Raw genomic sequence first — 55,301 nt, 5'->3', positions numbered from 1 at the left:
GCCGTAACCGATTCGTCGCGGAAAGGAGCGAATGCGATGACCGATACCCTGACCGATATTCCGCTCGCGCCACTGCGGCTCGCGCGCCCGGTCCCGATGGCCCCGGCACCCGCGCACCGCTGGGATCAGGCGACCGGAGCAGCGCGCGAGTGGCAGCAGGCGAAGACGGTGCTCGTCACCCGGGTCACCGGTCCACGCCGGTTGGTGACGGTGCCGCGGCTGGTCGTCCCGGTGGGTGCCCACCAGCTGGCGTTTCGGGTCTGCTCCCAGTCGCCGGAGACCGGTGACCTGATGCGCGACGGCCGAGTGCTGGTCCAGGCCGGCGATTGGCTCGGCCACCCGGCCCTCGGATCCCATCAGCGCCAAGGGCACGCGCAGATCGTGACCGCCGGAACGCTGGTGTCGTTCGTGCAGGCCGAGATCGACGCCAAGTATCGGTGGCGGATTCCGCTGGCGAAGTTCGGTCATCGGCTGGCCCGGGGCAGCGCACCGTACGGCGACGTCGTCGTCCTGGTCACTGTTCAGGACCACCCTGCCCAGTTGTTGCCGCCCGTACCCTGACCCGCACGGTAGCGCCCGGCGGGCGAGGTGCCGACCACCGGGTCCGCGGGCAGGACAGGACATTCCCCGTTGTACGCGGCCTCCCGATCGCCCCGGATTCGGCGTACCGCTCAGCCGGCCCAGACGTCCTTCAGGCGCGGCGCGATGTCCCGGCCGCGCCGCACCCCGGCCTCGTGCGCGGGGACCACCGCGGCCGGGGCGAAGACGTCGGGGCCGATGTCCTCCGGTTCGGGGATGATGGAAAAGACTGTGCCGCTCCCCAGTTCGTTGTCGACGGCGGAGCGCGGGAACAGATGGGCGAGGGGTTCGATCACGACGATCACCGTGGCGTTCGCGGCCAGATCGGCATTGACCGGCGAGCGCAGCCCGCCGTCCATGTAATGGTGGCCGTCGATGGGGATCGGCGGGAAGACGCCGGGTGCGCATGTGCTGGCCGCGACCGCGCGGTCCAGAGGTACGCCGTCGAAGCGGGTCAGCGCGCGAAAGCGGCCCTCGGTCACATCGGTGGCGGTGATGACGATGTCGCCGGCGGGCCATTCGCTGGTGCCGATCAGCCTCGCCATGCGGGCGACGTGATCGTCCGGATCGCCGAGTGACATCTCCAGCGCGCGTGCGCCGCATCGTCGCCATGCTTCCGGGGCGCCCAGTCCGGGAGTCATGAGAATCCCGATGAGCTCGGTGAACGCAGCCGGGTCGGCCGTGCCGGCCGGGGTGTCCGACGCCCGCGGCTGCAGGATCCGCGTGAGGTCACCACCGGCGGCCAGGACGGTGCCGACTATCGATCCGGCGGAGGTGCCGATGATCCGATCGGCGTCCGCCAGTTCCACACCCTCGTCCCGAAGTGCGGTGACCAGCCCGGCCATCCAGCTCAGCCCGACGACACCGCCACCACCGAGAACCAGAGCGCGGCGAATTCCATCGGGTGATATCGGAGCTGCCATGCGAACACTCTATCGAGTCCGCCGACCGGGAGCCGGACCGGCGCAGCGGACCGGTTACCCACCGGAATTCGTCACCACGGCCGCGCCGATTCTCTGTGGGAAACACAACGTACCAGCCGAATCGCCTTGGCTACCATCGTATTTGCCCGATCATCGAGCGATCGGCGGCGGGCCGCCGCCGCACTCACCAAGGAGGGTCGCCGATGCGAGCCGCCGTAGCCGAGGGCGACCGCCGGGCATCGCCGGCGGATCTGCCCGCACTCGCCCTGCCGGAGCTGTCGATACTCGCGGCCGGCCTCCTCGTTCTTCTGACCTGGCGGCTGGGCCGGTACCCGCTGTGGGGTGACGAGCTGTACATGGTCCCGGCGGGCCGGCGATTGTCGTGGAGCTACGCCGACCAAGGGCCGCTGGTTCCGCTGCAGGCATCGCTGTCGGATCTGGTCGCCCCGGGTTCGGCGGTGGCACTGCGGCTCCCGGTGGTGGCGTTGACGGTCGCGACGGTCGTACTCGCCGCGCTGATCGCGCGGGAACTCGGTGGGGGACGGGCAGCCCAGCTGGTGGCGGCGCTCGGATACACGTGCACACCGTTCGCTGTGCAGCAGTCGGCGGCGCTGAGCACGTTCGCCTACGACGCCGCGCTGACCACCTTCGTGTGCTGGCTGGTGATCCGCTGGGTGCACACCCGGCGCGACCGGCTGCTGATCGTGGCGGGCCTCGCCTCGGCGGTCGATTTCCAGGTCAAGTGGCTGATCGTGGCCGTCTGGGGGCTCCTGGCCGTCGGGGTGCTGATCTGGGGACCACGGTCGGTGTTGCGCCGGCCTGCCCTGTGGTCGGCGATCGGCATCGTCGCGGTGTCCACGATCCCGGCACTGCTGTGGCAGGCCCGGCACGGCTGGCCACAGGTCGCGATGGGCGCGGCGATCGAAGCGGAACAGACGACCATGGTCGACGGTCGATTCCTTTCCGCGGCACGGGAACTCGTGCTGACCACCGGGCCCGGTGGAATTCTGCTGTTGATCGGCATCGCGGCCGTGTGGCGGGCACCGGAATTGCGGTCGGTGCGCTTTCTGATCCCCCTGGGCGTGCTGCCGTTGGCGGCAGTTCTGGTGGCGGGGCTGCGCCCGTACTACCTGGGAAGCGGATTCGCGCTGTACTTCGCAGCCGCTGCGGTCCGGCTCGTCGGCGACGGCCTGCACGGCCGCATCGGCAAGCCCCTCGGTGCGTATCTCGCGGCCGGCGTGGTCGTCGTCGTGGCAGCGGTCTGCGTGCTGCCGCTCCCACAATCCCTGCTGCACGGGCCCGCGATTCGCAACGGTGACATGGCGATTCGTGCCCAGTTCTTCGGTCTGCGCGGATGGCCGCAACTGGTCGAGGCGGTCGATCGCGCGAAGGCCTACTTCGGGCCGCCACCCGACAGCGCCACGCGCGTGCTGTACGTCGGCGGTGCCCGCCTGGGCGCAGACCTACCGACTCGCTTCACCGAGGTCACCGCGGTCGGACGTCTGGACGAGGCCACGGGGTTCCAAGGTGTGAACTACGGAATCCGGCTCTGGTTCTGTTCGCATCCTCGGCAACCGTGGTCGCGAATGTGGCCCGAGCTGATGACCTTGCGCATCGAGCACGGCACCTGACGGCCGGTCGCACGCGGTGCGCCCGCCGGGATCGACGGGCCGGGATCGCCCTCGCCGCGGAAGGCGAACCCGGTCACGGGATTTGCCCCGCCTCCCGACGACGACTCCGGTCGGCGCCGGGGCGAGTTGCAATTCGACGTCGGGCCGGACCAGTTTCGGTCACGCGGTGACGGCCCGCTGATAACCCGCCTCGACACGGGCACGCACCGCGACATGTGGCCGGCCGAACGAGATTGGCTACCTGCGCGTTTCGCGGGGTGCCGGCGAACCGGCCGCTCGAGCTCTCGAGATGGAATCGAAATATGTTCGCCACCAACGAATTCGGATCGTCCCGGGACGAGCGGTTTGTCGGAGCACCCGAGTAACTTGGCGGTTATCAGGGCCCCACCGGTAGTCCGCGGGGCAACGTTCTAAGGGGGCGGAGAGCAATGTCGAACATCGACGAGCGTATCCGGATGGCCGTGGAATGGCTGCGCGGCAGCCAGATCCCGCACCTCAGCGGGGGCGCGGGATGGGGTTGGATACCCGATGTACCACCCAACCCGCAGAACACCGCGGAAGTGGTCTGCGTGTTGCACGGGGCCGGCTGTGAGATCCCGCGTGCGGCAAAGGTCACCGCGCTGGTGCGGGCAACTGTCGTGCAACGGCCGAACGGAGACGAGTGGTATTTCCGCACCCCGATCGATGTGGCGTGGCGGATCCGCGCACTGCGGTGCCTGGGGGTCGCCGAGTGCGATCCGGGTCTGGCGGGAGCCGTGCGATCGCTACTGGATCAACAGGATTCGGAAACCGGCGGCTGGCGGATGTCGGGTTTCCTGGGCCCGGTGTCGATTACCGCGACCGCCGCCGCCGTCGAGGCGCTGATCGGTGACGGCGGCTTCGACGGGGAACGGCACCAAGCCATCTCGCGTGGGATCGGCTATCTGGTGGCGGCGATGTATCAGGAACCGCGATCGCTGCCGATGTACGCGGCAGCCCACATCGCGACCGTGCTCGCCCGCCCGGAAATCGTCCGGATCGGCGACAAGCGTGCCGAGCGGGCCTGCGAGTTGGCGGTCAAGCGGCTGCTGACCGGACTGCGCCGCGGCGAATACGAGATCGAGACCGAGATCTTTCGGCGCGACGACCTCGTCGACACCTGGCGGCACCTGACGCTGCATCTGGCGGTCGGTGCGGTGATAGCGGCCGACAGCCGTACCATTTTCGATCCGGCGGTGCGGGCGGCGATCGTCGCGCTGCTGGATATGCAGGAGATGGACGCGATGGCGATCTATCGTGGCGGATTCCGGATCTCCGACGAAGGCCCGGTCACCTCGTACGCCACCACTCAAGCGCTGGAAGCGCTGCTCCAGGTGCGCCCGGCGATCAACGAGCGCGTCAATCCGGGGAAGGTGTACGACGAGATCTGCCGGGCCGACGGGACCCATCGCACCGATCCCCAGGCCGTCGCGACCGTGCGCGGCCACCGCATGCTGATGAATTCCACTGCCGGACAAGCGCTGCTGTTGGTCGGGGTGGCGGCGGGAGCCACGGTGTTCGGATTGGCGGTCGCCTTCGAAAGCGTCTACGGCACCGTCGGCAGTCGCGCGCTGGTGGTGTGGGGCACGGCGCTCGTCGCCCTCGGCACCTACTGTGGGCTGGCCACCCGGTTCCCGCGGCTGCCCAAACGCCGGGTGGCGAGCGCGGTGTTCGCCGCGTTCACCGCGTTCGTGTTGCCGGTGGTCACCTATCTGCTGGCCTAGACCGATGGGCCCCCCGATTGCGGTGATGGTCCTCGTGACCTGTCTGTGGGGCACCTCGAGTGCCCTGCTGGCGGCGTTGGCGGCCCCGGCGACCGCGGGGCTGGTCGCGCTCGGCGGGGCGGTTCCGCTGCTGGTGTCGGCCAGGCTGCGTGGACAGCATCCCTGGGCAACGTTTCTGGCCCAGCCGGCGCTGTATCTCCGGCTGGGCACGCTGGAGGCCGCGAATCTGGCGCTCTACATCGCGGCGCTGCGGCTGGGCCCGCTGCCGGTGGTGGTCGCGCTGCACCTGACAGCGCCGGTGCTGATCATCGCCGCGGCGTTGGTGCGGGGACGGCGGGCACCGACCCTGCCGGTGCTGCTCGAACTGCTGCTCGTCGCCCTGGCGATCTGGCTGGTGGCCACGCCCCACCCGGGCGGTTCGGCGGCAGGAGCGGCGGTCGCGGGATGTGGGTTGGCGCTCGGCAGCGCCGCGTGCGTGGCGCTGCTGGTGAGTGTGATCGCCCGGCAGCCGGGGCCGAACCATACGGCCACCGCGGCGGCACTGCAATTGCTGCTGGGTGGAATCGCCAGCAGCCCACTGCTGTTGCTCGATCCGCCGCGGGCGCCGGTCGCGGCCGGCCTGCTCGCGGTGGGCGCAGTCCTCCTGGGTCCGGGCTTCGCCCTGTATTGGCAGGCGCTGCGATGGCTGGATGCGGCGACGGCGAGCGTCCTCGGGCTGAACGAGGCAGTGGTCGCGACGCTGGTAGGGGCGGTCTGGACGCAGCGCCCACCCACCGCCGCCACCGCCGCGGCGGGTGCGCTCATTCTGATCGCGGTCGGGCTAGAGCAGCGTTCGGCACCACGACACCGTGTGCCGCCCTGACGAATTCGCAGCACGACGCGGGATCCTTGTCGCCCCGGGAATCGTCGACGCCGGAGTTCACATCGACCCAGGCCGGTCCCACGGTTTCGATCGCGGCGGCGACGTTGCCCGGGTGCAGTCCGCCGGCGAGCATGACCGGAAAATCCGATCCGGCGAACAATTCGACGATGCGGGCGCTGATCGTCCAGTCATGGGTGCGCCCGGTTCCGCCGAGCCGGTGCGCCGACCTCGAATCGAGCACTATCCCATCGCAATTCGGCGCCGCCCGCACGGCGGCGCCGACCGCCTCCGGCCCCGTCACATGGACGGCGCGGATCACCCGCCGGCCGGCGGCGCCCCGGCGGACCGCGCGCACCGTGTCGAGCGAGATCAGCCCGTGCAACTGGATGCAGTCCACCCCGATCCGGTCGGCGCGGCGCAAGATGGCGTCCGCATCCGTGAGATGGGTGACCAGGACGCGTTCGATCGACGACGGCGCCAATCGCGACAACCGCCGCGCCCGTTCGACGTCGAGCTCGTCTTCGCTGAAATGTGTCGTGCCCGAAATGAATCCGGCCGCGTCGGCGTCGGCCGCGACGACGGCCCGGAGGTCGGATTCGCTCCGGATGCCGCAGATTTTCGCTCGGACATTGATCATCGGCACACGATACTGCTCGGACTGTGCCGATCCGGCGGAGTGCGCGTTATCGGATGTAAACCCAGTATGAACGCTGTCGGCGCGGGCCGAACTATGAACGCTGTCGGCGCGGGCCGAAATCGTCGATCCGGGTTCCGCGGCAGCAGGGGGTCCGGCGCGGCCGCAGTGGCGACTGGCACACTGCAAGGGTCCCGTCGATCGTTCGCGGGACAACGCGGTCACCGGCGGACGAGCCGGTGCGGAGGTGCGTTCGGCCGGCGTTGGTTCGCCGGTCCGGCGGGAGAGTGAGAATCGACTATGGACGACCACGCGGTGGCCGCCGAGCTCGCCCGAGAGGCCGGCGAGCTCCTGCTCAAGATCCGTGACCAGGGTGGCGCGGTGGGGGACAGGCGCTCCGACGAACTGCTGCTGAAGCGGCTGGCGGAGCTGCGGCCCGATGACGCGGTCCTGTCGGAGGAAAGTACCGACGACCCGATTCGCTTGTCCCGCAGCCGAGTCTGGATCGTCGATCCGCTCGACGGCACCCGTGAATACGGACAGCCGCCGCGCGCGGACTGGGCCGTGCACGTGGCGCTGGCCGTGGACGGGCGAGCGGAGGTGGGCGCGGTCGCGCTGCCGGTGCCCGGCCTGGTTCTCGGCACCGGTAGGCCACCGGTGCTGCCGCCGCCCGGCGGCGGGCCGCTGCGCATCGCCGTCTCCCGCAGCCGCCCGCCGGCCTGTGTGCACCATCTGGTCGCCGCCCTGGACGCCGAGGTGGTCCCGATGGGCTCGGCCGGCGCCAAGGCCATGGCCGTCGTACGCGGCGAGGCCGACATCTACGCCCACTCGGGCGGACAGTACGAATGGGACTCTTGCGCCCCGGTAGCGGTCGCCGCCGCCGCGGGCCTGCACACCTCCCGTCTCGACGGCTCCCCGCTGCGCTACAACCAGCCCGACCCCTACCTCCCGGACCTGCTCATCTGCCGCCCGGAACTGGCGGACCGAGTCCTGAAAGCCCTGCGCGATTTCGGCATCTGAATCGCGACCCCCGCTGCTCACCCGGTGCGATTCGCGAAGGGCCGTCGGTACCTCCGTCGAAAGCCGTGTGCCGGATCCTCGTCCGTCCGGCCGGTACACGCCCGAAATGCCGAGTTGCGTCGGCGGGTCGGTCCGGGTGTGCGATGGTTGGGAGGCCAGATCCCGATAGACGGGCGATGTGCGTGGTCGTCCTTCCGAGGAGGAGCGTGATGAGCACCAGCGGATATCAACCTCAATTCGGCGCGGCGGCGGGGGTGGCCCCGGGCGGGCTCGGCAAGCGCGCCGTGGCCCGGTTCATCGACTGGATCATCGCGGGCATCATCGGCGCGATCCTGTTCTGGTTGCTGAACAAATCGGCGCACACGCCGGACTGGGTATCCATCCTGCCCGGCGCCGGTTTCGGTTTCCTGTACTTCGTCGGTTTCGAGATATCGACCGGGGCCACTCCGGGCAAGAAGATTCTGGGGCTGCATGTCAGGGGCTCGAACGGGGCGGACAAGCCGAACATCAAGGATTCCGCACTGCGGAATGGGTACATGCTGCTCAATCTGATTCCCTATGTCGGCGGGCTGCTGTGGTTCATCGCCGCGATAGCGATTGCCGCCACGGTGAGTTCCAGCCCCACGAAGCAGGGCTGGCACGACAGATTCGCCGGCGGCACGCAGGTGGTCGAGGGCTGAATTCGGTTCGTCACCGGAATCGGCGAATTCGGCTGGGTATCATGCCCACTCATGTCCATCAAACTCGAGAACGTCGGCATCGCCGTCCGTGATCTCGAAGCAGCGGTTGCCTTTTTCACCGACCTCGGTCTCACCGTGATCGGGCGCGACACGGTCAGTGGCGAGTGGACCGACACCGCTGTCGGTCTCGACGGCAATCACGTCAAGATTGCGATGCTCCGGACGCCGGACGGTCACGGTCGCCTCGAGCTGTTCGAGTACATCCATCCCGAAGCGATCGAGTCGAATCCGACCCGCCCCAACGAAATCGGCATGCACCGCGTTGCCTTTTCGGTGGACGACCTCGACAAGGCCCTCGAGATCGCGGCGAAGCACGGATGCCATCCGCTGCGCGGCGTCGCGACCTATGCCGATGTCTACAAGCTCACCTACCTGCGCGGCCCCAGCGGCATCCTCGTGATGCTCGCCCAGGAGCTGAAGCAGAACTGACGGCGGATCGACGGGACCGTGCCGCCGACCCCGATACGTCACCGCCCGGCCGCGGTATTCGTCCCGGCCGGGCGGTGAGCCGGCGTCAGTCGCCTTCGGGGGTATCGGTGTAGCGCTGCAGATACAGCTGCTCGCCGAGCGCTCCCAGCAGTGCGATCTCGGTTTCGAGATAGTCCACGTGGCTTTCTTCGTCCTCGAGGATCGATTCGAAGATCCGCGCGGAGGTCACATCACCGCGCGAACGCATCAGCTCGATGCCGCCGCGCAGCCGGGTCACGGCCTCCATCTCGATCTGCAGATCGGCCCGCAACTGCTCCGGCACGGTCTGGCCGATCCGCAGCGGATTCAGCTTCTGATAGTTCGGCAGGCCGTCGAGGAACAGGATCCGATCGGTGAGCACCTCGGCGTGCTTCATCTCATCGATGGATTCGTATCGGGTGTGCTTGGCCAGCTTGGTGTAGCCCCAGTTCTCCTGCATCTTGGCGTGCAGGAAGTACTGGTTGATCGCCGTGAGTTCGGCCGTCAACTGCTCGTTGAGCAGCGCGATGATGTCCTTGTCGCCTTCCATGATCTGTGATCGTGGCACAGATCACAGATCAGCGGAATGAGCGGGGTGCGTGTCGGGTCTCAGGCAGCAGTCGTCTCGGCCGTGGCCTCCATGCGCGCCCGGCCTATCGCCTCGGCCAAACGGGCAGTACACGAGCCACAGCCCGGTTTCCAGCCACAGGCCTGCTTGACTTGTTTGGTCGAACAGGCACCGGCGGCGACGCAGGTGTGCACGTCTGCTTCGGAGACGGCATTGCAGATGCAGATGTACACGGTCGGCCTCGGAACGCTCGGAACGACAACAATTCGGGGTCGAGAGGGAGGTAAGCCTCGCCTAAAGAGGTAACCCTTGCCTAAGGTAGCACCCGGGTGGCGGGGGTTGTCAACGGGTCGGCGTGAGGTGTCGGCGGACCGGCGGAACCGGCGCGGGCCGGACATCGCTACCGCGCGGTTACGTCCCGCGTGCCGGGCTGCCGGAACGTTCTGCGATACGCGATCGGCGCGACTCCCAGCTGAGTGCGCAGGTGGTGGCGCAGCGAGGCGGCGGAACCCATCCCCGCTGCCCGCGCGACCTCGTCCACCGGAAGGGTGGTGGTCTCCAGCAGATGCCGGGCGTGGCGCAGTCGCTGATGCAGGATCCAGGCGCCGGGCGCCATCCCGGTCTCCGCCTTGAAGCGCCGGGTGAAGGTGCGCACGCTCATACGAGCATGGGCCGCGAGCGTGGTGAGGTCCAGATCCTCGCCCAGTCGTTCCAGCGCCCATTCCCGCGTCGGCGCGGTACCGTCCGCGCCCGGGTCGGGAACCTGCTGTTCGATGAACTGGGACTGCCCGCCTTCCCGCCACGGCGGCACCACACAGTAGCGGGCGGCTCGATTGGCCGCCGCGCTGCCGTGGTCGGAGCGGATCAGGTGCAGGCACAGATCCACACCTGCCGCGAGACCTGCTGCGGTGCAGACGTTTCCGTCCTCGACGAACAACAGATCCTCGTCGAGGAGGACCTTCGGATACAGTGCGCGAAAGTCTGCTGCGTACGCCCAGTGCGTCGTGGCCCGCCGGCCGTCGAGCATCCCCGCCGCGCCGAGGACGAACGCGCCGGTGCAGATCGACACGATGCGCGCGCCGGGGCGAATCGAGGCGAGTGCGGCGGCCACCTCGGCGGGCAGCGTGCCCGCCCGGCGGGGCCCGGGCATCGTCGTACCCGGCACGATCACCGTATCCGCCTCGGCCAGCACATCGGCATCGCCGGCCGGGACGATGCTGTAGCCGGTGGTAGCGGGGATCGGAGCCCGATCGAGTCCGCAGATCCGCACGTCGTAGAGCGGCGTGCCGTCGTCCGCCGTGGCCGCGCCCAGCACCGTCGGAGGAATCGTCATATCGAAGCCCACGGTGGGCGCGAGGACGAACACCGCCACCAGATGGGGCACGGGCATCGGCGGTCTCCTCGGCTCGGCGGTCGAATTGGCTTGATCTTTACGCATTATGGCATTCAGGCCACTCGTCGCGAGCATCACGATTCCGGCACGCTCAGCCGGTGACCGAAATACGTATCGCCGACCACAATCCGTCACTGCCGCCCGAGCGGCCCGCCGCCCGTTCCGGTCGAGGACCGCACCCGGCCTGGATCGTCGCCGCGGTGGGCTTCGTCGCGCTGTTGGGCGCGGCCGCATTCCGCTCGGTGCCCAGCGTGCTGCTGGATCCGCTGCACGAGGAATTCGGCTGGTCGCACGGCACCATCGGTGCGGCCGTATCGGTGAATATGCTGCTGTACGGCCTGATTTCGCCGTTCGCCGCGGCCCTGATGGACCGCTTCGGTATCCGTCTGGTGGTGTCCTGCGCGCTCGTTCTGGTCGCCGCGGGTAGTGGTCTGACGGTTTTCATGACACAGCCGTGGGAGTTGATGGCGACCTGGGGGCTGTTGGTCGGCGTCGGTGTGGGTTCGATGTCGATGCCCTTCGTCGCCACCATCACCGGGCGCTGGTTCGTCCGGCATCGCGGTCTGGTGACCGGCGCGCTCACCGCCGCCGGGGCCACCGGACAGCTGGTGTTCCTGCCGCTGATCTCGATGCTGGCCCGCGACCACGGCTGGCGGGTACCCGCACTGGTCGTCGCCGCGACCGCGCTGGCGGTGGTCCCGCTGGTGCTGCTGTTCATTCGGGATTTTCCCAGCGACATCGGGCGCACCGCCTACGGCGCCGAACCCGGTAGTGACGCCGGTGTGCGTACCGCGGCCGTGGGTGGGGCGATGCGGGCGGTGACGGTACTCGGCAGCGTACTGCGCCGGCCCGTATTCTGGCTGCTGGCAGGAGGTTTCGCGATCTGCGGCGCCTCGACCAACGGGCTGGTGGGCACGCATTTCGTCAGCGCCGCCCACGATCACGGAATGCCGCCGACCACCGCCGCCGGGCTGCTGGCCACCGTCGGCATCTTCGATGTCGCGGGCACCGTGGCATCGGGGTGGCTCACCGATCGCATCGGGTCCCGGTATCTGCTGACGATGTATTACGCGCTGCGGGGACTGTCGCTGCTGATCCTGCCCAGCTTGTTCGCACCCGACGTGCAGCCGAGCATGTGGGTGTTCGTCATCTTCTACGGACTGGACTGGATCGCCACGGTGCCGCCGACGGTCGCGCTGTGCCGCGAGCATTTCGGTGCCGATGGGCCGATCGCCTTCGGCTGGGTGTTCGCCGCCCATCAGATCGGCGCCGCGGTCGCCGCCTCCGGAGCGGGCGTCATTCGCGATCTGCAGGGCGATTACCAGCTGGCCTGGTTCATCGCGGGCGGACTGTGCGCCATCGCCGCGGTGATGTCGCTGAGCATTCGCCAACCGCGTCCGGGACCGCTGCCGGCGCAGTAGAGTTCTTCTCTCCGGCTCCACCGTTCCCGATCAGGGAGGTAGCGCAGTGCCATCGGTATCAGGAGGTATCCGGCCCCGGTTCGCCACCGCCGCCGTGATCGGGGTCGCGGTGCTGTTCGGGGCGTGTGGGTGCGGGTCGTCGTCGAAGCCGGCCGCATCGAGTACGACATCGGCCTCGCCGTCGGCCTCGGCCGCGCCCGCCGTGCATCCCGTGGACGAGTCGACGCTGCGCGGCATCGTCGAGTCCGTGGCGCGGCCGGCGACGGTTCCGGGGGTGGTGGCCTTCGTCCGCACCCCCGCCGGCGACGTCGGTACCTCGTACGGGACGCGGACCTTCGGTGGCGGTCCGGCGGTGACCGCGGCCGATCACGTGCGCATCGGTTCGCTGACCAAGACCTGGACCGGAACGGTGATCCTGCAACAGGTCCAAGAGGGCAAACTCGCGCTCGACGATCCGGTGTCGAAGTTCCGCGCGGACGTCCCCGGTGGCGCGGCGATCACGATCGCCCAGCTGCTGGACATGCGTAGCGGCCTGTACAACTACAGCGAAACTCGCGAACTGGCCGAGGCCATGGACGCCGATCCGGGGCGAGTCTGGCAGCCCGACGAACTCCTCGCCATGGCGTTCTCGCACCCGTCGTACTTCCCGCCGGGACAGGGTTATCACTATTCGAACACCAATACCGTGCTGCTCGGTGTGATCGCCGAGAAGCTGGACGGCCAACCACTCGACCAGATTTTCCAGAACCGCCTGTTCCGGCCGCTGGGACTGGCCCGCTCGTCGTTCCCGCCCCGGACCTCGGCGGCGATTCCCGACCCGCATCCGCAGGGCTACATGTACGGAACCAACGTGCTGACCATGGGATCACCACCGGCACTGCCGCCGCCGATGCAGGCGGAAGCGGCGGCGGGGCGGCTGCTACCGGGCGATCACACCGCGGACAATCCGTCGTGGGGCTGGGCCGCGGGCGCGGGCATTTCGACGGTGGGGGATCTCGCGACCTGGGCGGAGGCGCTCGTCGGCGGCAAGGTCCTCGACGCCGAGATGCAGGCCCGGCGGATGGGAAGCCTGCAGCCGACCGATCCGGCGAATCCCCCGTCGGCGCCGCAGTACGGGCTGGCGATCGCGAAATTCGCTGCGCTGTACGGTCATACGGGCGAACTGCCCGGATTCAACACCTTCGCCGGATCGGACCCCGAGCACAAGGTGACCGTGGTGGTGTGGGCGAACCTCGAACCCACCGCCGACGGGCATGCCGCCGCCAGTGAAATCGCCAAGCAGATCATCGAGCGTCTGTACGGAGCCGGCGGCTCGGCACCGGTTTCATCTCCGCAGGCCACGGCGCCGGCCGCGGGGACGACGACCTCGATCGCGCCACCCGGGGTGCCCACACCGGCTCGATAAGGGAACGGAGACCAGCTCCAGCAACATTTCGGCATCCGATGCCCTGACGAGTCCCGGTGCGTGGACAGGTCCAGTACCGTCGGATTGGTTACGAGTCGGCAATCGTTCGTCCGATACACGGCCCACTGCCGGTGGCGTGTTCGGAGGCAACGAAGGAGGAGCGAAGTGCTGCACACCGACATTCCGACGCGTCGCGAGATCGAAGCCCTCGCCGAATGGACCGGCCCGTGGTCGGTGTCGATCTACCTGCCCACCGAGGCGGCCACGCCCGAACCCGAGGCCAACCGCATCGCGTTCACCAATCAGGTCCGGGCGGCGGTCGACCTCGTCACCGAGGCGGGCAGCCGCACAGCGATCGCCGAACAACTCGACGATCTCGCCGACGACGACGATTTCTGGCGGTTCCAGTCGCACACGCTCGTCGTCCACGTGGCCCCGCAGCGGATGTGGACGTTCCGCATTCCGAACCGCCTCGGCGCCGCCGTCACCGTCGCGGACCGGTTCCTGCTGAAACCGCTGTTGCGGGCCGTCACCTTCCCGCAGGCCGCCTTCGTGCTGGCGCTCGCCGAAGGCTCGGCGCGGCTGGTCGAGGTGACTCCCGATCGATCGGCCGAGGACGTGCGGGTTCCCGAAATGCCCGAGAACGCAGCGGCTTTCGCGCGCAAATCATCGCTGGGCGATCGCTCGCCCAAGCGGCGGCTCACCGGCAGCGAAGGCAAGAAGGTGCTGGTGCGTCAGTATGCCCGCGGCGTGGATCGGGCCCTGCGTGACATCCTTTCCGGCCGCGACACCCCACTGATCCTGGCCGCTCCCGAACCCATCGATGCGATCTACCGGTCGGTCGCCACCTACGGCGAACTGCTCGACGACGGGATCGCCGGCAACCCCGAACATCTGTCGGATCAAGAATTGGCCGACCGCGCGCGGCACATCCTCGACGGTCACTATGCGGCCCAGCTCGCCGATCTGCGCGAGCTGTTCGACAAACGCCGCGGCGAAGGCAGAGCCACCTCCGACCTCGCCGAGATCGCCCGGGCGGCCACCTTCGGCACCGTGCAGACCCTGCTGGTCGACATCGACACCGCCGTGCCCGGTACGGTCGACGCGGAGACCGGAGCCATCGAATTCGGACCTGAATCCGATACCGAGACCCCGGGAATCCTCGACGAGGTCGCGCGCCGCGCCCTGCTGTCCGGCGGGCGGGTGCTGGCGGTCCGTGCGACGGATATCCCGGACGAGGCATCGGCCGCGGCCATCCTGCGGTACGCGATGTGAGCCGGCCGGCCGATACGGCCGGGCGGTGGCGCGGCCTCGACTCGGCGTCGGCCACGGCCGGTGTGAGGAGATTCGGCGTAACTCCGTGACGCCGTCGACGCTCTCATCGAGGCGTGACGGCGTCATGTGGGCCCGGCTGGGAGTGCGTGGTCGGCGTGTGGACGATGTCGTAGTAGACGGAGGGGTCGGCGGCGTCCGGATGGACGCGGTAGGTGAAGGTGGTGGGGTCGAGGGTGACGATGTCCACGACCCGCCGGAATTGTTCCTGACCCCTGTCGTTTTTCGCCACGATCGTGCGCGTGCGGCCGTCGGGGGAGACGGACCAGTCGCCGTGCATCTTCGGGGTGTCGTCGAGGTTGTACATGGTGAAGGTGCCGTCGCCGTCGAAGTAGGCGAACCCGACATAGGTGGTGACGGCGCGATCGGTCAACGCGACCGGCCTGCCGTGGGCGTCACGGGCCGCGGTGGTCTCCCACGGCGTCGCGGCCAGCAGCGCCGACGGCGTGCCGGTGGTCGCGGCAGCGGCCGGCGAGGTGGCGGCTGCGGTGTGTTCCGCGCTGGTGTCGGCCTGGCTGCCGCAGGCGGCGAGCAGCGCGGTTGCGGTGAGAGCCGCGAGGGCGGAGGCGAGTTTGTACATGGCGGGATCCTCTCGTCGTGGGTGCCGATTGATATCGGCCGGATTCGCTCCCGCGGGACGCGGTCGATACTTCAGCGTGCACGACCTGGATGTATAGCGTCCAATACTCGTTTTCGATCCGCACTATCGACGGTGCCTATAGGGCTCTGCATTCCAGCAGCAGAAACAGCGGGCGGGTGAAATGTTCGTCCCACCAAGGGTTCTCGTGCCGTTGCTCGGCGGTCGGGCGTGGTTCGCGCAGCGCGGTGACCGCGAACCCGGCAGCGGTGATCATTCCGAGGGTGGCTTCGAGCGACTGCAGCGATTGCACGGAGGCCGCGGGGGAGCGCAGGCCGGCGACCTCGAATCGTTGCTCGACGATGCGCCCGCCGAAATAGTCGTCGAGCGCGAACCCGGTATCGGCACTGCGCCGCCGATCGCGGGCGACGTAGAAGCAGGGATGCATGGTCAGGACGATCAACCGCCCCGAGGTGCGCAGCACCCGCGCGAATTCGGCGAACCGCCGCCCGGGTTCGCGCAGCCCGTGCGGTAGGCGGTCGGCGACCACCAGATCGACGCTGTCGTCCGGCAGGGGTACGGCGGCGACATCGGCACGAAGAAATAACGCACGGGCGCGATCGTGTCGCGGATGTGTCACCGCCGCCGTCAGGAATGCCGCGCAGGTATCCACGCCGTAGACGAATTCCGCTCCGCGCCCGGCCAATTCGCGAGCCAGATGGCCCTCGCCGCAGCCGGCGTCGAGAATGCGTAGGTTCGAGCAGTCGCCGATGAGGTCGAAGAGCGCGGGATCGGTGAGCCCGCCGCGATACGGATCCAAGTCCTCGCGCACGATCCGGATCCAGAACTCGGCATTGGCCGCATAGGCCTCCGAAATGGCCTCGTCACCCCGCACGTGGCGCTCCCCTCGCTCGGCCCGTCCGCCCGGCGCCCCGCAGCGCCGCAGCACGAGGCCGGATTGTAGGCGTCGGCGCCGCTGCGGGCGACGGGACCACCGATCAGCCGGGGTAGCCGGATTCCGGTGGGCGCGTGTCGATTGCGGGTTCCCGTGGTCCCTGATCGAGACGGAACGGCGGATATTCGTCGCGCATCAGCGAGACGTAGGCGCGCACGCGCAGCGTCCACCGATTCATCCCGAGGACGAAGGCGAACAGCCCGTTCGGATACCGGCCGGTGAACAGCAGGGCGATCGCGGCGATCAATACCAGAATGCCCAGCAACGGAATCCACACCACCGCCATGCTCTGATCGTCGGTATCCCAATAGCGTGAGCTACCGACGAACGCCCACACGACCAGGTACTGCGGGATCGCCAGCAGCCACCACTTCACGAGAACCAGCCCGCGGTGCAGCCGGTCGGGGTAGTCGACCTCGAGGTCGGCCGGATAGTTCTCGTCCGGTTGCAGGCTGAACGGCGGATATCGGTCGGTGCCGAGGGCGGAGAGCGCGTAGAAGCGCACTCGCCAGGACCAGCGCAGCACACCGACGTTGAAATCGAACAGCCCGCGGGGATAGCGGCCGGTGATGAGAATCGCGAAGAAGGCGATGACCGTGACCACGGCATAGGCGATATGCAGGAAGAACAACACGATGTAGTGCGGGATGGCCAGAAACCACTTGACGATCCACTGCCAGCGCGACAGCGCGGGGTCCAGATCGCCGCGGACGCGGACCGGGTAGGGAGATGCCTCGGGCTGCATATCAGCCTCCTCTCGGCGGCAGCGGCTCACCGGCGAGCCGCCTCGGATAGATACGATTGTTTCGTATTCGCCTGGGGTAGCGGGGCAATTCGGGCGCGGCGCGTGGCGCCCGGCCGGCGCGGCGGGAATAGCCGGGCGCACGCGCGAGGTTCGGCCTCGTATGCAGATCGGAGTAAACACCTTCCTGACCGACGAAGGAATCAGCCCCCGCGTGCTCGGACCGGCGCTCGCAGAGCGCGGTTTCGAGTCGCTGTTCCTCGCCGAGCATTCCCACATCCCGGCGAGCCGGGAATCGGCATATCCGGGCGGCGGTGAGCTCCCGCGGGTGTACTACCGCACCTTCGATCCGTTCGTGGCGCTGGCGGCGGTCGCCACCGTGACCGAACGGCTCGTGCTCGGCACCGGGGTCACCCTGCTGATCCAGCGCGATCCTATTCACACCGCCAAGGAAGTGGCCACCCTCGATCACCTCTCCGGCGGACGGGTGGTATTCGGGGTGGGCGTCGGCTGGAACCGTGAGGAGATGGCCGATCACGGCACCGACCCGCGCACCCGCGGCGCCCTGCTGGACGAGCAACTGGCGGCCATCCGGGCGATCTGGACCCAGGATCTGGCCGAATACCACGGCCGCTTCGTCGATTTCGATCCGATGTTCGCCTGGCCGAAGCCGGTACAGCGCCCGCATCCGCCGATCTTCGTCGGTGGTGGCGAGGCGGCGGCGCGACGCGCCATCCGGCTCGGCATCGGCTGGGTGCCCAACGGTGTCGCCGATCCCGCCGAGGTTCCGGCGCAATTGGCCCCCGTCGCCGGTACCGATGTCCCGGTTGCGATCACCCCGGCCGCGCCCGATCCGGCGCTGCTGGACGCGTACGCCGAGGCGGGAGTTCAGCGGGTGACGCTGGCGCTGCCGACCCTGCCGGAATCGGAATCGCTGCGCACCCTCGACGAATACGCGACGCTCGCGCAGCGCTACCGCGACTGATGTCCGGCCGCGGCCGCCGGATCACGTGGAGCGGCCGCTGCCCGGGTCGTCGAGTTGGGCGAGAGCACGGAGCAACTGCGGTGCCGGGAGGGTGGCGGGCCGGTCGCTGACCTGTCCGTCCCCGATCTCCAGCACCCGCCACACGCCGTCGGCGCGCAAGGCGAAATCGACCGTGACGAACCGGCATCCGAGCGTGCGGACCAGCGGTTCGACCACGCGCGGATCGGGGGCGGGGTCCGGCATGCGATCGGGGGAGTCCGGATGCGGTCCGACCAGTCGGCAGGTCCCGTCGACCCACCAGGTGCGCACCTCGTCGGCGGCCAGCTCTTCGAATCGGCGCACCACGAAGCCGCCGGTGAAGTCGGACCCGCGCAGGTCATGCAGTCGCCGGGCGACGGTCCAGGCCGTCTCCCCGGCGGCGAGGTCGGGAATGTACATCGCCTCGCGCCAATGGTGCTTCACGGATTTGGTGTAGTCGCGGACGACGGCGGGGCCGGTCCCCAGATCGCCTCGAGCACGGTCGAAGTCGTCGCGTCGCGCGCCGTGGGTCCAGCGCGACTCGGGTGTGTGCCGGCGGAATATGTCGTACCAGCCGGGAAATTCGTGCGCACGACGATACTGTGGCGCCGTCGTGCACAGCGTCACGCCCCGCGCGCGCAGGGCGTCGTCGAAGGCGGCGTACCGGTCGGTGCGCAGCATCCATCCCCGATAGACGGCCGGCCCCGCGGCGCGCACCCGGCGCACGGCTGCGGCGGCATCGGTGGGTTCGGGGCGGGTCAGCGCGTCGTGGTCGACGAGGGCGACCTCCATGCCCGCCGCCCGGGCGGCCTCGGCTTCCGCGGCGAAGTGGGCGTCGGCCCGTGCGGGGTGCAGCACATCGGCGGGAACCAGCACGATCATCGGTCCATCCTGGCGCACGCACACCGATCTGCCGAATTCGAGGGTCGGACCGGGGTTTCGGCCGTATCGACCTGCCGGGTGGGATTCGCCGGACCGGAACCGCTACGGCTGCGCGTCCGGATGGCCGGTAGCCTGAATGACAGCAACTGTCATCACGGAGGATCGGGTCATGAGTCGATGGGAACCCAACGCGCGCGGCCGGCTGGCAAAGGCGGCGCTCGAGCTGTACGCCGAGCGCGGGTTCGACGAGACCACGGTTGCCGAGATCGCCGAGCGGGCCGGCCTCACCGAGCGCACCTTCTTCCGGCATTTCGCCGACAAGCGGGAGGTGTTGTTCGGCGGACAGGAGTTGCTGGGCCGCGCGATCATGGAAGCCGTTGCGGCGGCGCCGGATTCCGCTGAGCCCATGGAAATCGCGATCGCGGCGGTACAGGCGGCGGCGGACCGGATCCCCGATCAGCGGGACCTGCAGCGGCAGCGTCGGGCGGTGATCGCCGCGAATCCGGGACTGCAGGAGCGCGAGCTGCGGAAGATGGCGGTGCTCGGCGACGAACTGGCCGGGGCATTGCGGGCGGCGGGTGTTTCCGCCTCGACGGCCGTGCTGTGCGCGCAGGTGGCGACGATCGCCTTCGGACTCGCCTTCGATCGCTGGCTCGACGATTCCTCCGCCGACGAATTGTCACACGTTACAGCCGCGGTATTCGCCGAGATCAGAGCCGCCGTATGCGCGGAATCCGGCGTCCCGGAGACCGCGCGCGCCGGTCACCGGAGGTGACGGAGGACACGGAATGTGCCTAAGGTGACACCGAACGACACGTCCAGCCCGACCGATGGAGAACGACGTTGAAGACCAGACTGGGCTGCCCCTGCGGCGAGTACATCGTCGGCACCGACGAGGACGATCTCGTCGAGAAGACGCAGAAACACCTGGCCGACAATCACCCCGGTCACGACTACTCCCGCGAAGAAATCCTCTTCCTCGCGTACTGATCGCCGGCACGCGCCCGCCCGGCCCGGGTGAACTTTTCGTGCCGACCGCGGCGGTTCCGGGGAGTTTCCGGCCTTCTCGCTGAGGTTTGCACGCAAAGTTCGGATCCTGGCCCGCGCTCGACCCCCGACGCTGAGCTGCCGCTTCGCACCCGATGCAGTCGTGGCAGGGTGGGACGAGGGGTGATCGAGGAGGAGTCGAGGATGAGTGAACGTACCCGCAGCCGGTGGGAGGAGATCACCGCGGCCGATCCGGCGCATTCGACGTGGTACGTGGAACGCTTCCGGACGCTGGCGGCGGAGGGTACCGACATCTTCGGGGAAGCGCGGCTGGTCGATGCGATGCTCGCCCGCGGCAGCCGGGTGCTGGATGCGGGCTGCGGACCCGGGAGGACCGGTGGTTACCTGCATCGAGCCGGGCACGTCGTGGTCGGGGTCGACGTCGACCCGGTGTTGATCGCCGCTGCCGAACAGGACTACCCAGGGCCGACCTGGGTGGTCGGCGATCTCGCCGAATTGGATCTGCCGGCCCGGGGGATCGCCGCCGATTTCGACGCCATCGTCTGTGCGGGCAATGTGATGACCTTCCTCGCCCCCTCCACCCGGGCGACGGTGCTGGCCGGATTCGCCCGCCATCTCGCCCCGGCCGGCCGGGTGGTGATCGGCTTCGGCGCCGACCGTGGCTACGAGTTCGGAGAGTTCTTCGCCGACGCCGAGCAGGCCGGGCTGCGGCTCGATATCCGCCTGGCCAGCTGGGACCTGCGGCCGTTCACCGATCGGTCCGACTTCGTGGTGGCGGTGTTCTCGGGCGGCCGATGACGGCTGTGCCCGTGGTTAGAGTCTGAGCATGACCACTGAACCGCTTGCCCTGCCGAAAGCCGATTGGCCCGAATGGCTCGACGACTACGTCCGCGGCGGGCTGCGGACGGCCGCGGAGACGGTGGCGCAGCTGAAGGCCGCGACACCCGGTGACACCGTCGAGGTGCTCGAGCGGTGGAACGACGCCGACATCGCACTGCGCGACGCCGGTTCGGCCGCGCACCTGTTCGCCGAAGTGCATCCGGATGCCGAGGTGCGGCGGCTGGCCGACGAATTGCTCCAGGAAGTCGAACGCGCCAGGACCGCTCGCGATCTCGATCGCGAGCTCTACGACCTCGTCGCCGCCACCGACCCGGCGACTCCGGACGACGCGTCGGCACGGATGCGGGCGCACGTCCTGCGCGACTTCCGCCGCGCCGGTGTGGACCGCGACGATGCGACGCGGGATCGGCTCCGCGAGATCTCCGAGCGCCTCACCGTGCTGGAGCAGGAATTCGGCCGGACCATCCGCGAAGACGTCCGAGCCGTCCGGGTCCCGCCCGAGCGGCTCGACGGTCTCCCGGCCGACTTCGTCACCGCGCATCCGCCCGGCGCCGATGGACTGGTCACGATCACGACCGACTACCCGGACTATCTCCCGTTCCGCACCTACGCCCGCGACGCCGCGGCCCGGCGGGACCTGACGGCGGAGTTCGAAAGCCGCGGCTGGCCCGCCAATGACGCTGTGCTGCACGAGATCCTGGACCTCCGGGACGAGAAGGCCCGGCTGCTCGGTTTCGACAGCTGGCCCGATTACGACGCCGAGGTCAAGATGATCGGCAGCGGCGCCGCCATCGCCGCGTTCGTCGAGCGGGTCGCCGAGGCCGCGGACGCGGCGGGCCGGCGCGACCTCGATACCCTGCTCGCCCGGGGGCGCCGGGACGATCCCACCGCCGCCCACATCGATCGCTCCGAGGTCGGCTACTACACCGAACTCGTCCGGCGGGAGCAATACGACGTCGACGCGCGGGAGGTACGCCGCTATTTCGATTTCTCCCGGGTGCGCGCCGGCCTGCTCGAGGTCACCGGCCGGCTGTTCGGCCTCGAGTACCGGCCCGTGGACGTCCCGCGCTGGCATCCGGAGGTCACCGTCTACGACGTGTACGCCGACGGTGAGCGACGGGGGCGGATCTATCTGGATCTGCATCCGCGCGAGGGCAAATACAAGCACGCCGCGCAATTCGATCTGGTCGGCGGGGTGACCGGGCGTCTGTTGCCCGAGGGCGTGCTGGTGTGCAACTTCTCCCGTGGCCTGATGGAACATCAGCACGTGGTGACGCTGTTCCACGAATTCGGGCACCTGATCCATCACGTTCTCGGCGGGCGGCAGCGGTGGGCGCGGTTCTCCGGGGTGGCCACGGAATGGGACTTCGTCGAGGCGCCGTCGCAGATGCTCGAGGAATGGGCGTGGGACGCAGCGGTTCTCGCGAGCTTCGCCGTCGACGAGACCGGCGCTGCCATTCCCTCGGAGCTGGTGGACCGGATGCGGGCGGCGAAAGATTTCGGCAAGGGGATCGCCATCCTCACCCAGGTCGGCTACACCGAGGTGTCCTATCTGCTGCATCAGGACCGGCCCGCCGACCACGACGCGCTGGTCACCGCTGCCGTGTCCCGGCACAGCCGGGTCGCCGGGCTGCCGAATACGCACTTCCAGGCGTCGTTCGGCCATCTCGCCGGCTACACCTCCGCGTACTACACCTACCTGTGGAGTCTGGTGATCGCGAAGGACCTGTTCTCCGCCTTCGACCCGGCGGATCTGTTCGAACCCGCTGTGGCGCAACGCTATCGCGATCGCGTCCTCGCCCCGGGCGGCGTCCGCGACGCCGCGGAGTCGGTGGCGGACTTCCTCGGCCGACCGTTCACCTTCGACGCGTTCGCGACCTGGCTGGACCGCACACCCACACCGGTGACCGCGTCCTGAGCGCTCTGCCGTCCGGACCGGTCGGCTGTGCCGGGCCGAAGCCGCTGCTTCGCCGCTCCCGCCGGTCACGATGTGGCGAAGCCGCGGCGTCGGACGGGTTACACGGGCGGTCGCCCGTCCGATTCACCCGCGCGGGTCCGGACATTTCGGGCCGCCACCGTGGGGTCGGTGGCTTGATCCGGCCGTGGCGGCGGCCGCCCGTAATGAACTCGTGCCCGTTTTCACAGGTTGAGCACGGCCCGGACTGACATAGTTTGGTCAGGCAGTTCTGTTCAGGGCAGGTTCGGCGGCGAGGACAGGTGTTCGCCGCCGAGGAGGACGGAACCGCAGTCGGCAGGGGCAGTCGAGGAGGTCGGCCGTGCATACAGCGGTGACGACGGCAATCACCCGGCGTGAGTTGATGCGACTCACCGGGATCACGGCGCATTCGGTGAGTCGGCGCGGCGGTCGCTCGATCAATGCGGATGCGGTGTCGGGATATATCGACTCCGCGATCGGGCGCAGTGCCTTCGCCGTGGCCGACGGTATCGGCGACCATCTGCTCGCCGCCCGGGCGGCTCGGACGGTTGCCCAGGTCGCGGCGCGGGTCGCCGTCGGCGGCAGTGCCGTCGCGGGAATCCTTGCCGCACAGGAACAACTGCTGCGGGAATTCCCCGAACCCTCGGCCGACAGCGTCGTGGTGGTCGCGGTCTGCCCGACTCCCGATCGTCTGGACGGCCCCTGTGATATCGCGTGGGTCGGCGACTGCCGCGCCTACCACTGGAACGGGCGGGTCCTGCATCAGATCACCAGTGATCACACCGTCGCCGAATTGATGAACGCGCGCGGCATCACCGTCGCGCCGCGTATGCACCACATGGTGACGACCTCCGCCCGGACCGTCCGGCCGGAGTCGGTCGGCCACGGTATGACCGGCATCGGCAGCGGACGCTGGCTGCTCAGCACCGACGGTGTGCACAAGACACTGGCCATGACCGAGGTGAAACGCATTCTCGCCGAGGCGGATTCGGCCGCCACCGCTGCCGACGTCCTGGTCGAGGCCGCGATCGCCGCCGGCGCCACCGACAACACCACCGCATTGGTCTTCGATCACCGCTGAGCGCGCGTCAGGCCCGCCGACGCCGCCACCAGGATCCGACGCAGCGGCCACGGCAGTTCCCGGAACAGCAGGCCCATCGCCGCGGCGGTGCCGCGCACATCGGTACGACCGGACAGATACGCGCGTTGCAGCGGTTCGGGCAGCGCGAAGAAGGCGTCGAAGAAGGCCGGCAGTTCGTGCGGCGGCAATGCCAGCAGCGCGCGCAGGCCGGCCAGGCGGAGGGTGTGCACCATCCGGGCCGAGACCGGCCACAGCGAGTGCCCGCGAGCGACGGGGTCGGCGGCGGCGAGTGCCGCCGCGACGCCGTAACCGGTCGCCGGATGGACCAGCGCCCCCGCGGCGCCGAATGCGCTGTCGCGAGGGCGACCGCCCTCGACCGGGAACCGCACCCGCTCGACCGGCGCACTGCCGTCGAACGCGATTCCGCGGCACCGTAACCGATGCTCGAGGCGCCGGCGGAGCCGGTCGATCCCGAGCGCCGGCAGACCGGCCAGACAGGTCTCCTCGAACAGCATGCGGTCGCCGCCGAGCGGAATCGCGTACAGGAACGACGGCGGCTCCGCGGCGCTCGCGCCGTTGTCGCGCCGCCAGTCCATGAAGAGTGTGGGGGCCTCGTGCGGCCGGGGGAGGACCAGCCCGTACGCCGTCTGTTCGGCGCGGCGCGGACCGCGCGCGAGCCCACGCGCATCGACCACGCGGTCGGCCCGCAGCACCTTCCCGGATCCCGTGCGGACCCGGCCGGTGGGTTCGACCGCCACGACGCGGTCGGCGACCACGTGCACCCCGCCGCTGGTCAGGGCGTCCTGGAGGGCGGCGGTGTCGAAGACCAGGTACTCGCGCGACAGTACGCGGCGGCGGGTGCCCCAGGCGGTGGGACGTGGATCCCGGGCCGCGACCACTCGCTCCGGCAGCCAGTCCGGCAGTTCGTCGGCCCAGGCGCCGTAGGTCGCGGTCCAGCGGTGTCCGGGGTGGGGGTCGACCGCCGTGACCGTCAGTCCGTGCATCGCCGCGCGGTGCGCCAGCGCCCGGCCGGCGGGCCCGAGCCCGCACACGATCAGATCCGCGCTCATCCGGCTATTGCAGCAGACCGGCGGGCCGGCGCGGGCGCGCGGGCTGGTCCGGTAGGGTCGACGCACGATGCCCGGGGGGACCACTGCGGAGGGCTGCCCGGGGACGTGGAAGGTGGCAGCAGATGACGTATCCCCCCGGATCCGGCCCCTACGGTTACGGTCCGCAGCAACCCCACGACGCGGGGTGGGGTCGTGACCCGAATCAGCCCGGCGCCGGCTGGGACGCGCAGCCCGGCGGCTGGGAAGTACCGGGCTGGGACCAGCAGCCGGCCGAGCCGACCTGGCCGCAGCCCGGCTACGGCGGCGGCTACCCGCCGCCACCACCGCCGAAGAACAACAGTGGCCTGATCGTCGGCATCGTCTTCGGAGTGATCGCGCTGCTCGTGATCGGGGCCGGAATCGTCGTCGTCGCCACGCGCGACTCCGACGGCGAGAACCGTGCCGACGCCACCGGCACCCCCGCCCTGGTTCCCGCGACGACCAGCGCGGCGCCGAGCCCGACCACGGCCGCGCCCGGCACCCGGTCCGGCACCGCCGGACATCTCAGCTATCAGGAATACGGCCACGACTGGAACTTCGAACTGGGCGAGGTGAAGTTGCACGCCGACTGGGTCGAAGGCCGCGACCACCCCAGCTGCTCGGATTTCGAGGTGGGTGGCAAGCTGACCGCGCTGGGCTGCGAGTACGCCGCGGAGATGGTGTACCGGGCCGAGGGCGGATCACTGATGCTGACGCAATTCGTCATCGGGATGTCGAGCGCCGACAAAGCGGCCGCGGCGCCGGGCGCCTACACCGATGCCGACCTGAAACTGCGACACGGCACCTACGTCGACAATTTCGCCGTCGGCAAATGGAAGGACGACGCGCAGAAGGAGTTCCTGGTGGTCACCTTCGCCACCGCCACGAGCTCGGTGGACGAGAAGACCGCCGAGAAGTACCTGAAGTACCGGCACGGGGATATCCTGGGCGCGTTGGCTTTCCGGTGATCGGGCGGCCCGGCGGCAGGTGCGGTCAGATGCCGCCGGTCGCCAGGAGGCCGCCGTCCACGCGCACCACTTCGCCGGTGATCCAGGCCGCCTGATCCGAGACCAGGAAACCGACGAGCGCCGCCACATCCTCCGGGGTGCCCAGCCGGCGCAGCGGATAGGTGCGGGCCACCGCCTCTTCGTTCTCCGAGTACAGTGCGTCGGCGAACTTGGTCTTCACCACACCCGGGGCGACCGCGTTCACCCGGATCGTCGGGCCCAGCTGCCAGGCCAGCTCCTCGGTGAGCCGGATCAGGGCGGCCTTCGAGGCACCGTAGGCGGCGATCACACCGGTCGAGCGGATGCCGGCGACACTGGCCAGGTTCACCACCGCCCCGCCGTGCTCGCCCATCCAGGCCCGGTAGGCCTGCTGGATATAGCCCAGTGCCGCAACGACATTGACGTCGAAGATCTTGCGCACCGCGTCCAGATCGGCGTCCATCAGCGAACCGTACACCGGGTTGATCCCGGTGTTGTTGATCAGGATGTCCAGCGAGCCGAATTCGGCGACGGCCGTGTCCACCTGCTCCGCGCGCGCGTCCGCATCGCCCGAATTTCCGGCCACCGCAACGACTTTCCCGGGACCGCCCAGGGCCCGCAGCTGGTCGGCGGCCGCCGCCAGCGGTTCCGGCTTGCGAGCGGTGATGAGGACGTTCGCCCCACGTCGCAGCAACTCGGCCGCCACCGCGTATCCGATACCGCGGCTCGCGCCGCTGACCAGCGCACCCTTACCGTGCAAATCCTCACTCATGTGACGGCACATTACGTCAGATGTCCGGGGCGGGTGCGGCGGGCCTGCGGATGCGCAGACAGCTCGACCGGTTCGGGCGCCCACTCCGGGATCACCGGTCCCGCCGGACCCGGACACGGTCGCCGGACCGCTCAGCGGCGCAGCAGTTCGGTGAGCACGTCGACGACCGCGTCCGGCGCTTCCTCGGCCATGAAATGGCCGAGCGCGAGCGTGCGGTGATCCAGATCGTCTGCCCAGCGTTGCCAGATCGCGGTCGCGTCGTAGCCGAGTTCGGCGCCCCAATCCTGCTGGATCACCGTGACGGGCATGGTGAGTCGCCGGCCCGCGGCTCGGTCGGCGCGATCGTGTTCGAGATCGATCGTCGCCGAGGCCCGGTAGTCGGCGACGATCGAGTCGACCGCGGCCGCGCTCGCCCGCAGATATTCGGCGCGGACCTCGTCGGGAATCGCGCCCGGATGCCGGCACCAGGTGTCGAGGAAGTAGCCGAAGAACTCGTCTGCGGCGGCGCGGATCATCCGTTCCGGCAGGCCGGGCGGCTGCGCCATCAGATAGAGGTGGAACGCGACCGCCGCGGTGTGGCCGTGTAGCACCTCCCACATGTCCGGTGTCGGCAGCACATCCAGGGCGGCCAGATGGGTGATCCGGTCGGGGTGGTCGAGTCCGGCCCGGATGGTGACCAGGGCGCCGCGGTCGTGGCCGACCAGCGCGAATCGGTCGAATCCGAAATGTTCGGCCAGGGCGACGACATCCTCGCCCATCGTTCGCTTGGCGTAGCTGTGCGGGGTCGTGGCCGGGGGCCGGGCGCTCGCACCGTAACCACGCAGGTCCGGGCACAGCACCGTGTGGTCGCGGGCGAGCGCGGGCGCGACGTGCCGCCACATCAGGTGCGTTTGCGGAAATCCGTGCAACAGCACGACGGGCGATCCGGATCCGGCGTGCGCGACGTTCAGATCCACGCTGTCGGCAACGGGAACCCGGGTGTAGTCGAAACCGGGGATCGTGGGTGCTGCCATGCGATGAGGCTCCTTCTCTAGGCTGGTGCGGTGCCGGGTCCATGCTGGGGTGCGGGAATGAGTAAACGATGAGTGCGCAGGTCGGCACCGACGATCTGCCGCGAGTCGGCGTGCTGGGCCCGGTCCGTGCCGTCGCCCCGGACGGGACCCCGCTGGCGCTGCACGGGCCCCGCCACGCGGAGGTGCTGGCCCGGTTGGTGGCCGCCGGTGGTCGCGTGGTCCCGGTCGCCACGCTGGTATCCGAGTTGTGGGAGGAGACGCCACCCGGTGCGGTGGCCGCGGTGCGCACCTTCGTCGCCGCCCTGCGCCGCGCCCTCGAGCCCGATCGTCCGCCCCGGGCGCGGTCCCGGGTCATCGCCACCGTGGGCAGCGGATACCGGTTGTGTCTGCCGCGCGATCATGTCGACGCCTGGCAGTTCGACGACCTGGTCCGGGCGGCGGCGAGCGCACCGCCGCAGCGGCGGATCGAACTGCTGGACTCCGCCCGCGCCCTCTGGAACGGTCCCGCCTACGCCGCATACGCCGAGCGTGGGTGGGCCGTCGGGGAGATCGGGCGGCTGACCGAATTGTATTGGTCCGCAGGCGAAATGCTCGCCGACGCGGAGATCCGCCGCGGCCGGCCGGAGCGGGCCGTCGCCGAGCTCGAACCGCTGGTGCGCGCGGATCCCGGTCGGGAGCGAACCTGGCTGCTGCAGGCGCGGGCGCTGGCTCGGGCCGGGCGGCGGGCAGCGGCACTGGCGCTGCTGCGTCGCGCCCGGGCGGTCCTGATCGAGGAGTACGGACTCGACCCGTCGGCCGAGCTGGTCGCGTTGGAACGCGAAATCCTGGGCACCCCTGAGGAATTCGGCTCCGCCGAAGAGCGGTTGTGGCACGAGACGGTCGCCGCCTACGCCGATGCGGGGCGGCGCAGCCGCATCACCTCGGCCGCGGACCTGCTGCGCGGTCTCGCCCTCACCGATGCCACCGGTCTGGTCGCGGCCCAGGACCGGCGCGGGCACGCGATCGAGGAATTGTCGGCTCTCGACGATCCCGAACTGACCGCGACGGCGCTGACCCGCATGGAGGTCCCCGGAGTGTGGTCGTGCCTGGACGATCCGGTGCGCTCGGCCCGGGTGGTGGCGGCCGCCCGCGCCACCCTGGATCGCCTCGACGCCGACACCGCACCGGCGCTGCGGGCGCGCCTGCTCGCCCTGATCGCGATCGAATCACGGGGCCGCCGTGGGGAATTCGGCCTCGACGCGGCCCGGCGCGCCGAGGTGCTGGCGCGCGAACTCGGCGATCCGGCCGTCCTGGTGCTCGCTCTGGACGCGGTCTTCCTGCAGTCGTTCCACACCCTCGGTGGCTGGCCGGGCCGGGCGGCGATCGGGTCCGAACTGATCGAGATCTCGCGCCGCCACGACCTGTCCACCTACCGGATCCTGGGGCATCTGGTCGCGATGCAGGCCGCCGCCGCCCGGTCCGACGTGCCGGCCGCCGACGAACACGCCGATCTCGCCGATCGGCTGGCGCAACGCTACGAGCGACCGCTGGTGAGCGTCTTCACCACCTGGTATCGCGCGCTGCGGACGGTGCTGACCGCAGGTCCGCCCGAGCGGATCGCCGCGGCCTACGAGCGAGCGATCACCACCCTGCCCGATTCCGGAATGCCCGGGGTGAGCCGTGGTCTCGAACCACTGACCCGCTTGTGCCTGGCCCTGCGGTCCGGGGGCGACCTCACCGCATTCGCGACGGCCGATTTCGGTCCGAACACCCCGTATGTGGGCGCACTGGTGACCGATGATCGAGGACACGCGCGCGATCTGCTGCGTACCGCTCCGGCTCCACCACCGGATCATCTCGCCGAATTGCGCTGGGGGCTGCTGGGAATCGCCGCCGATCGTCTCGCGGACCGCCGCAGCGCCGACCAGGTGCTGCGGGCTCTGGCGCCGGTGCGGGGCGAGGTGCTCGGAGCGGGCACCGGCATGCTGAGTCTCGGTCCCGTCGACGCCTTGCGGGATCGATTGTCCGGCTGACGAAACATCGAGCCGCGCCGACCCGATCAGTCGGATGTGAGTATCAACGGCCTCTCGGTGGCCCAGCAGCGTGCCGCGCTGCGCCGGCTCGTGGTGATCTTCGGTGAACTGAATACCATCGTCGAACTCGCCGAGCACGGGTCGCCGGATCTACACGAGCACGCGGTGGTCGCCCGCGATCTGCTCGGAACTCTGGTGACCGAGGTCGCCCGCCCCGGCGGCGATCGCAGCTGTACGGCGGGAGCCGCGCTCCGGCGCTGAGCCGCCTGTCGCTCGCCGCGGCGTGGGATGCCCCGGGGCCGGCTGCGCGCACCTGCGATGCTGGGGCGTCGATGGTCCCGGAGCAGGCCCTCCGAGTGGCGCCCGGGCTAGGATGAGCGACCGGCCCTCGGGCGAGGGCCAGGCAGGAGGGTGCGATGGCGTCGAAGGCCGCCGGGCAGCGTCGCCGGCCGACGCAGGAGCGCGCGAAGGCCACCCGCGAGCACATCCTCGACACCGCGGCGCGGCTGTTCGGGGAGCGCGGAATCGTGAACACCTCGACCAACCGGATCGCCGCCGAGGCGGGACTGAGCATCGGCACCGTCTATCGCTACTTCTCCGATCGCACGGTGATCGTGGAGGAATTGCTCGCCCGGCTGCTCGAAACGATCGAGAAACGCGCCACCGAAAGCATTTTCGACCTGCCGGGCGCCTCGATGCACGAGCTGGCCGCCCGGCTGCTCGGCTCGATCGCCGACGAACTGGTGGCCAACGCACTGCTGGTGCGGGCGTTGGTGGCCGGCGTGCAGTTCTACAGCAGCGGGATCCCGGAGTTCGAACCACGCCTGCGGCTGCTGATCAAAGTGATGTTGATCCAGGTTCTCGGCCCCGGTGACGACCACGAATACGACGTGATGAGCTTCGTGGTGATCAACACCGGATTCTCCGCGGTCCTGCGCGCCTCCGCGGTGGAGATCGACGAGCGGCAGCGTCGCGACGCCATCGATATGACGGCTCGGATGATCGGCGCGTGGATCGACGCCGAGGTGGCCCGTCGCACACCGCAGCCCCTGCCCGGGCGCTGAGACTCGGCCGGAACGGTCTGGCACACGGTCCCGATATCGGTGGCCACGATCCGGTCGAGTGCGCGTCCGGCCACCGCGGCGATCGTCATCGACGGATTGCGGGCGGCGGTGCTGCCCGGAATCAGGGCGCCGTCGAGGACGTAGAGCCCACGCTGCCCGTGTACCCGGCCGTCGAGATCGCAGACCGGCCCCATCGCCGCCCCGCCGAGCGGATGCCAGGTGCTCGGGACCACGGCGTCGGTGTCCACCACGGTGCTGCCCGGTCCGGCGTTGGTGTGCACGCGGGCGGCGATGCGCTGCCGGAGTTCGGCCTCGGCGGGCCGGAGCACCGTCGCATCGTCGGCCGCCGCGTCGTAGCCGAGACGGCGGGCGTGATTCCGAAACCGATGAGCATGGTGGCGTGGGCGTCGGCGCCGACGGGAGGGAGCGATGCCTCGATGACCGTGTCGGCGCGCGTCGGGTTGTCCCATTCCTTACTGTGTGGACGAACTCGCCGCGCCCGTCGACTGCAACCCGTTTCACCGTGGCCGGCGAATCCGCCGGAACGCGAAACACCCACGCGCCGAACGGGTTCGAGGGCGACGGCGCGGCCCGGCCATAGCTGGGAGGAGCGCCGTCGGCCGATCGCGCGGGTGCGGTAACGTCACGGTGATGACCGCGTCACCCCGGGCCAATCGAGGGCCGAAAGTCGCCGCGGCGAACCGGAAGGCCTTGGTTCGCGCGGCGCGAGAGGTGTTCGCCGAGAACGGTTTCGACGCACCGCTCAGTTCGATAGCCCGGGCCGCGGGGGTCGGGCCCGGCGTCCTGTACCGGCATTTCCCCACCCGCGAATCGCTGATCCTCGCGGTGTTCGACGACAACATCGCGGCCATCGAAGAGGTGGCGAACCGGCCGGGCACCACGGCGGCGGAGCTGCTGGACTTCATCGTCGATCAGATCGCCGTCTCGGCCGGATTCATCGCGACCATCGACCCCACCGGCTTCGACGACCCCAGGCTGAACGAGGTGTCACGTCGGCTGGTCGATCTGATCGGCGCCAAACTCGCCGACCCCACCCGGCGCGGGACGCTGCGTCCGGAGCTGGGCGCCGACGATGTGGTGATGGCCCTGGCCATGCTGGCCGCGATCCTGATCAAAACCGAACTGCCGGACCGGAAGGCCACCGGCCGGCGCGCGTGGACGCTGCTGATGCGCGGTCTGTCCGGCGACCCGGCCTGACCCGGCCCGCGTCCGCGTCGGCGAGAGGGTCGCAGCGATCAGGGCAGAGCGTGCAGGCAGTGCACCAGTTCGGCGATCGCGGCCGGGTCGGGCTCGTAATGGGGGAAATAGCAGCAGATGTCGCGAGCGTAGTCGCCGAAGCGTTCCCGCGCCTGTACGGCGCAGTCGGCGGGCGAGCCGACCAGCGCGACGGCCCGCACCATCGGCTCGGTGATCAGCCCCCGCATCTCGGCGTACCGTCCCTGTTTCGACAGCGCGTTCAGGCGCGGCTGCAGGTCCTCCCAGCCCTCGACCTCGAGGACCGGTCGATACGCAGGGGTGGAGGCGTAGAACGCGATCAGCCGGGCGACCGCGTCGATCGCGGCTGCCACCTCGGCCGCGGTACGCCCCACCGCGACCATCGCCTGCGCCACGACGTCGAAATCGGTGAGATCGCGGCCGGAGTTCGCCAATCCGCGGGTCAGTGCGGGCACCGTGCGGTGGACGAAATGCGCGGTGGTGTTGAACGGCATGACCAGCAGCCCGTCGGCGACCTCGGCCGCGGTCCGGGTCATCACCGGACCGAGCGCCCCCATCAGCACCGGCGGCGCCCCGTATCCGGTCGGTCCGGGATCGAATGTGGGCGGCATGAGGGTATGGGTGAAGAATTCGCCCCGAAAGTCCAACGGCGCCTTTCCTTCCCAGGCCGAGAGGATGGCCTGCACGGCCGCCACCGATTCGCCGGTGCGCCGCGCCGGGCGGTCCCAGCGGCCGCCGTACCGCTTCTCGATGTGTACCCGGATCTGCGAACCCAGCCCGAGCCGGAATCGTCCCGCACTCAGCATCTGCAGGTCGTGCGCGGCGTGGGCCAGATGCAGCGGGCTGCGCGGGCCGGCGATCGCCACGTTGGTCATCAATTCCAGGCCGGTCCCGGCGGCGAGGACGAGCGGGACGAACACATCGTGCGGCCCCTCGAAGGAGAACACTCCGTCGGCGCCGACGGCGGCGATCGCGCGAGCGCTGTCGAGGGCGCGCAGCGGTGAACCCTCCACCTGCAGATGCACTTTCACGATTCGTCCTTCCGCCGGATCGCCTCACGCTAACGGATGGACCGGCGGCTCAGCGCCGATGTGGTGCGACGAGCTGGTCGGCGCACTCCCACAGCCGTGCTTCGCGGACCGGGTCGTAGGATTCGGGCGCGGAGTCGGCCACCCGGTCGCGGTCGATGTAGCTGCCGGTGGGTGCGGCCAGTTCTCCGATGACCACGGCGGCCAGTTGCTCGCCGGCGGTGCGCGCGGTGCCGGCCAGTGGCGTGGCGGTCAGCAGCGGCGCGATCCGGCGCACCGCGAAGCGGGACAGCGGCCCGGCGTCGCGGGCCAGATCGGTACCGGGCACGAAACCCGGGTTGTAGGAGAAGATGTCGATGCCGGCCGGAAGACGGCGGGCATACTCGTGGACGAGGTGGATCGCGGCCAGCTTGCTCGTCGAGTACGCGGTGCGGCCGGCGCGGGCACTGTCGGGGTGCGGGAAGGCGCGGGGGCGGGCCAGGACGTCGGGGGAGCGCCACTTCGGCCCCGGCACCATGCCGAGGTTGTGCCGCACATCGCCGAAATGCGTGTCGCTGACGGTGATCACGATGCGCGCGGGCACCGCGAAGCGGTCCTCGAGCAGGCGTAGCAGCAGATGATTGGCCAGCACGTTGACGGTAAAGGTGGCCTCCAGACCGTCCTCGGTCGCGGTGGTGTCGTTGGTGTACTGGATTCCGGCGTTGCCGACGAAACCGGTCAACGGCGGTACCTCACCGCGATCGAGCAGGTCGTGAATGCGGCGCGCGGCCGCGCCGACACTGGAGAGGGCGGCCAGATCGGCCTCTATCAGCGATACCGCATAGCCCTGGCCCGACAACTCGGCGCACAACCGGGTGCCGGCCGTGCCCCGGGCGATCACCAGCAGCCGGGTGTCGGGAGCAGTGCGCAGGATCCGTTCCGCGGCGAACCGGCCGATACCGCGGGTCACGCCGGTCATCACGAGGGTGTGCATGGAGACGACGGTAATACCGTTCGGCGCGCCGGGCGCGAATCGCGTGAGGTGGCCAGTACTTCCGCGGTGGCTCTGTCGAGGCGGGCCGCTTCATCGCAGACTGGGCGGTATGACCACCTTGTTGATCATCGCCGTCGTCGCGGCCGTGGCCGCCGGCATGTTCGACAGCGTCGCGCCGTACGGGGACCGCGAGCAGTTCCGGCGCGCGCTGCGGCGAGCCCGGCATTCGCTGACCGACTGGGCCGCCGCGTGCGAATGCCCGCACCGCGTGCCGGAACCGGACCGATAACCACTGGGCGGCAGCGTTATTCGCCGCCGCCCCGGCGCCCGGGCAGGATCTCCTGCGCCTTGGTCTTCATCCCCTGGGTGATCAGATGCCAGGCGTTCGGATCGCCGCGCAGCACCGATTCCGCGGTGGCCTTCATCTGATCCCAGGTGGCGTGCGGCGGGATCGGCGGTACCTCGGGATCGCAGCGCACATCGAGCACCGTGGGCCGATCCGCCGACAGTGCGCGTTGCCACGCCCCGGCCAACTGATCCGGATCATCGACCTCGATCGCCGCCAAGCCGAAGCAGCGCGCCGCCTCGGCGTACGACAGGTCCGGAATCGATTGCGAATCCTCGAATTTCGGCGCACCACCCATGGCACGCAGCTCCCAGGTGACCTGGTTGAGGTCGTTGTTGTGGAAGACGCAGATCACCAGCCGCTTGTCGCTCCATCGGTCGGTGTAGCGCGCGATGGTCAACAGTTCCGCGAGCCCGTTCATCTGCATCGCGCCGTCGCCGACCAGCGCGATCACCGGTCGGTCCGGATGGGCGAACTTCGCTCCGATGGCATACGGCACGCCCGGGCCCATGGTGGCCAGCGTGCCCGACAGCGACCCGCGCATGGTGCCGTGGAATTTCAGGCAGCGGGCGTACCAGTTGGTGGACGACCCGGAATCGGCGGTGACGATCGCGTTGTCCGGAATCTGCTGGGACAGCTCCCACACCACCCGCATCGGGTTGACCGGCTTCGCCGTCAGCATCGCCTGCCGTTCCACCGTCTCCCACCAGCGCGACACGTTCGCTTCCACGGTCTCGCGCCAGGAGCGATCCGCCACCGGCTTCACCAGTGGAATGATCTCGGCCAGTGTGGCTTTCGCGTCACCGACCAGATTGACCTCGGTCGGGTAGCGCATCCCGATCATGGTGCCGTCGATATCGATCTGCACGGCCCGGGCCTGATCCAGCGGGGGCAGGAACTGGCTGTAGGGGAAGTTGGAACCGACGATGACGAGCGTGTCGCAGTCGCGCATCAGTTCGTAACTGGGGCGGGTGCCGAGCAATCCGATCGTTCCGGTGACGAACGGCAGATCGTCGGGCAGCACATCCTTGCCGAGCAACGCCTTCGCGACGCCGGCGCCGGTGATCTCGGCGAGCTCAGTCACCTCCCGGGCCGCCGAGCGGGCGCCCTGGCCGACCAGGATCGCCACCTTGGACCCGGCGCTGATGACCTCGGCGGCGCGCTCGATCTCCGAACGCGCCGGCACCACGACCGATTGCAGATGGTCCGGCGGGCTCGACGGCACCTGCTTGAACTCGTGCTGCGGCGGCTCGTAGGGCTCCTCCTGCAGATCCGCCGGAATGATCACCGCGGTCGGCGCATGCCGTGTCCACGCGGTGCGGATGGCCCGGTCGAGCGCGTTGGGCAGCTGTTCGGCGACATTGACCTCGACCAGATATTCGGAGGCCACATCCTTGTAGAGGCTCTGCAGGTCGATCTCCTGCTGGTAGCTGCCGCCCATCGCACTGCGCGCGGTCTGGCCGATGATCGCCACCACCGGGACGTGATCGAGTTTGGCGTCGTAGAGACCGTTGAGCAGATGGATCGCACCGGGACCGGAGGTGGCCATGCACACTCCGACCTCACCGCTGAACTTGGCGTAGCCGGTCGCCTCGAACGCCGCCATCTCCTCGTGGCGGGCCTGGACGAACGTCGGCCGCTTCTCGGTACGGCCGAAGGCGGCGACCAGGCCGTTGATACCGTCACCGGGATAGGCGAAAACCTGTTTCACACCCCACTCGTTGAGCCGGGCCACGACATAGTCACCAACCTGTTGCGCCATATCCTCTCCTGTCCTGTGCGGGTCGACCTCGCGGGAATGCCCGACGTGCCCTGGTCGCGGGGCGGATACCCGCGGGCGGCGAACTCAACCTCGACCGGGGCGGGCGGTCATCGCCCGGTCACGCGGTGCACGGAATCGGCCACCGATTCCACCCAGCGGGCCAACCATGCCTGCGGGCTGTGCCGGTGGGCGCGGCCGTCGAATTCGCCGTGCGCACCGAAATCGTGACCGTCGGTGTCGTCGAGCGGCTGCCAGAGGTTGTCGGCCCGGTCGGTCTCGTCGGCGTCGGTCTGCTGCGAGTCGTAGCCGGTGCGAGCCAGATAGCGGTCCAGGACGGCCGGGGCCAGCCGTTGCCCGACAACGGTGCCGACCGTACTCGCGCCCACCCAGTACTGTTTGCGCCGCGGATGCGCGGCCGCGAAGGCCACGGTGTCGGCGACCACCTCCGGCTGGTAGATCGGCGGTACCGGCTGCGGTCGCTTCGGCAATCGCGAACGCACCCAAGAGAATTGGGGCGTATTGACGGCCGGTGCCTGCACGATCGTGACGTGCACGTCGCTGTGTTCGTGCATCAGCTCGACTCGCACCGCCTCGAGAAAGCCGTTGACCGCGTGTTTGGCGCCGCAATAGGCCGACTGCAGCGGGATCGCCCGCTCACCCAGTGCGGACCCGACCTGCACGATGGTGCCGCGATTGCGCGGGCGCATCCGGGCGAGCGCGACCATGACCCCGTGCACCGAACCCAAGTACGTCACCTCGGTGACGCGGCGGTATTCCGCGGCGGTGATCTCGGTGAAGGGAGCGAAGACCGAGGTGAACGCCGAGTTCACCCAGATGTCGATCGGCCCCCACTGCTCCTCGACGCGATCGGCGGCCGCCGCCACGGCGGCGAAATCGGCGACGTCGGTGGGAATCGTCAGCGCGCGCCCGCCCGCCTCCCGTACGTCGCGTGCCGCCGCGTCCAGTCCCGCGCGTCCGCGCGCCAACAGGGCGACCCGGGCGCCGTCGGCGGCGAAGCGGCGGGCGCAGGCTCGCCCGATTCCGGCACTGGCCCCGGTGATCACCACGACCGGTGACTGTTCACTCACTCGCTCTCCTTTCCGCATGCATGCCGCGGCCCGCCGTCGATGCCGTCGGCGGGCGTCGTGCCGCGTCGCTCCTGCGACGTACCCGCGTGCCGAGCGGATATGCGCAGCCGAAAGGGTCGCGGAATCGGCTGGAAGACGTCCGATTCGGCCCGTGTGACCGGTAGCCGACCCGGGTATGTCGGCGGTGTCCGGCCGGGCCCATCGACGTGGGTAACGGTCGCGTACCTCGTAGTTCCGATCACGACAGGGGTGCCGCATGACGACGATTCCGGACCGATCGACTCGCCGCGCTTCGACCCGAGACCGATGGCCGCTGCAGGCGCTCGAGTCGGCACTGCGCGAGGCGGTGGACGGCGAGGTCCGGTTCGATTCGGGCACGCGCGCCACCTATTCCACGGATGCGTCCAACTACCGCGCCCTGCCGCTCGGTGTCGTCGTCCCGCGCACGCCGGAGGCCGCCGCCGCGGCCGTACGGATCTGCCACGAGCACGACGTTCCGCTCCTGTCCCGCGGCGGCGGCACCAGCCTCGCCGGACAGAGCTGCAATACCGCGGTCGTGATCGACTGGACCAAATACTGTCGCCGGGTACTCGAGGTGGACACCGCGGCGGCGACCGTCACGGTCGAACCGGGCATCGCCCTCGACGCGCTGAACGAGGAATTGGCCCCGACCGGACTGATGGTCGGTCCGAAGCCGTCCACCCACGTCAGCTGCACGATCGGCGGCATGATCGGCAACAATTCCTGTGGGTCCACCGCGCAGGCCTACGGCAAGATGGTCGATTCGGTGCGGCGGCTGGAGATCGTCACCTACGACGGTCTGCGCACCTGGGTCGGCGGTGCGGACCTGATCCCCGGCGTGAACCCGGAGGCCGACGAGCTGGTACGCGGGCTGCGGGAGATCCGCGACCGCTACGCCGACGACATTCGCGCCGCCTATCCGGAAATCCCCCGGCGGGTTTCCGGATACAACCTGGACGCGCTGCTGCCCGAGCGCGGCTTCGACCTCGCGAAATTCCTGGTCGGCAGCGAGAGCACCCTGGTGACCGTGCTGCGCGCGGAAATCCAGCTGGTACGGCGTCCGGCCGCGAAGGCGATGGCCGTCCTCGGGTTTCCCGACGTCTACCACGCCGCCGACGCGGTATCTCAGATCCTGCCGCACGATCCGGCCGCGCTGGAGGGGCTGGACCATCGGCTCGTCGAACTCGAGCACAGTCAGCGGCTCGCCGAACAGGCCATCGCGCAACTGCCCGACGGCAAGGCCTGGCTGATGGTGCAGTTCGACGGTGACGATCAGCAGCAGGCCGATGCCCGCGCGCAGAAGATGATCGCCGATCTGGAACGCGCGACCGGGGCCACCTCGACCATCCTCGACGACCCCGACCGGGAGGCGGAGGTGTGGGCCGCACGCGAGGCGGGCCTGGGCGCGACCGCCTATCCGCCGGACAGCCCCGAAACCCACGAGGGCTGGGAGGACGCCGCGGTGCCGCCGGACCGGCTCGGCGACTATCTGCGCGACTTCGAGGCGCTGCTGGACCGGTTCGGCTACCAATCCAGTTCGCTCTACGGACATTTCGGGCACGGCTGTGTGCACACCCGGATCCCGTTCGATCTGCGCACCGCCGAGGGAATCGCCCGCTATCGCCGCTTCGTGGAGGAGGCCGCGCGCCTGGTGAGCCGCTACGGCGGATCGCTGTCCGGCGAACACGGCGACGGGCAGTCGCGGGCGGAGCTGCTGCCGATCATGTTCGGCGACCGGGTCGTCCGCGCCTTCGAAGAGGTCAAAACGCTGTTCGACCCACGCAATCGAATGAATCCCGGCAAGGTGGTGCGGCCGCACCGGCTCGACGCCGACCTGCGCCAGGGCAGCGACTACCGGCCGTGGGAACCGGTGACGCACTTCGCCTTTCCCGAGGACGACCATCGCTTCAGCGAGGCCGCGGGCCGCTGTGTCGGGGTGGGGAAGTGCCGGGGCGAAAGCAGCGGGGTGATGTGCCCCAGCTACCGCGCGACCCACGAGGAGGAACATTCCACCCGCGGGCGGGCCCGCTTGCTGTTCGAAATGCTGCAGGGCGAGGCGATCACCGACGGGTGGCGCTCCACCGAGGTGCGCGACGCCCTCGATCTGTGCCTGGCCTGCAAGGGCTGCCGCAGCGATTGCCCGGTCGATGTGGATATGGCGACCTACAAGGCGGAGTTCCTGTCCCACCACTACGCGCACCGGATCCGCCCGATGGCGCACTACTCGATGGGCTGGATTCCGCTGTGGGCGCGGCTCGGGACCGCGATGGCGCCGCTGGCCAACGCGGTCACCCACACCCCGGGTCTGCGCCGGCTGGTCTCGGCCCTCGGCGGTATCGATCGGCAGCGCGAGATGCCCCGTTTCGCGCGGACACGATTCACCGAAAAGTTCCGCGGCCGAACCGGTTCCCCGACCGGCGAGCGGGGCACGGTGCTGCTGTGGCCCGATACGTTCACCAACAACTTCGAGCCGGCGATCGCCGAGGCGGCGGTGACGGTACTGGAGGCGGCGGGTTTCTCGGTCGTCGTGCCCGAGCGGGCCGTCTGTTGCGGGCTCACCTGGATTTCGACCGGCCAGCTGCCGACGGCGAAGCGGGTGCTGCGCCGGACCCTGCGGACCCTCGCGCCGCAACTGCGCGACGGCACGCCGATCGTGGTGCTCGAACCCAGCTGCGCGGCCGTCTTCCGCGCGGATCTGCCCGAGTTGCTCTACGGCGACGAGGACGCGCACCGGCTGGCCGGCCAGACCTATACGGTGGCCGAACTGCTGGCCGAGCGCGCGCCGGATTGGCGCCCACCGCACGTGGACGCGGCGGCCATGGTGCAACCGCACTGCCACCATCACGCCATCCTGCACTACGACCGCGACCGCGAGCTACTGTCGTCCACCGCGGCCGAAGTCGACGTCCTGGATGCCGGATGTTGTGGTCTGGCAGGCAATTTCGGTTTCGAACGCGGTCATTACGAGGTGTCGGTGGCCTGTGCGGAAGACAAGCTGCTGCCCGCGGTCCGCGGCCGCGCCCCGGGCACCCTGGTGCTCGCCGACGGATTCAGCTGCCGTACCCAGATCCGGCAGCTGCAACCCGATGCCGATCCGCATCACGCGGTGGAACTGCTGGCCGCGGCCCTGTCCGGCCGGCCCCTGGAACCGAACGCGAAACGCTGAGGCCGAATACCACCACCGCGGCTGGGTAACCGCCGGGCATGGCCGCAATCGGATACTTTCTCGCAAGTGAGCAATTCGGCCCGAAGGAGCTCGTCGAGCAGGCGAAGCGTGCCGAACAGGCCGGTTTCGAGAAGCTGTGGATCTCCGACCACTTTCATCCGTGGAACGACGCGCAGGGGCACAGCCCGTTCGTCTGGGGAACCATCGGCGCGCTCTCGGAGGCGACCTCGCTGCCCGTCACGACGGCGGTGACCTGCCCCACCGTGCGCATCCATCCGGCGATCATCGCGCAGGCCGCCGCCACCGCGGCGGTCCAGCTGGAGGGCCGTTTCGTACTGGGCGTCGGCAGCGGTGAGGCACTCAACGAACACATCTTCGGCGATCCGTGGCCCGCGCCGGGCGAACGGCTGCGCATGCTGGCCGAGGCCGTGGAACTGATCCGCCGCCTGCACCGCGGCGATGTCGTGACCCACCGAGGTGAGTACTACCGGGTCCAGGAAGCGCGCATCTACACCCTGCCCGAGCGGCCGGTCCCGATCTACATCTCCGGATTCGGCCCGCAGGCAACCGAATTGGCCGCGCGCATCGGCGACGGCTACTGCACCAGTATCCCGGACCGGGAGCTGGTCGAGCTGTTCCGCGACAGCGGCGGCGGCTCCAAACCGGTGCAGATGGGCACCAAGGTGAGCTGGTCGGCCGACGAGGAATCCGGGGTGGACGCGGCGCACCGGCTCTGGTCCAACGAACTGCTGCCCGGTCAGCTGCCGCAGACCCTGCCTCGGCCCGCCGATTTCGAGGCCGCGATGTCGCTGCTCGACCGGGAGGCCTCGCGTCGCCAGTTCGCGGCCGGGCCGGACCCGGACCGGCACATCGAACAGCTGCGCGGCTGCCTGGACGCCGGTGCCGACGAACTCTACGTCGGGCAGATCGGCCCCGACCTGGACGGCTTCTTCACCGCTTACGAGAAGGACGTGCTGCCGGCGCTGCGCTGAGCGCGGCTACGGCACCACCACGCAGAGAGGCGAAACCATGGACCATTCCCGGGCCCCCGTTCTCGACGCACTGGCCGACTATCGCGCCCTCGGACGCTACGGATTCACCCCGCCCGGACACCGCCAGGGCGCGGGTGCCGACCCGCGCGTGCGCGAGGTGCTCGGTGGCGCGCTGGCGGCCGACATTCTCGCCACGCCCGGCCTCGACGATCGGCTCTCGCGAGGCGGATATCTGAACGAGGCCGAGGAGCTGATGGCCGACGCGGTGGGCGCCGACGTGGCGTTCTTCTCCACCTGCGGAAGTTCGCTGTCGGTCAAGGCTGCCATGCTCGCGGTCGCCGGTGGTGTGGACGGCGGGCTGATCGTGGGCCGCGACAGCCACAAATCGATCGTGGCCGGACTGATCTTCTCCGGCGTACGTCCGCGCTGGGTGACCCCGCGCTGGGACGCCGAGCGCCACTTTTCGCACCCGCCGTCGCCGGAGCAGGTGGAGCGGGCCTGGGCCGACCACCCGGACGCCGCCGGTGCCTTGATCGTCAGCCCCAGCCCGTACGGCACCTGCGCCGATATCGCCGGCATCGCGGAGGTCTGTCACCGGCGCGGTAAGCCCTTGATCGTGGACGAGGCGTGGGGGGCGCATCTGCCGTTCCACCCGGACCTGCCCACCTGGGCGATGGATGCCGGCGCCGACGTGTGTGTGGTGAGCGTGCACAAGATGGGCGCCGGATTCGAACAGGGATCCGTCTTCCACGTGCAGGGCGATCTGGTCGACACCGACCGGCTGAAACTGTGCGCGGAACTGCTGACCACCACCAGCCCGAACGTGCTGCTCTACGCCGCGATCGACGGCTGGCGGCGGCAGATGGTCGAAGACGGTGAGAAATTGCTCACCGATGCCCTGCACACCGCCGAGCGCGCCCGCACCGAGCTCGACCGGATTCCCGGCATCTCGGTGATGGCCGACGAGCTGCTCGGTGTCGAGGCCTCCCACGACCTGGACCGCATGCAGGTGCTGATGGACGTATCCGCCACCGGCGCAACGGGTTACGTGATCGCCGACTGGTTGCGGGAGCACCGTCGCATCGATATGGGCCTCAGCGATCACCGCCGGATTCTGGCGACGTTGTCGATGGCCGACGACGCCGACACCATCGACGCCCTGGTCGACGCCCTCAGCGCGTGGCGGGTCCAGTACCGGGGCGAGGGGTCGCGTCCGGCCGATATCCGGGTGCCGAGCCCGAGCGAGCTGCAATTGCAGTCGGTGATGAACCCGCGCGAGGCGTTCTTCGGGCCCCAGGAGGTCGTCCCGTTCGAGGAATCGGTCGGCCGCATCGCCGCCGAGCAGGTCACTCCCTACCCGCCCGGGATTCCGGTGATCGTGCCCGGTGAGCTGATCGACGCCGCGGTCGTCGACTATCTGCGGTCGGGCCTGGAGTCGGGTATGAACGTGCCCGACCCGGCCGATCCCAGCCTGCGGACACTCCGGGTGGTCGCCCGCTGACCCGCGCCCGGTTGCTCCGCGGTGTGCGCGATTCGTCGGCTCCCGTCGGCGGCCGGTAAAATGGGTGGTTCTGGTGTGTCCGAGGGATGCACAATCGAACCGTTTACCACCCTTACCGTGCTAGGAGACTGTTGTGATCACCGCGACCGACCTGGAGGTCCGGGCCGGAATCCGCACCCTGCTCACCGCGCCGGGTTCGGCGCTGCGGGTGCAGGCCGGTGATCGTATCGGTCTGGTCGGCCGCAACGGCGCGGGAAAGACCACGACGTTGCGCATTCTGGCCGGTGAGGGAGAACCCTACGCCGGCAAGGTGATTCGGTCGGGGGAAATCGGCTACCTGCCGCAGGATCCGCGCGAGGGCAACCTCGACGTGCTCGCCCGTGACCGGGTGCTGTCGGCGCGCGGACTGGACAAGCTGATCCGCGATATGGAGAAGCAGCAGGCCCTGATGGCCGAGGTCGTCGACGACGCCGAACGCGAGAAGGCGGTGCGCAAGTACGGTCGCTTGGAGGAGCGCTTCTCCGCACTGGGCGGCTACGTCGCCGAGAGCGAGGCGGCGCGCATCTGCCACAGCCTCGGTCTGCCGGACCGGGTACTGGGGCAGGCGCTGCGCACGCTGTCCGGCGGCCAGCGCCGCCGGATCGAACTGGCCCGCATCCTGTTCAGCGCCTCCGACGGCTCCGGCGGCAAATCCGACACCACGCTGCTGCTCGACGAGCCCACCAACCACCTCGACGCCGACTCGATCACCTGGCTGCGCGGCTTCCTGCAGAACCACGACGGCGGGCTGATCGTCATCTCCCACGATGTGGACCTGCTCGCCGACGTGGTGAACAAGGTGTGGTTCCTCGACGCGGTGCGCGGTGAGGCCGACATCTACAACATGGGCTGGAAGAAGTACCTCGACGCCCGCGCCACGGACGAACAGCGCCGGCGCCGCGAACGCGCCAATGCCGAGAAGAAGGCGTCGGCGCTCAAGGCGCAGGCCGCCAAACTCGGCGCCAAGGCGACGAAAGCCGTTGCGGCCCAGAATATGATCAAACGCGCCGAGCGCATGCTCGCCGAGGCCGACGAGGTGCGCGTGGCCGACAAGGTGGCGCGGATCAAGTTCCCGGAACCGGCCGCCTGCGGCAAGACGCCGTTGATGGCGGAGAACCTCACCAAACTCTACGGCTCGCTCGAGATCTTCACCGGCGTGAATCTGGCGATCGATCGCGGATCACGGGTGGTGGTGCTGGGCCTCAACGGTGCCGGTAAGACGACGTTGCTGCGTCTGCTGGCCGGAGTGGAGACACCCACGGCCGGTGGTCTGGTCCCCGGGCACGGGCTGAAGATCGGCTATTTCGCCCAGGAACACGACACCCTCGACGACAACGCCACCGTGTGGGAGAACATCCGGCACGCGGCGCCCGACGCGGGGGAGCAGGACCTGCGCGGCCTGCTCGGCGCATTCATGTTCACCGGTCCGCAGCTCGATCAGCCGGCCGGCACCCTGTCCGGTGGTGAGAAGACGCGGCTGGCGCTGGCCGGGCTGGTGTCCTCGGCGGCGAATGTGCTGCTGCTCGACGAGCCGACCAACAACCTGGATCCCGTGTCCCGCGAGCAGGTGCTCGACGCGCTGCGTAGCTATGCGGGCGCGGTCGTCCTGGTCACCCACGATCCGGGTGCGGCCGAGGCGCTGAATCCGGAACGGGTGATCATGCTGCCCGACGGGACCGAGGATCACTGGTCGCAGGACTATCTGGAGCTCATCCAGCTGGCCTGAGCGGGGCGGACGCCTTCCGGCGACGCGCCGGACACGCCGAAATATCCTCGCAATCGGTGAGTTTCATCACAGTGAGGCGTTGATCACTGCCGGTCGAGCCTCTAGCCTGGAGTGAGGCTGCACGGCGACCGGAGGAAGCCATGAGTGACAGGCCCGCACAGGGGAAGTCGACGTTGGGTAAAGGCACGCGCGTCACGGGCAAGTCGCGCGATCGGCTGCAGACCCAGCTGAAGAAGCAATACGAGGCGGGTGCCAGCATCCGATCGCTGGCGCGGGAAACCGGCCGTTCGTACGGTTTCATCCACAACGTGCTCGTGGAGTCGCATGTGCAGCTCCGCAGCCGCGGTGGCGCCAATCGCCGGAAGGCGACGAGTAAGGCCTGATCACTCGTTTTCGAGTGCGGCGATCTCCGCGCGCAGCCACTGCTTGTCCGCGCGGCGGGTCGCCGCGGCCAAGGTGAGCATGCCGCGCCGGAATCGGTCGGTCATGTCCGCGGCACGCAGTGGCCGCCCGTCTTCGTAGAAGTAGCTCGCGGGCTGTTCGTAGAACGCGAGCCGACGCCGCAGCACGGCCACCTGGTCCCGACGGTCGGGCAGATAGCCGAGGAAGGCCAGCAGGGTCAGGAAGCTGTCGCGGTCGGTGATCTCCACCTCGGCGGGCTCCCGGAGCCGGCGCAGCAGTTCCGCGCGACCCGCCTCGGTCAGTGACAGCGTGTGGCGGGTGGAGCCCGCGTCCGGCTGTTTGGTGAGCAGTCCGGCAGTGCGGAGCCGATTGAGGGCCGGATAGAGCGCGCCGTCGCTGACCGGCCGGATATGCCCGGAGAGCCCCGAAATCCGTTGTCGCAGTTCGTAAGCGTGCATCGGCCGCTCGAACAGGAACCCGAGGATGCTCAACTCCAGCATGCGCTCACTCTAACGTCCGGACCTGCACGTGACTCGGATTGTCTCTATTCGAGACTCTCGATTAGAGTGTCGCTCATGCTCGATTATCTGACGACCCCCGAAGGATTGCGCCTGGCCTATGTCGACTCCGGCGGCGCCGGGCGGCCGCTGCTGGTGCTGCACGGGGCGTTCGGTTGCGGTCGGTCCTGGATGCCGTTGGCGCAGCGGATGGGCCGGCGCATCATCGCCCCCGATCAGCGCGGTCATGGTCGCTCCGATCGCGCCGGCGACTACTCACGCGAGGCATTCCTGCGCGACACCGTGGCCGTGATCGAACGACTCGACCTCGCTCCGGTGACGATCATCGGGCACTCGCTGGGGGCGATCAACGCCTATCAACTCGCCGCGCGGCGGCCCGAGCTCGTGGAATCCTTTGTGGCCCTGGACTTTCCGGTGGTGGCGGGTGAGTTCCCCGATCCCTGGCTGGCGGAGCTGCCGCCCCGGTTCGACAGCCTGTCCCAGATGCGCGAGGCGATCGCGCGGCTGGTGGCCCTGGGCGCGCCGTTTCATTTCCTGGAAAGTGCGGTGGAGGACGAGCGCGGCTGGCGCTTCCGCTGGCATGCCGAGGACATGGTCGCGGTGAAGCGCGGCGTGGTCGGCGACTGGTGGGCGGACTGGACCGCCAGCAGTCAGCACGCCCTGCTGCTGCTGGGCGGAACCAGCCCGGTCGTTCCGGCGGCGCACGCCGACGCCATGGTTGCGAGGCGCCCGAATACCCACTGCGCGGTGATCGAGGGGGCGGGGCACGACCTGTACCTGACCCACGTGGACGAGGTGGCGGCGCGGATCGGGGCGTTTCTGGCCTGAGTTGTTGCCGGGCCGCCACGGGAATCAGGACCGGTGGGCGTTGCGTTCGGCCCACCAGGCCGGTGCGTCGACGAAATGATTGTCGTATTCGTCCTGGGTGGCCGCCAATTCGGCGAGGGTCGCCTCGCCGGCGGCCACTCGCTCCAGCAGTCGGAAATAGCCGAAGCGGTGGACGGCCGGCGTCAGCGCGATGAGGATCCGGGCGGGGGAGCCGGGGGCCGCGCCGAACGCGTGCGGCATGAACTTCGGGACGGTGATCGCGCCGCCCGCGCCCACGGTGCGGATCTCGTCACCGGCCAACACCTGGAGTTCTCCGTCGGCGACGTAGAACAGCTCGTCGGAGCGGGTGTGGTAGTGCGGGGTCGCGCCATCGGCCCCGGGGGCCATCGTCACCTCGAGGGTGCTGACGCTGCCGCCGGTGCGATCGGAGTCCAGAAGCAGGCGCATGGTGACCGTATCGGTGCTGCGAACCTCGGCTTCGCCGGGCTGCACGACGGCGGCGGGGATGCGGGGCAACGTCGACATCGAAACCTCCAAATAGTTCGATAGTTGATAATTCGCTACCTAACTATATCCCGTCGAATAGAATCTGTCCATGGCCGGACAACACAACGATGCGGTGGATGCGATCGTGGCGCAGTGGCAGCGCGAACGCCCCGATCTCGATCTGGCGGCGATGGCGATCATCGGACGCCTGGGGCGTGTGCATCTGCTCGCGGAACGCGCGATCGAAGCGGTGTTCACCGACCACGGATTGCAGCGTGGTGAATTCGATGTCCTTGCGGCGCTTCGGCGTTCCGGCGAACCGTTCGAACTGACACCGTCCGTGCTGGCCGACACCCTGATGCTGTCGCGGGCCGGGATGACGGGGCGGTTGGACCGGCTGGAGGCCGCGGGACTGGTTCGCCGCGTCGCGGATCCGGCCGACCGCCGGGCGGTGCGGGTCGCGCTCACGCCGGCCGGAAGGGCGCTGGTCGACGAGGTGGTGACCGCCCATACCGAGAACGAAACGCGATTGCTGTCCGTGCTGTCCGACCGCGACCGCGACGAATTGGACCGGCTCGCGCGCCTGCTGCTGGCCGGCCTGGAGCGCGAGTCCGCCGATCGGTAGCGTCAGTCCGCCACCATGGCGTCACCGCACACCAGATAGTGGGCGAGACTGGCGAAGATCGGCAGACCCGTTTTGATCTCCAGGTAGGCGAACTGGCCCTGCGGATTCACCTCGAGGAAGTAATATTCGCCGTCGAGCCCGAGCCGGATGTCCAGCACGCCGAAGACCAGGCCGAGTGCGCCCATCACCGTCGTCAGCGACTTGCTGACCGAGGCCGGCAGCCGCGCGGGCGCGAAATCCACCGAGGTGTCCAGCCGCGAATCCACCCAGCCGGCACCGGCTTGGGAGTCGATGCGCACGGCCCACTCGACACCGTCGATCCACACCACGCGCAGATCGCATTCGGCCTCGATGTAGTCCTGGAAGGTGGTCGGCGCCGAGCGGATGGTGTCGAGCCGGTCGATGTCCTCGGCGCCGATGATGCGGGTCGCGGAGAATTCGGCCCGTCCGGTGCCGGTGCGCTTGCAGATCACCGAACCACTGCGGGAGTCGACGAAACCGCGGGCCTCGTCCGGATCGTTGGTGATCAAGGTTTCCGGGATGGCGAATCCGCTGCGTCGTGCGGTGTCGAGCTGCACGATCTTGCGGGTGGCCGTGCGGTCGGCACCGGGATCGTTGACCCAGACGGCCGGGATCGACCACAGCAGGCCCTGAAGGAACCCGTCGCACTCGGCCTGGCGGAAGTCGTCGTCGCCGTCGAGGAATCCGCCCGGCACGCGACATCGGTGCGGGCGTCGCCACCATACGGCGGTCACGTCGTCGAGTCCGGACAGATGCGACAGCGATCGCACCGCGCCCGCACGGTCGAGCCGAAAACTCCCGGTCTCCGCCGGAAAGTCACGCATATCGAGACGAATCGGATTGAGCCCATAGGCTTTTCGCAGAGTCGAGGCCATCGCATCGGCGTGCAGATCGTCGGCTTCCGAGACGATCAGCACCGCACCCGGCGCACGGGCACTCATTCCGGTCGGTCCTTCAGTCGAGACTGTCGCACGCCGTCCCGTCGTCGCTGCCACCACCGCTGTGGGTGTGGCTGTAGCTCACCGTGGCACCGGCGGCGCCGGGGACCGTCCGTACCCGCAGCCGGCGGGCCCACTGCTCGGTGAGGCGGGCGAGCGCATCGTCGCCTACCGCGGGGCCGGGCCGCGGCGGCAGGGTCAGCGGGCGCTCGGTGAGGTGGATCCGGCGACGCTGCGTGAAATCCGCTGTGGCACCGGGGCGTATCCACACCTGTACCGCGCGTTCGGAGCCGGCGGGGGAGGGCTCGAGCCACTGCAGGATGTCGCGGCGGTCGAGGGTCCACACGCCCTCGGCGACTCGGATACTGACGGTGTCGCTCGATTCGGCGACCAGGCGGCCGGACAGCGGCGGTGCCGACCGGCGTGGATCGGTCCGCGGCCGGGTGCTGCCGGGCGCCGGGCGGCGGGCATCGTTCATGGGCTGGACTCCGATCTGCTCGCGATTTGCCCCGGAAGTCGAGCGTGAACAGGATCATAGCCCCCGCCGCTACCCCACCGGCCCGCAACGAAAGATTTCCGGTGCGTTCTCCGCCGATCGTCGCGGACTCGGAAAACCCTATCGCCGAAAGATATTCGGTTGAGCTGTCAACGCCTCACAGCCCGAGCACATCGGGCGATTCCGCGAGTTCGAGAAACCGTTCGCTCGGATTCGGCACGAGTTTGCGCGCGTCGAGATCCATGAGTCCGAGCACGACGGTGAATTCGGCGGAGACCGTACCGTCGATCTTGACGATGCGCTGATCCATCCGGAACGCCTTGCCGCTACCCCAGCGGCATTCGCAGGTGACGCTGATCTCGTCACCGAGATGCAGTTCGCGCAGATATTTGACCGTGGATTCCAGGACCACCGGGCCGAGCCCGGACAGTCGCATCTTGTCCGGAACCAGGCCGGCCGCGCGCAGGACCTCCCAGCGGGCGTGCTCGGCGTACTGGTGATACACGGCCTGGTTCAGATGGCCGTTGACATCGAGTTCGTAACCGCGGACGGTGACGGGCACGGAAAAGGTCATACCTGGCCGAACCCCGGCTGTGTTCCCGGTATTTCCGAAGCCACCGTGGGATCGGTCACCGCGGCCGTGCCGCCTACATCAGTTTGCCGCGTCGGACAGGTTCCGGATAAGTCACATCGCGTCGCAATTGCCTGTCGGGTCGGCGGTCACCGTGTCGATGGTCGCGTTGTTCGGCAGGATCCGGCGCATGGGTCACTCCTTGCGGCGTACCGATGCCTCGACGAGATCCAATACGGCGGTGAGGTTTTCGTTGACATGGCCGGAGGCGATGCGGGCGATGAGGCCGTCCAGGACCAGGTCCAGATAGCCGAGCAGCACGTCCGTGGGCACATCGTCGCGCAGCGCGCCCGCGGCCTTGCGGCGCTCCAGCCGGGCGAGGGTGGCCGCGGTCAGCTCGGCGGAGCGCTGGGTCCAGCCCGCGGCGAATTCCGGATCGGTGCGCAGCCGGCGCGCGATCTCGAGCCGGGTGCCCAGCCAGTTGTACTGTTCGGGGTTGTCGAGCATCTCGCGCATGACCTGCACGATGCCCTCGTTGGCCGCGACTTCGGCCATGCGTTCGGCATCCTCCTGGGCCAGCGCGAGGAACAGCGCGTCCTTGTCCCGGAAGTGGTGGAAGATCGCGCCGCGGGACAGGCCGATCGCCTCTTCCAGGCGGCGGACGGTGGCGCCCTCGTACCCGAATTCGGCGAAACACCGCCGCGCCCCGTCCAGAATCTGGCTGCGCCGCGCGGCGAGGTGATCGTCACTGACCTTGGGCATGGGCTCCTCCAGCGGGAATGCACGGACCCCCGCGCCGGTGCGACCCGGCGCGGGGGTTGTCACAGTACGAGCGTGGTGCGCGTTGATCCTCGGCGGCGCAACGATATTCGTACCGGGCCCGGCTGGCCATCGGTGGCCGGGCCCGGTACGACGACGCACCGCGCGATGTGTCGGCCGATCAGCCGCGGATCATGTTGCGCAGCACGTACTGCAGGATGCCGCCGTTGCGGTAGTAGTCGGCCTCACCGGGGGTGTCGATCCGCACGACCGCGTCGAACTGGATCTTCTCGCCGTTCTCCTTGGTCGCGGTGACCTTCAGGGTCTTCGGCGTGACGCCCTCGTTCAGCTTGGTGATGCCCTCGATGTCGAACACCTCGGTGCCGTCCAGGCCCAGCGACTTGGCCGACTCACCCGCCGGGAACTGCAGCGGGATGACGCCCATGCCGATCAGGTTGGAGCGGTGGATGCGCTCGAACGACTCGGTGATGACCGCCTTGACGCCCAGCAGGCGGGTACCCTTGGCCGCCCAGTCGCGCGAGGAGCCCGAACCGTACTCCTTGCCGCCCAGCACGACCAGCGGGATGCCGGCCTTCTGGTAGTTCTGCGAGGCGTCGTAGATGAACGCCTGCGGGCCGCCCTCCTGGGTGAAGTCGCGGGTGTAGCCACCCGAGACATCGTCGAGCAGCTGGTTGCGCAGCCGGATGTTGGCGAAGGTGCCGCGGATCATCACCTCGTGGTTACCGCGCCGCGAGCCCAGGGAGTTGTAGTCCTTGCGCTCCACGCCGTGCGCGTCGAGGTACTGCGCCGCCGGGGTGCCCGGCTTGATCGGACCGGCGGGGGAGATGTGGTCGGTGGTGACCGAATCGCCCAGCAACGCAAGCACGCGGGCGCCCTTGATGTCCTCGACCGGAGCCGGCTCGAGCTCCATCCCGTCGAAGTACGGCGCCTTGCGGACGTAGGTCGAGTTCTCGTCCCACGCGAAGGTGTCACCGGACGGGGTGTTCAGGTTCTGCCAGCGCTCGTCGCCCTTGAAGACGTCGGCGTAGGACTTGCGGAACATGTCCTGGCTGATCGCCGACTTGATGGTGTCGTCGATCTCCTGGGGCGACGGCCAGATGTCGCGCAGGAACACGTCGTTGCCCTCGGTGTCCTTGCCCAACGCGTCGTGCTCGAAGTCGAAGTCCATCGTGCCCGCGAGCGCGTAGGCGATGACCAGCGGCGGCGAGGCCAGGTAGTTCATCTTCACGTCGGGGGAGATGCGGCCCTCGAAGTTGCGGTTACCGGACAGCACCGCGGTGACCGACAGGTCGTTGTCGTTGACCGCCTTGGAGATCTCCTCCGGCAGCGGGCCAGTGTTGCCGATGCAGGTGGTGCAGCCGTAACCGCCCAGGTAGAAGCCCAGCTTCTCCAGGTACGGCCACAGGCCGGCCTTCTCGTAGTAGTCGGAGACGACCTGCGAACCCGGCGCCATGTTGGTCTTCACCCACGGCTTGCTCGACAGGCCCTTCTCGACGGCGTTGCGGGCCAGCAGCGCCGCGCCGATCATGACCGACGGGTTGGAGGTGTTGGTGCAGGAGGTGATACCCGCGACCACGACGGCACCGTGATCGAGGACGAAGTCACCGCGCTCCTCGGAGTGCACCTTGACCGGCTTGGTCGGGCGGCCCTGGGCGCCGTTGGCGGCGGACTGGACGTCGACCGCGCCGTCGTCGGCGAACGACAACGCCGCCGGATCCGACGCCGGGAAGGTCTCCTCGACCGCCTCGTCGAGCTTGCTGTGCTCGGCCGGCAGGTTCTCCTCGACGTAGTTGTGGATGTCCTTGCGGAAGGCGGTCTTGGCCTCCGACAACAGGATTCGGTCCTGTGGGCGCTTCGGGCCGGCGATCGAGGGCACCACGGTGCTCAGGTCGAGCTCGAGGTACTCGGAGTAGGCGGGCTCGTGCGCGGGGTCGTGCCACATGCCCTGTTCCTTGGCATAGGCCTCGACCAGGGCCAGCTGCTCGTCCGAGCGGCCGGTCAGACGCAGGTAGTTGATGGTCTCCTCGTCGATCGGGAAAATCGCCGCGGTGGAACCGAATTCGGGGCTCATGTTGCCCAGGGTGGCGCGGTTGGCCAGCGGCACCTCGGCCACGCCGGCGCCGTAGAACTCGACGAACTTGCCGACCACGCCGTGCTTGCGCAGCATGTCGGTGACGGTGAGCACGACGTCGGTGGCGGTGACGCCCGGCTGAATCTCACCGGTGAGCTTGAAGCCGACCACGCGCGGGATCAGCATCGAGACCGGCTGGCCCAGCATGGCGGCCTCGGCCTCGATACCGCCGACGCCCCAGCCCAGCACGCCCAGACCGTTCACCATGGTGGTGTGCGAGTCGGTGCCGACGCAGGTGTCGGGGTAGGCCTGGCCGTTGCGGACCATGACGGTGCGGGCCAGGTACTCGATGTTGACCTGGTGCACGATGCCGGTGCCCGGGGGGACGACCTTGAAGTCGTCGAAGGCGCCCTGGCCCCAGCGCAGGAACTGGTAGCGCTCGCCGTTGCGCTCGTACTCGAGTTCCACGTTGCGCTCGAAGGCGTCGGCGCGGCCGAAGACGTCGAGGATGACCGAGTGGTCGATGACCATCTCGGCGGGGGAGAGCGGGTTGACCTTGTTCGGGTCGCCGCCCAGGGTGGTGACGGCCTCACGCATGGTGGCGAGGTCGACGACACAGGGCACGCCGGTGAAGTCCTGCATGATCACGCGGGCGGGGGTGAACTGGATCTCGATACTCGGCTCCGCCGACGGATCCCAGTTGGCGATGGCGCGAATGTGGTCGGCGGTGATGTTCGCGCCGTCCTCGGTGCGGAGCAGGTTCTCCGCCAGGACCTTCAGGGCGTAGGGCAGCTTCTCGGTGCCGGGCACGGCCGAGAGGCGGAAGATCTCATAGGAGTTGCTTCCGACCTCGAGGGTGCCCTTGGCGCCGAATGTATCGATACTTGTCATACGTTCAGCTCCACTCGTCGGTGTTCCGTCGGGGCGCGTGCGGGCCCCGTGGGTGGCCGCCGGCGGGGCTGCGCCGGCGGCGGTGCTCGAGGACGCTTTCGGGCTGCGCGCCTCGTACTTCCGAACTCTAACAGTACGCTTGTCCTAAGAAGCGTGCGGGGCACGTCCGGCGCGGCGTGCCGTCATCCATGATGCCCCCGTCGCGTACTGTGCTCGCAGGCCCCGTCGGAGTTGTCGCCTCCGATGTGCCGGCCAGGTGTGTGTTGATCACGTGAATGTGTTGGACGCCCGTCGCTGGAGTCGGCGGCTCGACAAGACCGGATGGAAGATGACCGTCTCGTATGCCTCGGTTTTCACCCCTATGGCCGCGGAGCTACCGCCGAATACCGACGTCGACGCCATCCTGCTGGATCTGGCCGACAATCATGTAGCCGCGCCGGAGGGCAAGGATCAGGACAAGCTCGCCGCGATCGCCGAGCAGGCGCGAGCGCACGGTATCGACCTGAACATCGTGGTGGTGCAGGGAAATCCCGGCCGCGACTCGGAATTGCGGGATCTGGCGACCACGGTCGGCAAGAGTGAGCACGGCACCGTCGTGGTGTTCAGTGACGACTGGATCGGGACCTACAGCGACTCGATCCACCGGGCCCGCCTGGAGTGGGCCGAGGACAAGGCGAAGTACCAGGGCGGGCACACCGCGACGGCGGCTCAGATCTTCGTCGACCGGCTGGAGAAGCCGGAGCAGGTGTCGTGGACCGCGATCACCGCGGTGCTGTTGGCGGGCGTCGTCGCAGTCATCGGCGGCTTGTATGTCGTCAAATCCCGCCGGGCGGCGCGCGAGGGCGCCGCGACCGACCGTGCTCCCGTCGATGCTCCGGGCGGCTCGCGGTAGCGACGCCGCCACGGTGCCCGCCACCGTGATGCTGGGGAGTCGCGGGAGATCGCCTGCGGGCGTCTCCTGAATGATATCGACCGAATGGTCTTGTTTCTTCCGGTGAAACTGAACGCCTGGTTTGTTTTCTCCCTGGATCCCCTACGAGCAGTCAGCAAATATTGAGCAACCCAAAAATTACCGGCGTGTGATTTGTCGTCCGATGTTTCCTCTGTGAAGGAAGTGTCGTACGGTTTCGAGGTGGCACTCTTGGGGAAGAAGTGTCACATGGGCCTCCAGCGTCGCTCGAGGGCAGATGGGCCGTTGGTGCTCGTGCGGCGGCGCCTTGGCCGGTCGCCCAGCGCAGTCCTGGCGAATATCGACTCGCCGGGAGTCGCAGTGGGATCCAGGGAGGTGTGATGCGGATATCGGCGAGGCGGCTCGGGGGCGCCGCGAAGGTCGCTGTAGGATTGCTCTTATGCGGAATCGCGCTGACGGTGACCGCTCCGCTCGTGGCCGCCGTGCCGCCGCCCCCGCCCAATCCGAGCGACGGTGACATCGCCTCGGCGGGCGCGCAGGTGGCAGCCGGAGTCGACGAGGTCAGCGGATTGATCAACCAGGTCGCCACCGCCGACCAGCAACTGGCTCAACTCGACACCGAGGTCGCCGGAAAGCGTGAGGCGGTGAACAAGGCGCTGGTCGATCTGCAGAACGCCCGCGACGCGGCCGATGCCGCCGCGGCCACCGTCGCCGCGACCCAGCGCGATCTGCAGACCGCGGGCATCCAGGTGCACCAGGCGCAGGGAAAATTCGACGAATTCGCGGTCGACGCCTACACCCATCCGGGCTCCACCTCGATGGTGAACTACCTCGCCGGGTCCGATCCGGCGGCCGCTCTCGACCGCGCCGACCTGCTCGGGATGGCTTCCAAGAACCAGCAGGCCGCCATCGACGGGTTGCGCCGCGCGCAGGTCGAGCAGGCCAACAAGGATTCCGCCGCACGGCAGGCGAAGCAGACCGCCGACGCCGCGGCGGCCGAGGCGCAGCAGAAACAGGAGCAGGCCCAGGCCGCGGTGGCGGCCGCCAAAGCCGCCCTCGACGATCAGGCGCAGAAGCGTAACGCGCTGATGGCGCAACGGGATTCGGCCCAGCAGAAGCTCGATCAGGCCAGGTCCACGGTGGCGGGCCTGCAGGGACAGCGCGACGCGTATCTGGCGTGGGACCGGCAGCGCCGTGCCGAGGTCGCCGCCGCCCAGGCCGCCGCGACCG

54 protein-coding genes and 1 pseudogene are annotated in these 55,301 nt (G+C 69.2%); 31 read left to right on the top strand and 24 right to left on the bottom strand.

What is annotated here, in order from left to right:
- The first annotated feature begins 36 nt into the window (after positions 1-36).
- Complete coding sequence (locus ON37_RS14240; RefSeq protein ID WP_051031583.1) at positions 37-561, top strand: hypothetical protein; 525 nt, start codon at positions 37-39, stop codon at positions 559-561.
- Between the two features lie 110 nt (positions 562-671).
- On the opposite strand, the gene ON37_RS14235 is transcribed toward ON37_RS14240, so the two are convergent.
- Positions 672-1,502 (bottom strand): patatin-like phospholipase family protein, encoded by an 831-nt coding sequence (locus ON37_RS14235; protein ID WP_083892986.1) that lies wholly within the window; start codon positions 1,500-1,502, stop codon positions 672-674.
- 203 nt (positions 1,503-1,705) lie between these two features.
- Here ON37_RS14235 and ON37_RS14230 point away from each other — a divergent pair, with 203 nt between their 5' ends.
- From ON37_RS14230 to ON37_RS14220, 3 genes are all read left to right on the top strand, one after another.
- Positions 1,706-3,133, top strand: a complete 1,428-nt coding sequence (locus ON37_RS14230; protein ID WP_051031581.1) for an ArnT family glycosyltransferase — start codon at positions 1,706-1,708, stop codon at positions 3,131-3,133.
- A gap of 428 nt (positions 3,134-3,561) precedes the next feature.
- Positions 3,562-4,875: a prenyltransferase/squalene oxidase repeat-containing protein gene (locus tag ON37_RS14225; RefSeq protein ID WP_040719830.1), complete on the top strand. Its 1,314-nt coding sequence runs from the start codon at positions 3,562-3,564 to the stop codon at positions 4,873-4,875.
- 4 nt (positions 4,876-4,879) lie between these two features.
- Complete coding sequence (locus ON37_RS14220) at positions 4,880-5,737, top strand: EamA family transporter (RefSeq protein ID WP_083892985.1); 858 nt, start codon at positions 4,880-4,882, stop codon at positions 5,735-5,737.
- Here the strand turns inward: ON37_RS14220 and ON37_RS14215 are convergent.
- The gene (locus tag ON37_RS14215) at positions 5,676-6,374 is read right to left on the bottom strand and encodes a phosphoribosylanthranilate isomerase (protein ID WP_040719826.1); all 699 of its coding nucleotides are present in this window, start codon (positions 6,372-6,374) and stop codon (positions 5,676-5,678) included. The genes ON37_RS14220 and ON37_RS14215 overlap by 62 nt on opposite strands.
- Before the next feature lie 297 nt (positions 6,375-6,671).
- Between ON37_RS14215 and ON37_RS14210 the strand changes: the two genes are divergently transcribed.
- The 3 genes from ON37_RS14210 to ON37_RS14200 all read left to right on the top strand — a co-directional run bounded on the left by ON37_RS14210 (position 6,672) and on the right by ON37_RS14200 (position 8,560).
- Complete coding sequence (locus ON37_RS14210) at positions 6,672-7,391, top strand: 3'(2'),5'-bisphosphate nucleotidase CysQ (protein ID WP_040719824.1); 720 nt, start codon at positions 6,672-6,674, stop codon at positions 7,389-7,391.
- Positions 7,392-7,600: 209 nt separating this feature from the next.
- Positions 7,601-8,071, top strand: coding sequence for an RDD family protein (locus ON37_RS14205; protein ID WP_040719822.1), 471 nt, complete (start codon positions 7,601-7,603; stop codon positions 8,069-8,071).
- 51 nt (positions 8,072-8,122) lie between these two features.
- Positions 8,123-8,560 (top strand): VOC family protein, encoded by a 438-nt coding sequence (locus ON37_RS14200; protein ID WP_040719821.1) that lies wholly within the window; start codon positions 8,123-8,125, stop codon positions 8,558-8,560.
- An 85-nt stretch (positions 8,561-8,645) separates the two neighbouring features.
- On the opposite strand, the gene bfr is transcribed toward ON37_RS14200, so the two are convergent.
- From bfr to ON37_RS14190, 3 genes are read right to left on the bottom strand one after another with little or no spacing between them, the layout of a single operon-like run.
- Positions 8,646-9,128 carry a bacterioferritin gene (gene bfr, locus ON37_RS14195; protein WP_040719819.1) on the bottom strand — a complete coding sequence of 161 codons (483 nt, stop codon included), beginning with the start codon at positions 9,126-9,128 and terminating at the stop codon, positions 8,646-8,648.
- A gap of 59 nt (positions 9,129-9,187) precedes the next feature.
- Positions 9,188-9,544, bottom strand: a complete 357-nt coding sequence (locus tag ON37_RS34875; protein WP_210741168.1) for a (2Fe-2S)-binding protein — start codon at positions 9,542-9,544, stop codon at positions 9,188-9,190.
- 2 nt (positions 9,545-9,546) lie between these two features.
- A complete protein-coding gene (locus ON37_RS14190; protein WP_040719818.1) occupies positions 9,547-10,536 on the bottom strand; it encodes a GlxA family transcriptional regulator in 990 nt (329 codons plus the stop codon).
- 101 nt (positions 10,537-10,637) lie between these two features.
- On the opposite strand from ON37_RS14190, the gene ON37_RS14185 reads away from it, so the two are divergent.
- From ON37_RS14185 to ON37_RS14175, 3 genes are all read left to right on the top strand, one after another.
- Positions 10,638-11,960 carry an MFS transporter gene (locus tag ON37_RS14185; RefSeq protein WP_373282023.1) on the top strand — a complete coding sequence of 441 codons (1,323 nt, stop codon included), beginning with the start codon at positions 10,638-10,640 and terminating at the stop codon, positions 11,958-11,960.
- A 46-nt stretch (positions 11,961-12,006) separates the two neighbouring features.
- A complete protein-coding gene (locus ON37_RS14180; RefSeq protein WP_245553195.1) occupies positions 12,007-13,365 on the top strand; it encodes a serine hydrolase domain-containing protein in 1,359 nt (452 codons plus the stop codon).
- 165 nt (positions 13,366-13,530) lie between these two features.
- Positions 13,531-14,640 (top strand): baeRF11 domain-containing protein, encoded by a 1,110-nt coding sequence (locus ON37_RS14175; protein ID WP_040719816.1) that lies wholly within the window; start codon positions 13,531-13,533, stop codon positions 14,638-14,640.
- A 103-nt stretch (positions 14,641-14,743) separates the two neighbouring features.
- Here the strand turns inward: ON37_RS14175 and ON37_RS14170 are convergent, their stop codons facing one another.
- The 3 genes from ON37_RS14170 to ON37_RS14160 all read right to left on the bottom strand — a co-directional run bounded on the left by ON37_RS14170 (position 14,744) and on the right by ON37_RS14160 (position 16,974).
- Positions 14,744-15,277: a DUF4822 domain-containing protein gene (locus ON37_RS14170; protein WP_040719814.1), complete on the bottom strand. Its 534-nt coding sequence runs from the start codon at positions 15,275-15,277 to the stop codon at positions 14,744-14,746.
- A 136-nt stretch (positions 15,278-15,413) separates the two neighbouring features.
- The gene (locus tag ON37_RS14165; protein WP_040719811.1) at positions 15,414-16,169 is read right to left on the bottom strand and encodes a class I SAM-dependent methyltransferase; all 756 of its coding nucleotides are present in this window, start codon (positions 16,167-16,169) and stop codon (positions 15,414-15,416) included.
- A 103-nt stretch (positions 16,170-16,272) separates the two neighbouring features.
- Positions 16,273-16,974, bottom strand: a complete 702-nt coding sequence (locus ON37_RS14160; protein WP_051031580.1) for a DUF4389 domain-containing protein — start codon at positions 16,972-16,974, stop codon at positions 16,273-16,275.
- A gap of 160 nt (positions 16,975-17,134) precedes the next feature.
- Here ON37_RS14160 and ON37_RS14155 point away from each other — a divergent pair, with 160 nt between their 5' ends.
- A complete protein-coding gene (locus ON37_RS14155) occupies positions 17,135-17,956 on the top strand; it encodes an LLM class F420-dependent oxidoreductase (protein WP_040719809.1) in 822 nt (273 codons plus the stop codon).
- Between the two features lie 21 nt (positions 17,957-17,977).
- On the opposite strand, the gene ON37_RS14150 is transcribed toward ON37_RS14155, so the two are convergent.
- A complete protein-coding gene (locus ON37_RS14150; protein WP_051031579.1) occupies positions 17,978-18,856 on the bottom strand; it encodes an ATP-grasp domain-containing protein in 879 nt (292 codons plus the stop codon).
- A gap of 169 nt (positions 18,857-19,025) precedes the next feature.
- Between ON37_RS14150 and ON37_RS14145 the strand changes: the two genes are divergently transcribed.
- From ON37_RS14145 to ON37_RS14130, 5 genes are all read left to right on the top strand, one after another.
- A complete protein-coding gene (locus ON37_RS14145; RefSeq protein ID WP_051031578.1) occupies positions 19,026-19,631 on the top strand; it encodes a TetR family transcriptional regulator in 606 nt (201 codons plus the stop codon).
- A 68-nt stretch (positions 19,632-19,699) separates the two neighbouring features.
- Positions 19,700-19,846: a DUF1059 domain-containing protein gene (locus ON37_RS31765; RefSeq protein WP_083892982.1), complete on the top strand. Its 147-nt coding sequence runs from the start codon at positions 19,700-19,702 to the stop codon at positions 19,844-19,846.
- A 201-nt stretch (positions 19,847-20,047) separates the two neighbouring features.
- Entirely contained in the window at positions 20,048-20,662 is a 615-nt protein-coding gene (locus tag ON37_RS14140; protein WP_040719808.1) for a class I SAM-dependent methyltransferase, read from the top strand.
- A gap of 28 nt (positions 20,663-20,690) precedes the next feature.
- Positions 20,691-22,622: a M3 family metallopeptidase gene (locus tag ON37_RS14135; RefSeq protein ID WP_040719805.1), complete on the top strand. Its 1,932-nt coding sequence runs from the start codon at positions 20,691-20,693 to the stop codon at positions 22,620-22,622.
- Between the two features lie 358 nt (positions 22,623-22,980).
- Positions 22,981-23,721: a PP2C family protein-serine/threonine phosphatase gene (locus ON37_RS14130; protein ID WP_051031577.1), complete on the top strand. Its 741-nt coding sequence runs from the start codon at positions 22,981-22,983 to the stop codon at positions 23,719-23,721.
- Here the strand turns inward: ON37_RS14130 and ON37_RS14125 are convergent.
- Positions 23,712-24,791, bottom strand: a complete 1,080-nt coding sequence (locus ON37_RS14125; protein WP_040719804.1) for a lycopene cyclase family protein — start codon at positions 24,789-24,791, stop codon at positions 23,712-23,714. The genes ON37_RS14130 and ON37_RS14125 overlap by 10 nt on opposite strands.
- Before the next feature lie 122 nt (positions 24,792-24,913).
- Here ON37_RS14125 and ON37_RS30975 point away from each other — a divergent pair, with 122 nt between their 5' ends.
- A complete protein-coding gene (locus ON37_RS30975) occupies positions 24,914-25,777 on the top strand; it encodes a hypothetical protein (protein WP_051031576.1) in 864 nt (287 codons plus the stop codon).
- Positions 25,778-25,802: 25 nt separating this feature from the next.
- Here ON37_RS30975 and ON37_RS14115 read toward each other — a convergent pair whose 3' ends face one another.
- Both ON37_RS14115 and ON37_RS14110 read right to left on the bottom strand, forming a co-directional pair.
- Positions 25,803-26,567 carry an SDR family oxidoreductase gene (locus ON37_RS14115; protein ID WP_040719802.1) on the bottom strand — a complete coding sequence of 255 codons (765 nt, stop codon included), beginning with the start codon at positions 26,565-26,567 and terminating at the stop codon, positions 25,803-25,805.
- A gap of 131 nt (positions 26,568-26,698) precedes the next feature.
- The gene (locus tag ON37_RS14110; protein WP_040719800.1) at positions 26,699-27,580 is read right to left on the bottom strand and encodes an alpha/beta fold hydrolase; all 882 of its coding nucleotides are present in this window, start codon (positions 27,578-27,580) and stop codon (positions 26,699-26,701) included.
- Between the two features lie 68 nt (positions 27,581-27,648).
- Between ON37_RS14110 and ON37_RS14105 the strand changes: the two genes are divergently transcribed.
- The 3 genes from ON37_RS14105 (at position 27,649) to ON37_RS14095 (ending at position 30,656) form a co-directional block, all read left to right on the top strand.
- Entirely contained in the window at positions 27,649-29,592 is a 1,944-nt protein-coding gene (locus ON37_RS14105) for an AfsR/SARP family transcriptional regulator (RefSeq protein WP_051031575.1), read from the top strand.
- Positions 29,593-29,628: 36 nt separating this feature from the next.
- Positions 29,629-29,853, top strand: coding sequence for a hypothetical protein (locus ON37_RS14100; RefSeq protein ID WP_040719798.1), 225 nt, complete (start codon positions 29,629-29,631; stop codon positions 29,851-29,853).
- A gap of 155 nt (positions 29,854-30,008) precedes the next feature.
- Positions 30,009-30,656 (top strand): TetR/AcrR family transcriptional regulator, encoded by a 648-nt coding sequence (locus ON37_RS14095; protein ID WP_040719796.1) that lies wholly within the window; start codon positions 30,009-30,011, stop codon positions 30,654-30,656.
- A 23-nt stretch (positions 30,657-30,679) separates the two neighbouring features.
- Here the strand turns inward: ON37_RS14095 and ON37_RS31760 are convergent.
- Positions 30,680-31,134, bottom strand: a pseudogene (locus ON37_RS31760) (GMC oxidoreductase); the annotation flags it as partial.
- Positions 31,135-31,307: 173 nt separating this feature from the next.
- Here ON37_RS31760 and ON37_RS14090 point away from each other — a divergent pair.
- Positions 31,308-31,874, top strand: a complete 567-nt coding sequence (locus ON37_RS14090) for a TetR/AcrR family transcriptional regulator (protein ID WP_040719793.1) — start codon at positions 31,308-31,310, stop codon at positions 31,872-31,874.
- A 38-nt stretch (positions 31,875-31,912) separates the two neighbouring features.
- Here the strand turns inward: ON37_RS14090 and ON37_RS14085 are convergent, their stop codons facing one another.
- Complete coding sequence (locus tag ON37_RS14085; RefSeq protein WP_040719791.1) at positions 31,913-32,923, bottom strand: TIGR03617 family F420-dependent LLM class oxidoreductase; 1,011 nt, start codon at positions 32,921-32,923, stop codon at positions 31,913-31,915.
- A gap of 49 nt (positions 32,924-32,972) precedes the next feature.
- On the bottom strand, positions 32,973-33,893 hold the full coding sequence (locus tag ON37_RS14080; RefSeq protein WP_040719789.1) for an SDR family NAD(P)-dependent oxidoreductase: 921 nt from the start codon (positions 33,891-33,893) through the stop codon (positions 32,973-32,975).
- Positions 33,894-34,002: 109 nt separating this feature from the next.
- On the opposite strand from ON37_RS14080, the gene ON37_RS14075 reads away from it, so the two are divergent.
- Complete coding sequence (locus ON37_RS14075; RefSeq protein ID WP_040719787.1) at positions 34,003-34,182, top strand: hypothetical protein; 180 nt, start codon at positions 34,003-34,005, stop codon at positions 34,180-34,182.
- 16 nt (positions 34,183-34,198) lie between these two features.
- On the opposite strand, the gene ON37_RS14070 is transcribed toward ON37_RS14075, so the two are convergent.
- Both ON37_RS14070 and ON37_RS14065 read right to left on the bottom strand, forming a co-directional pair.
- Complete coding sequence (locus ON37_RS14070) at positions 34,199-36,001, bottom strand: thiamine pyrophosphate-requiring protein (RefSeq protein ID WP_040719785.1); 1,803 nt, start codon at positions 35,999-36,001, stop codon at positions 34,199-34,201.
- A gap of 107 nt (positions 36,002-36,108) precedes the next feature.
- Positions 36,109-37,068 (bottom strand): SDR family oxidoreductase, encoded by a 960-nt coding sequence (locus ON37_RS14065; protein WP_040719783.1) that lies wholly within the window; start codon positions 37,066-37,068, stop codon positions 36,109-36,111.
- 277 nt (positions 37,069-37,345) lie between these two features.
- On the opposite strand from ON37_RS14065, the gene ON37_RS14060 reads away from it, so the two are divergent.
- From ON37_RS14060 to ON37_RS14040, 5 genes are all read left to right on the top strand, one after another.
- Positions 37,346-40,276 (top strand): FAD-binding and (Fe-S)-binding domain-containing protein, encoded by a 2,931-nt coding sequence (locus ON37_RS14060; protein WP_051031573.1) that lies wholly within the window; start codon positions 37,346-37,348, stop codon positions 40,274-40,276.
- 38 nt (positions 40,277-40,314) lie between these two features.
- Positions 40,315-41,268: a TIGR03557 family F420-dependent LLM class oxidoreductase gene (locus ON37_RS14055; protein WP_040719780.1), complete on the top strand. Its 954-nt coding sequence runs from the start codon at positions 40,315-40,317 to the stop codon at positions 41,266-41,268.
- A 37-nt stretch (positions 41,269-41,305) separates the two neighbouring features.
- Positions 41,306-42,769, top strand: a complete 1,464-nt coding sequence (locus ON37_RS14050) for an aminotransferase class I/II-fold pyridoxal phosphate-dependent enzyme (protein WP_040719778.1) — start codon at positions 41,306-41,308, stop codon at positions 42,767-42,769.
- A gap of 133 nt (positions 42,770-42,902) precedes the next feature.
- The gene (locus tag ON37_RS14045) at positions 42,903-44,534 is read left to right on the top strand and encodes an ABC-F family ATP-binding cassette domain-containing protein (RefSeq protein ID WP_040719777.1); all 1,632 of its coding nucleotides are present in this window, start codon (positions 42,903-42,905) and stop codon (positions 44,532-44,534) included.
- A 140-nt stretch (positions 44,535-44,674) separates the two neighbouring features.
- Complete coding sequence (locus ON37_RS14040) at positions 44,675-44,917, top strand: helix-turn-helix domain-containing protein (RefSeq protein ID WP_040719775.1); 243 nt, start codon at positions 44,675-44,677, stop codon at positions 44,915-44,917.
- Here ON37_RS14040 and ON37_RS14035 read toward each other — a convergent pair whose 3' ends face one another.
- Positions 44,918-45,436, bottom strand: a complete 519-nt coding sequence (locus ON37_RS14035) for a PadR family transcriptional regulator (RefSeq protein WP_040719773.1) — start codon at positions 45,434-45,436, stop codon at positions 44,918-44,920.
- A gap of 75 nt (positions 45,437-45,511) precedes the next feature.
- On the opposite strand from ON37_RS14035, the gene ON37_RS14030 reads away from it, so the two are divergent.
- On the top strand, positions 45,512-46,282 hold the full coding sequence (locus ON37_RS14030) for an alpha/beta fold hydrolase (RefSeq protein WP_040719771.1): 771 nt from the start codon (positions 45,512-45,514) through the stop codon (positions 46,280-46,282).
- Positions 46,283-46,306: 24 nt separating this feature from the next.
- Here the strand turns inward: ON37_RS14030 and ON37_RS14025 are convergent, their stop codons facing one another.
- Positions 46,307-46,807 (bottom strand): cupin domain-containing protein, encoded by a 501-nt coding sequence (locus tag ON37_RS14025; protein ID WP_040719769.1) that lies wholly within the window; start codon positions 46,805-46,807, stop codon positions 46,307-46,309.
- Positions 46,808-46,877: 70 nt separating this feature from the next.
- Here ON37_RS14025 and ON37_RS14020 point away from each other — a divergent pair, with 70 nt between their 5' ends.
- A complete protein-coding gene (locus ON37_RS14020; protein WP_040719768.1) occupies positions 46,878-47,393 on the top strand; it encodes a MarR family winged helix-turn-helix transcriptional regulator in 516 nt (171 codons plus the stop codon).
- Positions 47,394-47,395: 2 nt separating this feature from the next.
- Here the strand turns inward: ON37_RS14020 and ON37_RS14015 are convergent, their stop codons facing one another.
- The 5 genes from ON37_RS14015 to ON37_RS13995 form a co-directional block, all read right to left on the bottom strand.
- Entirely contained in the window at positions 47,396-48,355 is a 960-nt protein-coding gene (locus tag ON37_RS14015; RefSeq protein ID WP_040719766.1) for an MvdC/MvdD family ATP grasp protein, read from the bottom strand.
- Positions 48,356-48,368: 13 nt separating this feature from the next.
- Complete coding sequence (locus tag ON37_RS14010; protein WP_040719763.1) at positions 48,369-48,830, bottom strand: hypothetical protein; 462 nt, start codon at positions 48,828-48,830, stop codon at positions 48,369-48,371.
- Positions 48,831-49,005: 175 nt separating this feature from the next.
- On the bottom strand, positions 49,006-49,422 hold the full coding sequence (locus ON37_RS14005) for an acyl-CoA thioesterase (RefSeq protein WP_040719761.1): 417 nt from the start codon (positions 49,420-49,422) through the stop codon (positions 49,006-49,008).
- A gap of 192 nt (positions 49,423-49,614) precedes the next feature.
- On the bottom strand, positions 49,615-50,181 hold the full coding sequence (locus ON37_RS14000; protein WP_040719759.1) for a TetR/AcrR family transcriptional regulator: 567 nt from the start codon (positions 50,179-50,181) through the stop codon (positions 49,615-49,617).
- Positions 50,182-50,359: 178 nt separating this feature from the next.
- Entirely contained in the window at positions 50,360-53,161 is a 2,802-nt protein-coding gene (locus tag ON37_RS13995; protein WP_040719756.1) for an aconitate hydratase, read from the bottom strand.
- A 271-nt stretch (positions 53,162-53,432) separates the two neighbouring features.
- Here ON37_RS13995 and ON37_RS13990 point away from each other — a divergent pair, with 271 nt between their 5' ends.
- Positions 53,433-54,053 carry an Rv1476 family membrane protein gene (locus ON37_RS13990; RefSeq protein ID WP_245553193.1) on the top strand — a complete coding sequence of 207 codons (621 nt, stop codon included), beginning with the start codon at positions 53,433-53,435 and terminating at the stop codon, positions 54,051-54,053.
- Positions 54,054-54,529: 476 nt separating this feature from the next.
- The coding region (locus ON37_RS13985; protein ID WP_373282022.1) for a coiled-coil domain-containing protein at positions 54,530-55,301 on the top strand (772 nt) is incomplete at its 3' end.

Source organism: Nocardia veterana NBRC 100344 (genome assembly GCF_000308855.1).
Taxonomy (GTDB): Bacteria; Actinomycetota; Actinomycetes; order Mycobacteriales; family Mycobacteriaceae; genus Nocardia; species Nocardia veterana.
This window is presented reverse-complemented; position numbering and strand designations above follow the sequence as displayed.

Bases quoted from the DNA above. Each gene is read 5' to 3' on its own strand.
- ON37_RS14240 (WP_051031583.1), top strand. From the start codon at position 37: ATGACCGATACCCTGACCGATATTCCGCTCGCGCCACTGCGGCTCGCG.
- ON37_RS14235 (WP_083892986.1), bottom strand. From the start codon at position 1,502: ATGGCAGCTCCGATATCACCCGATGGAATTCGCCGCGCTCTGGTTCTC.
- ON37_RS14230 (WP_051031581.1), top strand. From the start codon at position 1,706: ATGCGAGCCGCCGTAGCCGAGGGCGACCGCCGGGCATCGCCGGCGGAT.
- ON37_RS14225 (WP_040719830.1), top strand. From the start codon at position 3,562: ATGTCGAACATCGACGAGCGTATCCGGATGGCCGTGGAATGGCTGCGC.
- ON37_RS14220 (WP_083892985.1), top strand. From the start codon at position 4,880: ATGGGCCCCCCGATTGCGGTGATGGTCCTCGTGACCTGTCTGTGGGGC.
- ON37_RS14215 (WP_040719826.1), bottom strand. From the start codon at position 6,374: ATGATCAATGTCCGAGCGAAAATCTGCGGCATCCGGAGCGAATCCGAC.
- ON37_RS14210 (WP_040719824.1), top strand. From the start codon at position 6,672: ATGGACGACCACGCGGTGGCCGCCGAGCTCGCCCGAGAGGCCGGCGAG.
- ON37_RS14205 (WP_040719822.1), top strand. From the start codon at position 7,601: ATGAGCACCAGCGGATATCAACCTCAATTCGGCGCGGCGGCGGGGGTG.
- ON37_RS14200 (WP_040719821.1), top strand. From the start codon at position 8,123: ATGTCCATCAAACTCGAGAACGTCGGCATCGCCGTCCGTGATCTCGAA.
- bfr (WP_040719819.1), bottom strand. From the start codon at position 9,128: ATGGAAGGCGACAAGGACATCATCGCGCTGCTCAACGAGCAGTTGACG.
- ON37_RS34875 (WP_210741168.1), bottom strand. From the start codon at position 9,544: ATGTCCGGCCCGCGCCGGTTCCGCCGGTCCGCCGACACCTCACGCCGA.
- ON37_RS14190 (WP_040719818.1), bottom strand. From the start codon at position 10,536: ATGCCCGTGCCCCATCTGGTGGCGGTGTTCGTCCTCGCGCCCACCGTG.
- ON37_RS14170 (WP_040719814.1), bottom strand. From the start codon at position 15,277: ATGTACAAACTCGCCTCCGCCCTCGCGGCTCTCACCGCAACCGCGCTG.
- ON37_RS14160 (WP_051031580.1), bottom strand. From the start codon at position 16,974: ATGCAGCCCGAGGCATCTCCCTACCCGGTCCGCGTCCGCGGCGATCTG.
- ON37_RS14155 (WP_040719809.1), top strand. From the start codon at position 17,135: ATGCAGATCGGAGTAAACACCTTCCTGACCGACGAAGGAATCAGCCCC.
- ON37_RS14150 (WP_051031579.1), bottom strand. From the start codon at position 18,856: ATGATCGTGCTGGTTCCCGCCGATGTGCTGCACCCCGCACGGGCCGAC.
- ON37_RS14145 (WP_051031578.1), top strand. From the start codon at position 19,026: ATGAGTCGATGGGAACCCAACGCGCGCGGCCGGCTGGCAAAGGCGGCG.
- ON37_RS14140 (WP_040719808.1), top strand. From the start codon at position 20,048: ATGAGTGAACGTACCCGCAGCCGGTGGGAGGAGATCACCGCGGCCGAT.
- ON37_RS14135 (WP_040719805.1), top strand. From the start codon at position 20,691: ATGACCACTGAACCGCTTGCCCTGCCGAAAGCCGATTGGCCCGAATGG.
- ON37_RS14125 (WP_040719804.1), bottom strand. From the start codon at position 24,791: ATGAGCGCGGATCTGATCGTGTGCGGGCTCGGGCCCGCCGGCCGGGCG.
- ON37_RS30975 (WP_051031576.1), top strand. From the start codon at position 24,914: ATGACGTATCCCCCCGGATCCGGCCCCTACGGTTACGGTCCGCAGCAA.
- ON37_RS14115 (WP_040719802.1), bottom strand. From the start codon at position 26,567: ATGAGTGAGGATTTGCACGGTAAGGGTGCGCTGGTCAGCGGCGCGAGC.
- ON37_RS14110 (WP_040719800.1), bottom strand. From the start codon at position 27,580: ATGGCAGCACCCACGATCCCCGGTTTCGACTACACCCGGGTTCCCGTT.
- ON37_RS14105 (WP_051031575.1), top strand. From the start codon at position 27,649: ATGAGTGCGCAGGTCGGCACCGACGATCTGCCGCGAGTCGGCGTGCTG.
- ON37_RS14095 (WP_040719796.1), top strand. From the start codon at position 30,009: ATGGCGTCGAAGGCCGCCGGGCAGCGTCGCCGGCCGACGCAGGAGCGC.
- ON37_RS14090 (WP_040719793.1), top strand. From the start codon at position 31,308: ATGACCGCGTCACCCCGGGCCAATCGAGGGCCGAAAGTCGCCGCGGCG.
- ON37_RS14080 (WP_040719789.1), bottom strand. From the start codon at position 33,893: ATGCACACCCTCGTGATGACCGGCGTGACCCGCGGTATCGGCCGGTTC.
- ON37_RS14075 (WP_040719787.1), top strand. From the start codon at position 34,003: ATGACCACCTTGTTGATCATCGCCGTCGTCGCGGCCGTGGCCGCCGGC.
- ON37_RS14070 (WP_040719785.1), bottom strand. From the start codon at position 36,001: ATGGCGCAACAGGTTGGTGACTATGTCGTGGCCCGGCTCAACGAGTGG.
- ON37_RS14060 (WP_051031573.1), top strand. From the start codon at position 37,346: ATGACGACGATTCCGGACCGATCGACTCGCCGCGCTTCGACCCGAGAC.
- ON37_RS14055 (WP_040719780.1), top strand. From the start codon at position 40,315: ATGGCCGCAATCGGATACTTTCTCGCAAGTGAGCAATTCGGCCCGAAG.
- ON37_RS14050 (WP_040719778.1), top strand. From the start codon at position 41,306: ATGGACCATTCCCGGGCCCCCGTTCTCGACGCACTGGCCGACTATCGC.
- ON37_RS14040 (WP_040719775.1), top strand. From the start codon at position 44,675: ATGAGTGACAGGCCCGCACAGGGGAAGTCGACGTTGGGTAAAGGCACG.
- ON37_RS14035 (WP_040719773.1), bottom strand. From the start codon at position 45,436: ATGCTGGAGTTGAGCATCCTCGGGTTCCTGTTCGAGCGGCCGATGCAC.
- ON37_RS14030 (WP_040719771.1), top strand. From the start codon at position 45,512: ATGCTCGATTATCTGACGACCCCCGAAGGATTGCGCCTGGCCTATGTC.
- ON37_RS14025 (WP_040719769.1), bottom strand. From the start codon at position 46,807: ATGTCGACGTTGCCCCGCATCCCCGCCGCCGTCGTGCAGCCCGGCGAA.
- ON37_RS14020 (WP_040719768.1), top strand. From the start codon at position 46,878: ATGGCCGGACAACACAACGATGCGGTGGATGCGATCGTGGCGCAGTGG.
- ON37_RS14015 (WP_040719766.1), bottom strand. From the start codon at position 48,355: ATGAGTGCCCGTGCGCCGGGTGCGGTGCTGATCGTCTCGGAAGCCGAC.
- ON37_RS14010 (WP_040719763.1), bottom strand. From the start codon at position 48,830: ATGAACGATGCCCGCCGCCCGGCGCCCGGCAGCACCCGGCCGCGGACC.
- ON37_RS14005 (WP_040719761.1), bottom strand. From the start codon at position 49,422: ATGACCTTTTCCGTGCCCGTCACCGTCCGCGGTTACGAACTCGATGTC.
- ON37_RS14000 (WP_040719759.1), bottom strand. From the start codon at position 50,181: ATGCCCAAGGTCAGTGACGATCACCTCGCCGCGCGGCGCAGCCAGATT.
- ON37_RS13995 (WP_040719756.1), bottom strand. From the start codon at position 53,161: ATGACAAGTATCGATACATTCGGCGCCAAGGGCACCCTCGAGGTCGGA.